The 57,671-nt window shown below is 38.1% G+C and carries 48 protein-coding genes and 1 pseudogene (1 of these 49 running past the window's edge); 25 read left to right on the top strand and 24 right to left on the bottom strand.

The features are described 5' to 3' along the window. From NAT51_RS16320 to NAT51_RS16310, 3 genes are all read left to right on the top strand, one after another. Positions 1-1,657, top strand: the 3' portion of a protein-coding gene (locus NAT51_RS16320; protein WP_250600569.1) for a M1 family aminopeptidase. Its footprint begins 1,880 nt before the window's first position; the window shows 1,657 of its 3,537 coding nt (coding positions 1,881-3,537); its start codon lies beyond the left edge, outside the window; it ends in the stop codon at positions 1,655-1,657. A gap of 153 nt (positions 1,658-1,810) precedes the next feature. Beyond that, positions 1,811-2,314 carry a hypothetical protein gene (locus NAT51_RS16315; RefSeq protein ID WP_250600567.1) on the top strand — a complete coding sequence of 168 codons (504 nt, stop codon included), beginning with the start codon at positions 1,811-1,813 and terminating at the stop codon, positions 2,312-2,314. Beyond that, positions 2,304-3,281, top strand: coding sequence for a WD40 repeat domain-containing protein (locus NAT51_RS16310; RefSeq protein WP_250600565.1), 978 nt, complete (start codon positions 2,304-2,306; stop codon positions 3,279-3,281). Before NAT51_RS16315 ends, NAT51_RS16310 begins: the two co-directional genes overlap by 11 nt. A 55-nt stretch (positions 3,282-3,336) precedes the next feature. Here the strand turns inward: NAT51_RS16310 and NAT51_RS16305 are convergent, their stop codons facing one another. From NAT51_RS16305 to NAT51_RS16295, 3 genes are read right to left on the bottom strand one after another with little or no spacing between them, the layout of a single operon-like run. After that, on the bottom strand, positions 3,337-3,903 hold the full coding sequence (locus NAT51_RS16305) for a YceI family protein (RefSeq protein ID WP_250600563.1): 567 nt from the start codon (positions 3,901-3,903) through the stop codon (positions 3,337-3,339). A 21-nt stretch (positions 3,904-3,924) separates the two neighbouring features. Then, complete coding sequence (locus tag NAT51_RS16300; protein WP_250600561.1) at positions 3,925-4,557, bottom strand: NAD(P)H-dependent oxidoreductase; 633 nt, start codon at positions 4,555-4,557, stop codon at positions 3,925-3,927. A 4-nt stretch (positions 4,558-4,561) separates the two neighbouring features. After that, positions 4,562-5,014, bottom strand: coding sequence for a MarR family winged helix-turn-helix transcriptional regulator (locus tag NAT51_RS16295; RefSeq protein ID WP_250600559.1), 453 nt, complete (start codon positions 5,012-5,014; stop codon positions 4,562-4,564). 133 nt (positions 5,015-5,147) lie between these two features. Here NAT51_RS16295 and NAT51_RS16290 point away from each other — a divergent pair, with 133 nt between their 5' ends. Genes NAT51_RS16290 through NAT51_RS16280 form a run of 3 tightly spaced genes read left to right on the top strand, consistent with a single transcriptional unit; the run spans position 5,148 to position 6,644 of the window. Beyond that, positions 5,148-5,675 (top strand): TlpA family protein disulfide reductase, encoded by a 528-nt coding sequence (locus tag NAT51_RS16290; RefSeq protein ID WP_250600557.1) that lies wholly within the window; start codon positions 5,148-5,150, stop codon positions 5,673-5,675. 6 nt (positions 5,676-5,681) lie between these two features. Beyond that, positions 5,682-6,293, top strand: a complete 612-nt coding sequence (locus NAT51_RS16285; protein ID WP_250600555.1) for a thioredoxin family protein — start codon at positions 5,682-5,684, stop codon at positions 6,291-6,293. A 30-nt stretch (positions 6,294-6,323) separates the two neighbouring features. Next, a complete protein-coding gene (locus tag NAT51_RS16280) occupies positions 6,324-6,644 on the top strand; it encodes a rhodanese-like domain-containing protein (RefSeq protein WP_250600553.1) in 321 nt (106 codons plus the stop codon). Positions 6,645-6,680: 36 nt separating this feature from the next. On the opposite strand, the gene ygiD is transcribed toward NAT51_RS16280, so the two are convergent. From ygiD to NAT51_RS16260, 4 genes are all read right to left on the bottom strand, one after another. Further along, complete coding sequence (gene ygiD / locus NAT51_RS16275; RefSeq protein WP_250600551.1) at positions 6,681-7,514, bottom strand: 4,5-DOPA-extradiol-dioxygenase; 834 nt, start codon at positions 7,512-7,514, stop codon at positions 6,681-6,683. Positions 7,515-7,575: 61 nt separating this feature from the next. Beyond that, positions 7,576-8,109, bottom strand: a complete 534-nt coding sequence (locus NAT51_RS16270; RefSeq protein WP_250600549.1) for an NADPH-dependent FMN reductase — start codon at positions 8,107-8,109, stop codon at positions 7,576-7,578. A gap of 629 nt (positions 8,110-8,738) precedes the next feature. Next, positions 8,739-9,401 carry a GH25 family lysozyme gene (locus NAT51_RS16265; RefSeq protein WP_250600547.1) on the bottom strand — a complete coding sequence of 221 codons (663 nt, stop codon included), beginning with the start codon at positions 9,399-9,401 and terminating at the stop codon, positions 8,739-8,741. Between the two features lie 97 nt (positions 9,402-9,498). Then, positions 9,499-10,182: a cell division ATP-binding protein FtsE gene (locus NAT51_RS16260; RefSeq protein WP_250600545.1), complete on the bottom strand. Its 684-nt coding sequence runs from the start codon at positions 10,180-10,182 to the stop codon at positions 9,499-9,501. 149 nt (positions 10,183-10,331) lie between these two features. Here NAT51_RS16260 and NAT51_RS16255 point away from each other — a divergent pair, with 149 nt between their 5' ends. From NAT51_RS16255 to NAT51_RS16215, 9 genes are all read left to right on the top strand, one after another. Further along, on the top strand, positions 10,332-13,343 hold the full coding sequence (locus tag NAT51_RS16255) for a tetratricopeptide repeat protein (protein WP_250600543.1): 3,012 nt from the start codon (positions 10,332-10,334) through the stop codon (positions 13,341-13,343). Positions 13,344-13,376: 33 nt separating this feature from the next. Further along, positions 13,377-15,152, top strand: coding sequence for a TonB-dependent receptor domain-containing protein (locus tag NAT51_RS16250; RefSeq protein ID WP_250600541.1), 1,776 nt, complete (start codon positions 13,377-13,379; stop codon positions 15,150-15,152). 73 nt (positions 15,153-15,225) lie between these two features. After that, positions 15,226-15,675, top strand: coding sequence for a GreA/GreB family elongation factor (locus NAT51_RS16245; RefSeq protein ID WP_250600539.1), 450 nt, complete (start codon positions 15,226-15,228; stop codon positions 15,673-15,675). After that, entirely contained in the window at positions 15,676-17,298 is a 1,623-nt protein-coding gene (locus NAT51_RS16240) for an amidohydrolase (RefSeq protein WP_250600536.1), read from the top strand. It abuts the gene before it with no gap. A gap of 252 nt (positions 17,299-17,550) precedes the next feature. Next, positions 17,551-19,167: an asparagine synthase B gene (gene asnB, locus NAT51_RS16235; RefSeq protein WP_250600534.1), complete on the top strand. Its 1,617-nt coding sequence runs from the start codon at positions 17,551-17,553 to the stop codon at positions 19,165-19,167. Between the two features lie 238 nt (positions 19,168-19,405). Then, positions 19,406-21,346, top strand: coding sequence for a DNA topoisomerase (ATP-hydrolyzing) subunit B (gene gyrB, locus NAT51_RS16230; protein WP_250600532.1), 1,941 nt, complete (start codon positions 19,406-19,408; stop codon positions 21,344-21,346). A gap of 43 nt (positions 21,347-21,389) precedes the next feature. Further along, positions 21,390-22,325 carry a malate dehydrogenase gene (gene mdh, locus NAT51_RS16225; RefSeq protein ID WP_250600530.1) on the top strand — a complete coding sequence of 312 codons (936 nt, stop codon included), beginning with the start codon at positions 21,390-21,392 and terminating at the stop codon, positions 22,323-22,325. 192 nt (positions 22,326-22,517) lie between these two features. After that, entirely contained in the window at positions 22,518-25,484 is a 2,967-nt protein-coding gene (gene secDF, locus NAT51_RS16220; RefSeq protein WP_250600528.1) for a protein translocase subunit SecDF, read from the top strand. 76 nt (positions 25,485-25,560) lie between these two features. Then, positions 25,561-25,905, top strand: coding sequence for a tRNA-binding protein (locus NAT51_RS16215; RefSeq protein ID WP_250600526.1), 345 nt, complete (start codon positions 25,561-25,563; stop codon positions 25,903-25,905). Positions 25,906-25,945: 40 nt separating this feature from the next. On the opposite strand, the gene NAT51_RS16210 is transcribed toward NAT51_RS16215, so the two are convergent. Together NAT51_RS16210 and NAT51_RS16205 are read right to left on the bottom strand one after the other, a co-directional pair. Beyond that, positions 25,946-26,323 (bottom strand): PUR family DNA/RNA-binding protein, encoded by a 378-nt coding sequence (locus NAT51_RS16210; RefSeq protein ID WP_250600524.1) that lies wholly within the window; start codon positions 26,321-26,323, stop codon positions 25,946-25,948. Positions 26,324-26,387: 64 nt separating this feature from the next. Further along, positions 26,388-28,148: an ABC transporter ATP-binding protein gene (locus tag NAT51_RS16205; RefSeq protein WP_250600522.1), complete on the bottom strand. Its 1,761-nt coding sequence runs from the start codon at positions 28,146-28,148 to the stop codon at positions 26,388-26,390. 195 nt (positions 28,149-28,343) lie between these two features. Between NAT51_RS16205 and NAT51_RS16200 the strand changes: the two genes are divergently transcribed. The 4 genes from NAT51_RS16200 to yajC all read left to right on the top strand — a co-directional run bounded on the left by NAT51_RS16200 (position 28,344) and on the right by yajC (position 31,319). Next, positions 28,344-29,447 (top strand): Glu/Leu/Phe/Val family dehydrogenase, encoded by a 1,104-nt coding sequence (locus NAT51_RS16200; protein WP_250600520.1) that lies wholly within the window; start codon positions 28,344-28,346, stop codon positions 29,445-29,447. A gap of 180 nt (positions 29,448-29,627) precedes the next feature. Beyond that, a complete protein-coding gene (gene nusB / locus NAT51_RS16195; RefSeq protein WP_250600519.1) occupies positions 29,628-30,539 on the top strand; it encodes a transcription antitermination factor NusB in 912 nt (303 codons plus the stop codon). A gap of 10 nt (positions 30,540-30,549) precedes the next feature. Beyond that, a complete protein-coding gene (locus tag NAT51_RS16190) occupies positions 30,550-31,050 on the top strand; it encodes a DUF1573 domain-containing protein (protein ID WP_250600517.1) in 501 nt (166 codons plus the stop codon). A gap of 2 nt (positions 31,051-31,052) precedes the next feature. Next, a complete protein-coding gene (gene yajC, locus NAT51_RS16185; protein WP_250600515.1) occupies positions 31,053-31,319 on the top strand; it encodes a preprotein translocase subunit YajC in 267 nt (88 codons plus the stop codon). Positions 31,320-31,365: 46 nt separating this feature from the next. Here yajC and NAT51_RS16180 read toward each other — a convergent pair whose 3' ends face one another. The 3 genes from NAT51_RS16180 to NAT51_RS16170 all read right to left on the bottom strand — a co-directional run bounded on the left by NAT51_RS16180 (position 31,366) and on the right by NAT51_RS16170 (position 34,073). Next, the gene (locus tag NAT51_RS16180) at positions 31,366-31,941 is read right to left on the bottom strand and encodes a YdeI/OmpD-associated family protein (protein ID WP_250600513.1); all 576 of its coding nucleotides are present in this window, start codon (positions 31,939-31,941) and stop codon (positions 31,366-31,368) included. Between the two features lie 32 nt (positions 31,942-31,973). Then, positions 31,974-33,218 carry a peptidase T gene (pepT, locus tag NAT51_RS16175; RefSeq protein WP_250600511.1) on the bottom strand — a complete coding sequence of 415 codons (1,245 nt, stop codon included), beginning with the start codon at positions 33,216-33,218 and terminating at the stop codon, positions 31,974-31,976. Positions 33,219-33,284: 66 nt separating this feature from the next. After that, entirely contained in the window at positions 33,285-34,073 is a 789-nt protein-coding gene (locus NAT51_RS16170; protein ID WP_250600509.1) for a gluzincin family metallopeptidase, read from the bottom strand. Positions 34,074-34,185: 112 nt separating this feature from the next. On the opposite strand from NAT51_RS16170, the gene NAT51_RS16165 reads away from it, so the two are divergent. Together NAT51_RS16165 and NAT51_RS16160 are read left to right on the top strand one after the other, a co-directional pair. Continuing rightward, complete coding sequence (locus tag NAT51_RS16165; RefSeq protein WP_250600507.1) at positions 34,186-35,223, top strand: MBL fold metallo-hydrolase; 1,038 nt, start codon at positions 34,186-34,188, stop codon at positions 35,221-35,223. Positions 35,224-35,283: 60 nt separating this feature from the next. Further along, on the top strand, positions 35,284-36,066 hold the full coding sequence (locus NAT51_RS16160) for an RMD1 family protein (protein WP_250600505.1): 783 nt from the start codon (positions 35,284-35,286) through the stop codon (positions 36,064-36,066). A gap of 47 nt (positions 36,067-36,113) precedes the next feature. On the opposite strand, the gene NAT51_RS16155 is transcribed toward NAT51_RS16160, so the two are convergent. The 5 genes from NAT51_RS16155 to NAT51_RS16135 form a co-directional block, all read right to left on the bottom strand. After that, positions 36,114-36,896 (bottom strand): type 1 glutamine amidotransferase domain-containing protein, encoded by a 783-nt coding sequence (locus NAT51_RS16155; protein ID WP_250600503.1) that lies wholly within the window; start codon positions 36,894-36,896, stop codon positions 36,114-36,116. Positions 36,897-36,940: 44 nt separating this feature from the next. Next, positions 36,941-37,939, bottom strand: coding sequence for a TIGR03571 family LLM class oxidoreductase (locus NAT51_RS16150; protein ID WP_250600501.1), 999 nt, complete (start codon positions 37,937-37,939; stop codon positions 36,941-36,943). A 5-nt stretch (positions 37,940-37,944) separates the two neighbouring features. Then, on the bottom strand, positions 37,945-39,159 hold the full coding sequence (locus tag NAT51_RS16145) for an MFS transporter (protein ID WP_250600499.1): 1,215 nt from the start codon (positions 39,157-39,159) through the stop codon (positions 37,945-37,947). Between the two features lie 95 nt (positions 39,160-39,254). Then, positions 39,255-39,827, bottom strand: a complete 573-nt coding sequence (locus tag NAT51_RS16140) for a Crp/Fnr family transcriptional regulator (RefSeq protein WP_250600497.1) — start codon at positions 39,825-39,827, stop codon at positions 39,255-39,257. A 193-nt stretch (positions 39,828-40,020) separates the two neighbouring features. Next, positions 40,021-41,166, bottom strand: coding sequence for a DUF6600 domain-containing protein (locus NAT51_RS16135; RefSeq protein ID WP_250600495.1), 1,146 nt, complete (start codon positions 41,164-41,166; stop codon positions 40,021-40,023). Between the two features lie 815 nt (positions 41,167-41,981). Between NAT51_RS16135 and NAT51_RS16130 the strand changes: the two genes are divergently transcribed. Then, positions 41,982-42,731: a hypothetical protein gene (locus NAT51_RS16130; RefSeq protein ID WP_250600493.1), complete on the top strand. Its 750-nt coding sequence runs from the start codon at positions 41,982-41,984 to the stop codon at positions 42,729-42,731. Positions 42,732-42,848: 117 nt separating this feature from the next. On the opposite strand, the gene NAT51_RS16125 is transcribed toward NAT51_RS16130, so the two are convergent. From NAT51_RS16125 to NAT51_RS16105, 5 genes are all read right to left on the bottom strand, one after another. Further along, the gene (locus NAT51_RS16125) at positions 42,849-43,769 is read right to left on the bottom strand and encodes a hypothetical protein (protein ID WP_250600491.1); all 921 of its coding nucleotides are present in this window, start codon (positions 43,767-43,769) and stop codon (positions 42,849-42,851) included. A 419-nt stretch (positions 43,770-44,188) separates the two neighbouring features. Further along, entirely contained in the window at positions 44,189-44,857 is a 669-nt protein-coding gene (locus NAT51_RS16120; protein ID WP_250600489.1) for a hypothetical protein, read from the bottom strand. A 70-nt stretch (positions 44,858-44,927) separates the two neighbouring features. Continuing rightward, positions 44,928-45,239: a hypothetical protein gene (locus tag NAT51_RS16115; RefSeq protein WP_250600487.1), complete on the bottom strand. Its 312-nt coding sequence runs from the start codon at positions 45,237-45,239 to the stop codon at positions 44,928-44,930. Positions 45,240-46,192: 953 nt separating this feature from the next. Continuing rightward, positions 46,193-46,888, bottom strand: a complete 696-nt coding sequence (locus NAT51_RS16110; protein ID WP_250600485.1) for an alpha/beta hydrolase — start codon at positions 46,886-46,888, stop codon at positions 46,193-46,195. Between the two features lie 391 nt (positions 46,889-47,279). Beyond that, entirely contained in the window at positions 47,280-47,495 is a 216-nt protein-coding gene (locus NAT51_RS16105; protein WP_250600483.1) for a hypothetical protein, read from the bottom strand. A gap of 124 nt (positions 47,496-47,619) precedes the next feature. Here NAT51_RS16105 and NAT51_RS16100 point away from each other — a divergent pair, with 124 nt between their 5' ends. Genes NAT51_RS16100 through NAT51_RS16090 form a run of 3 tightly spaced genes read left to right on the top strand, consistent with a single transcriptional unit; the run spans position 47,620 to position 56,325 of the window. Next, a complete protein-coding gene (locus NAT51_RS16100; protein ID WP_250600481.1) occupies positions 47,620-49,281 on the top strand; it encodes a T9SS type A sorting domain-containing protein in 1,662 nt (553 codons plus the stop codon). Between the two features lie 3 nt (positions 49,282-49,284). Beyond that, positions 49,285-52,839, top strand: a complete 3,555-nt coding sequence (locus tag NAT51_RS16095) for an RHS repeat domain-containing protein (protein ID WP_250600479.1) — start codon at positions 49,285-49,287, stop codon at positions 52,837-52,839. 6 nt (positions 52,840-52,845) lie between these two features. After that, entirely contained in the window at positions 52,846-56,325 is a 3,480-nt protein-coding gene (locus NAT51_RS16090; protein ID WP_250600477.1) for a DUF6443 domain-containing protein, read from the top strand. A gap of 273 nt (positions 56,326-56,598) precedes the next feature. Here the strand turns inward: NAT51_RS16090 and NAT51_RS16085 are convergent, their stop codons facing one another. Together NAT51_RS16085 and NAT51_RS16080 are read right to left on the bottom strand one after the other, a co-directional pair. After that, positions 56,599-57,195 carry a hypothetical protein gene (locus tag NAT51_RS16085; protein ID WP_250600475.1) on the bottom strand — a complete coding sequence of 199 codons (597 nt, stop codon included), beginning with the start codon at positions 57,193-57,195 and terminating at the stop codon, positions 56,599-56,601. A gap of 250 nt (positions 57,196-57,445) precedes the next feature. Then, positions 57,446-57,671 (bottom strand): annotated as a pseudogene (locus NAT51_RS16080) (IS110 family transposase); the annotation flags it as partial.

Raw genomic sequence — 57,671 nt, 5'->3', positions numbered from 1 at the left:
AACTGCGGTTGATTTATTTCCGGAAGAAAATCGTTATAATGTAAAAGGAAGTTATGAACTGGTGAATAATTCTAAAGAACCGATTGACAGTTTACTTTTGTACATAAGTGACCAAATTAACATGGAATCTGTTTCGATTCCTGATGCGAAAATATTGTCAAAGGATGAACGTTTCGGACATTCCTGGTACAAACTCAATACACCTTTAATGCCAGGGAAAAGCTTTAAAATGAGTTTTTCGTTTACATCTTCCTGGTCAGCTTTTACAGGACATACACCATTTAATTCAATTATTGATAACGGATCATTTATGCGGATCAGTAATTATTTTCCGGGTTTCGGATATCAGACGGATAATGAAATAACCAATTCCAAAGAGCGTAAAAAACGAAACATGCCGGATGAAACACTAATTCGTAAGTTAGAAGATACAGAAACACAACCCTATGATTTCATTGATTTTGATGCAGTGGTTTCAACTTCAGAAGATCAAATAGCTGTTGGAATAGGCGATTTAATGAGTCAATGGAAATCGGAAGGAAGAAATTATTTTCATTATAAGTCGGATGGAAAGATTCCGTTTCGTTTTGCATTTTCTTCAGCCAGATATGAAGTAAAAAAAGAATTATACAAAGGAATTTCCATTGAAGTGTATTACGATAAAAGACATGGAAGAAATATCAATGAATTGATTTCGGCTACTGAAAAAACACTGGATTACTGTGTGGAAAATTTTGGTCGGTACCCTTATAAAACCATACGATATGCCGAAGTATCTGCTTTTGCCGAAGGTTTTGCCGCAACTGCTTATCCATCGACATTGTATATGAAGGAAAACTTCGGATTTTACAGCGATATAACCCGTGGGGACAAAGAAGACATCATCAACCAGTTGGCCGGCCATGAGCTGTCACATCAATGGTGGGGAAATGCCCAATTCAATCCTGAAGAAAAAGAAGGCGGTTATATTTTAACCGAGATGCTGGCCATGTATACGGAAATCATGTTGTATGAGAAGCGCCATGGTTGGGATCGTGCTTTGGAAACACTGCAAATTCATCAGGATTTATATTTGAGCAGCCGTAGTTTTGCCACAGAAATGCCATTGTATAAAACCCATTATGACACACCTCATTTGCCTTATAACAAAGGAACGGTTGTCATGCATCAGTTAAGAATGCTGATTGGAGAGAAGAATGTCAATAAGGCCTTACGGAGTTTAATGGTTAACTATGCCTTTCCCGAAAAAGCGGCTGATACCCGTGATTTTTTGAAAGAAATTTACAAGGTTTCACCTGAAACCATTCATCCGAAAATTGATGAATTATTCAGGCAGATTGTAACGTATTCGGCGAAAATCAATTCGGTCAGTTCCAAAAGGGTTTCGGATAAAAAGTATGAAGTTACTTTTGAATTGGCCACTTCCAAATTTCGCGAAGACGGAAAAGGAAAACAAACTTTAATCAAAAATGATGCTAGCATTGATGTGGCGCTTTACGATGCAAACGAAAAGAAATTCATTCAGACTTTCCCGATTGTCAACAACAAAGTCAAAGGGAAAATGACACTTTACTCAAAACCTGAATCCATCGAAATTGATCCTAATTTGATGATAATGGATACTTTTTTAGAGGATAATGTGAAAAAAATTGATTGAATCGGTATGTTTTAAGTTCCCAAATACTAAAGGCTTGTCTTAAATGACAGGCCTTTATATTTCAGAATTGATTTTTATAAATAAATTCTTTCAAAATATGTAACAGATACCTGTGAATCGGGACATATTGACTTTACTAATCAATAATCAATTATGAAAACCAAAATTTTGTATGCATTAAGTGTGTTTAATGCCATTGTACTTTCCTTTTTAATTTTTTCGTTCACCTCAAAAGACGATTTATCCACTTTAAATTTTGAAGATAAAATCATTAAAGTGCGTGGTGTTGTAGTGGTTGATTCGTTAGGAGTTGAACGTGTTATTATGGGGGCTAATCTGCCGGAACCAAATAATATCAGAGGAAATAGAAAAGGCTCGCGCAACGGACAACAAATTTCAGGTGTTATGCTTTACGACAGTGACGGTGAAGAAAGAGGAGGATATGTTACTGATGATGAATATGGCAATGCTTTTTTAACATTAGACTCAAAAACAGGTATGAACTTTATGGCACTTGCATCCCCAAATGGAGAAGGATATGTTCGCTTGAATGATGATAGGGGAAATAATAAAATCGTTTTTAAAGCATCTGAAGAAGAATCAACTATAGAAATTACTAACGGTACAAAAAAGAAAACAATAAAAAATGAAAATTAAATTTTTAGCCGCACTCCTAATTTTTGGTATTCAGCAAAATATCGCACAAAACATATTTGTTCCAAAATTAACCGGTAACAACGCTGCTTCTTTAACAGATGTAGTCTATGTAGGAAAAAAAGATTCGGTTCTTGTATCGAAATACAACGGGCAGATTAATTTGGTACTGAACAATAAAAAAAATGTAAAAGAAATAGCTAATCTGAAAGATGAAGTGTATGCTTTAGCCTATCATCCAAAATCGAAAGAAATTATTGCTTCGACCTTAGGGAATGGTGTTTTCGTTATTGATTTTCCTTCGGGAAAAATTAAACAAAAGTTACCGGTAAAAGACTCCTGGACCAACACTTTAAGGTTTTCATCTGATTTCAAATACCTGATCGGACAAAACCAGAATAAGCAAACAATACTCTGGGAAGTAGGTAAAAACTATAAAAAAGTTGAATTGGATTCTAAATTTCCATCAGGAACTACAATAGATATAAAAGATAACACTGCCACAGTTTTTGGTATCAAAAAAATGGTGAAATGGGATATTAATACTAATTTGGAAACGGAAAGCAGGGAAGTAGAAGTCTCATTTTTTTCAGATATTGATAAACAAAACAATATCGCTTCAATTTACTTGAATGAATTCATTATTTATGATTACAATAAAAAGAAAAGCACTTTTAAGTTGAGGCATCCGGATTATAAATACACAAATGGAGGAACCGGAAAAAAAGAAGAATTTACCGATGAAATCAGTTTAGGGATTTCAAGTGTTAAATTTTGTAAGGATTTCATACTGTCAAGCGGTGCCGATAATTCATTCAGAATCTGGAATAAAAATACAGGGAAATTGCTTAAAACATTTTGGGAACACAAAAGAACAGTAAATAAGATTGTTTGCTCAGAGGACCAAAGCCAAGTAGTTACCATCGATCTGGGAGGAGGAATCTATTTCAGGGATGTAAATAGTTTTTAATAAAAAAGCCAGCTGAAAAGCTGGCTTCTTGTTTTTGGGTCAAATTTGAGTTTGATTAGTATTTTAAATTTACATTTAATTCAAATTCGTCATCAATTGCTTTATCAGCTAAAGCTCCGAAGTTTTTAGAAGCATATTTGATGTCATATTTAGTTCTGTCAACCATCAATTTAGTTGTAGCAACACCTTTGTTAGCCACGATATCAAAAGTGATTGGAGCAGTGATTCCTTTGATTGTTAAATCTGCATTTACTGTGTAAGTGTTACCTGATTTTGCACCAATTGATTTGAAAACTAAAGTTGCAGTAGGGAATTTTTCAACAGCAAAGAAATCATCATTTTTTAAGTGACCGTCTAATTTACCTTTCCATTCACCTTGTAAATCTGTTGTGTTGATAGTAGTCATATCCACTACGAAGTTTCCACCAACTAATTTTTTCCCGTTGAAAACTAATGCACCTTCTTTTAGAGTGATGTCTCCACTGTGTTGACCACCTACTTTTTTGGCTAACCAAAGAACTTTACTCTTTGAAGCGTCTACTTTTTTAGTTGTTTGTGCAGTAGCAGTTAATGTTCCTAAAGCTACCACTAATGCTAAAGCGATTGATTTTAAATTTCTCATGTTTAATTTGATTTAATATAATTATAAATTGATAAATAATTCTTCTTTTGATTTACGTACTTTTTTAACGTGCTGGTTAGCATCTTCTTCATGACGGTAACCTATGGTAGCCACTAATGAAGCATTTAAATTTAATTCATTTAAGTTTAAGATATCGTTATATTTTTCAGGTTCAAAACCTTCCATCGGTGTGGCATCGATTTTTAATTCGGCAGCTGCATTAATAAGGTTGCCAAGTGCCAAATACGTTTGTTTTGATGTCCAGATTGCTTGTTCTTCAGGTGTTAATCCCAAAATTTTAGACTTCATGAAATCTCCGTAACCCTGAATGGCTTCTGTTGGAACTTCTCTTGTTTTGCTGATTCTTTCAACATAAGTATCGATTACTTTTTCATCTAATTTTGTGTAATTGGCAAACACAACTAATTGAGATGCATCAGTAATTTGGGATTGTCCCCAAGATACAGGTTTCAATTGCTCACGGATAGCGGGATCTTCAATAATGAATACTTTATAAGGTTGTAACCCATAAGAAGATGTACTTAAACGGATTGCTTCTTTTAATGTTTCTAAATCTTCTGCAGTGATTTTTTTACTTGCATCAAATTTTTTAGTGGCATAACGCCAGTTTTGGTTTTCAATAAATTTGCTCATTTTTTTAACTTCTGTATTTTTCTAATAGTTCATTTAATTGATGTAGTTCTGGTTCCGTAAGTTTTGCGGCAAATAAATTTTCATGTTCAATTACGATTGGATCGAGCTCAGCCAATACAGCAAGACCTTTATCGGTAATTGTTATTTCCATTTTTCTCCGGTTATCAGGACATACTTTTCGTATAACAAGTTCCTTGTTTAATAATTTGTCAACTAATCGGGTAGTGTTACTCGTCTTGGCAAGCATGCGTTCCTGTATGCAGGCCATATTAGCCGGTTTTCCTTTTTGGCCTCTCAGAATACGCAATACATTATACTGTTCTCCTGATAAGTCATAAGGCTTCAGAATCTCCAAAAAACAATCCCCAACCACATTACGGGTGTAAGAAAGATTCAGCAATACTTTTTTTGCTAATGACAATTCCACTGTACTTTTTATTTCCTCTTCAATTTTCATTCCATTATGAAATTTGTATGTACAAATGTATGAAGTTTTTTTATTTGTATATACAAGTGTTTATTAAATTTTTGTTAATGTTTCTTTTGAGGTTTTAAGAATGGTTATTTTTAGGTAATTAATTTACAACACAATGAAAAATATAGTTTTGTTATTATTGTTGGCAACTGTTAATGTTTTCGGACAGTCGAAACCAATACCACCAATTATAGTACCCATTAAATCCTATAGTGCAGATGGAGTAGAAGTGAAGTCGTATGACTTTAATACATTAGAAGGATTTCTGCACAAAGATGACGGATTGACTTATGTAATTAATTTCTGGGCGACCTGGTGCTTGCCTTGTGTGAAAGAATTGCCTCATTTTGAAGAATTGAATAAAAATTATAAGGACAAAGGTGTAAAAGTGATTTTGGTGAGTCTGGATATGCCGAAGAAAGTCGAATCAAACCTTATCCCATTTATTATTAAGAAGAAATTACAATCACAAGTAATTCATCTTGATGATCCGGATGCTAACTCATGGATTGAAAAAGTATCCAAAAATTGGTCGGGATCCATACCGGCAACTGTAATCTATAATGGAAAGGAAAGTAAGTTTTATGAGCAGTCATTCACTTATGAACAATTGGAATCAGAATTAAAATCAATCTTAAAATAAACAACTATGAAAACAGTAAAATTTTTGGCATTGGCCATTTTATTCGCAGGATTAAGTGCTTTTACGCTGAATAAATTAAATGCCGGCTACCAGGTTGGTGACCTTGCAACCGATTTCAGCCTGAAAAACGTTAACGATAAAAATGTATCGCTTAAAGATTATAAAGACGCCAAAGGTTTTATCGTGGTATTTACCTGCAACCATTGCCCGTTTGCAGTGGCATACGAAGACCGAATCATTGCTTTGGATAAAAAATATAAAGCATTAGGATATCCTGTTATTGCTATTAATCCAAATAATCCGGCAGTTCAACCAAAAGACAGTTTCGATTTGATGAAAGAACGTGCCAAGGAAAAAGGATTCACATTCCCTTATTTATTTGATGAAGGCCAAAAAATCTATCCGCAATACGGAGCTACAAAAACTCCTCATGTTTATTTACTCCAAAAAACAAAAGGCGGAAATGTTGTAAAGTATATAGGTGCTATTGATGATAATTATAACGATGCATCTGCCGTAAAAGTGAAATATGTTGAAAACGCAGTAAATTCTTTATTGGAAGGTAAGGAAATAGAAGTAAAAACCACTAAAGCTATTGGATGTTCGATAAAAGCATAGTACTTTTGAATGATAAATAATTAAAAAGCTATGAATTTAACACAAGAAGATTGGTGGACAAAACTTCAGGAAGACGATAATGCAGTCGTTCTTGATGTTAGGACCGAAGACGAATGTCTTGACGGAGTAATCCCGGGAGCTATCAATATTGATATTTATAAAGGACAGGGATTTATTTACCAGGTTGAAGAACTGGATAAGTCAAAAAACTATTATGTATACTGTAAAGCGGGAGGCCGAAGTGCTCAAGCTTGCAACATCATGAATCAGTTGGGTTTTGAAACAGCTTATAATTTAATGGGCGGTTTCTCTGAATGGGACGGACCCGTTAGCGAACTGAAAAAAAATTAACAATGAAAAAGCCTTGATAATTCAAGGCTTTTTTATTTATCCGACTTTCAATGAGGTCATGGTCAGCGACCCGGCAACTGCTTTATCATTGAAAAGTGTAATGGCTTCTTTTTCTTCTTTGATTCCTAAAATATACAATAACGGAAGGTAATGTTCCGGTGTTGGAATGGCCATTTCAAAGGCTTTTCCCTGTTTTCCGTAGTGAATTAGTTCCTGATGGTTGTTGGTAAGTATGAATTGCTTCATTTTTGTACTGGCTTCCAGTGCCCAATCATAACTGTAATCATCGGCATTCAGTTTATCCCAGGCCATCATCCGTAAATTATGTACCATATTGCCACTGCCTATGATTAAAATGCCTCTGTTTCGCAATGCATCTAAATCTTTGGCCAACTCATAATGCTCTTTCGGGGTTTTGTAATAATCCAGACTCAATTGAATGACGGGAATATCAGCATTGGGGTATAAGTGTTTAATCACACTCCATGCTCCATGGTCCAAGCCCCATTTGTCATCTAATTCAACAGGGGTTTTGGTTATGAGTTTCTGGGTTTCTTTTGCCAGTTCGGGACTTCCGGGGGCCGGATATTGAACATCAAACAAAGCTTTCGGGAATCCTCCGAAATCATGTATCGTTGGAGGATTTTGCATGGCGGTTACCATTGTCCCTTTGGTTTCCCAATGTGCCGAAATACACAAGATGGCATTGGGTTTCGGAATTGCTGTGGCAACATTCCGGAATCCTTGTACAAATTCATTTTCTTCAATGGCATTCATAGGACTCCCATGTCCTAAAAATAACATCGGCATTTTAGTACCGCCTTGATTCTGAAAGCCTTCAGTCATTTTATTCAAATCCCGTAAATTCATGGTGTATCCTATTAATGGAAAAAAGGTTAGTATTTTTAAGAAATCCTTGCGGTTCATTGTATTATGATAATTCCGATTTGATCCGGGTGATAATTGCTGCTAATTGCGCCTTCTTTTCTTCCTGTAGAATACCTTTTTCAGTATCAAAATTCTGATGAAAATTAGGTAGGGAAAAGCTATCTAAAATTGTAGCACCATGTCTCGGAAAGCGTTCAACTGCAGTTTTTAACGAACTTTCGGCACCGCGTCCTCCGGGTGAAGTTGACAACAATAACAGCTTTTTATTTTCAAACATATTCAGTTTCACCCTCGACGTCCAGTCAAATAAGTTTTTGAAGGCAGCCGTATAGCTTCCGTTGTGCTCTGCCATCGAAATAATTATCAAATCTGCACTGTCCAATTTCTGGATAAAATGCTGGATAATTTCCGGATGACCGCTTTCACTTTCAAGATCTACAGTAAAGACGGGCAGATCATAATGATTCAAATCCAAAACTTCCACTTCGTGATTTCCAAATTGATGTGCTGTGTAAGTTGCTAATTTTTTGTTGATGGATTGTTTGCTGTACGAGGCTCCAAAGGCGATTATCTTCATAAAAATATTTTTTAATAAAGTTAATTAAAAAGCAGAGTATATTTCCTTGGTACCAATTATTATTTAGGTGGTACTGGTCCTTATTCAGGTGGTACTGATGATTTTTTAAGTGGTACCAAAGACTTTTTGGGTGGTACAGATAGTTTTTTAACTGGTACCAAAGACTTTTTGGATGGTACAGATAGTTTTTTAAGTGGTACAGATAGCTTTTTAAGTGGTACTAAGAGTTTTTAAGTGGTACTAAGAGTTTTTAAGTGGTACCGAAGACTTTTTAGATGGTACTGATAGTTTTTAAGTGGTACTAAGAGTTTTTAAGTGGTACTGAGAGTTTTTAAGTGGTACTAAGAGTTTTTAAGTGGTACTGATAGTTTTTAAGTGGTACCGAAGACTTTTTAGATGGTACTGATAGTTTTTAAGTGGTACTAAGAGTTTTTAAGTGGTACTAAGAGTTTTTAAGTGGTACCGAAGACTTTTTAGATGGTACTGAACACTTTTTAACGATTACTAAGGACTTAAAACTTGGCCTGAGGATTTCATAGTGGTACCGAAGACTTTCTAACTTGAACTAAATACTCTTCAAAGGGTCACTAATTACTAATCACTCTTCATAAAGTACTAAGAGCTAATCCCTAAAGAAACAACTTCGAAAAAACACCACTGTTACCATTGAATACATCATAATCATTGGTAAAAGATCCTAAAGAATAGCTGGCAGTTTTCTGCCAGATCGTCCATGATTTTTCTTTCCAGACAGTTGGAACGGAAGGCGCTGTCCCCTGATTGTAATCGGCTATCCAAAGCGGATAATTTGCAAACACCGGATCAGTAATTTCAGAATTGCCGATGTTATTATCTGTGTATAAAATTGGTGTACGCCCTGTTTTTTGTTGCAAAATGGATAAAAACGTAAGCAAATTTTGCTGTATCGTCGATTTGTTGCATCCCTGATCGATACTGTTTTCTTCAAAATCGACAATAGGCGGGAAGTCGGTTGATTCTAAAGTGCCTAATGTTGATAAAAAGAAATTGGCTTGTTGTGTGGGATCATCAGCACAATGGTAAAAATGATAAGCTCCTCTTACAAATCCTTGCTGCTTGATCATCTTCCAGTTATTGGCAAAATCAGGATCGGTATACGTAACACCTTCGGTTGCCTTACAGATGACAAACTTTAATTGATTGCTACTACTGTTTAAATAATCAATTTCATTGCCTTGAAAGTGCGAAACGTCAATACCAGCAATGATTTCGTTATTGTTTGTTGTTTCAGATGAATTGATAGTAGTGCTCATATTTATACAGTTAGTTAAGTCAAAGATATAAAAAGAGCTTTTTTCTTACAATTTATTTTTTAAGCAAAAAAAAGAGAAGCTTTCGCCTCTCTTACTATTATGCTGTTTTCTGTACCACTTCAAAAATTGCTCCGTCTTCGCATTTAAGTGTTTTCGACGGATACTTCATCAATAAGGCATAATCGTGAGTTGCCATGATTACTGTTTTTCCGTTTTGGTTTACTTTGCGTAAAACCTCCATAACTTCAACACTCGTCTGTGGATCAAGGTTTCCGGTTGGCTCATCAGCAAGGATCAGTTCCGGATCATTCAGTAGGGCACGTGCAATTGCTACACGCTGTTGCTCACCACCTGATAATTGGTGCGGCATTTTATTAGCTTTACCGGCCATGCCAACTTTCTCCAATACTTCATCGATTTTAGCTTGCATTTCAAACTCATCTTCCCAACCTGTTGCTTTTAAAACAAAATGCATGTTGGCGTTTACGGTTCTGTCCGGTAATAATTTGAAATCCTGGAATACAATACCAATTTTTCTTCTCAAAAACGGGATGTCATTGTCAATTAAACCATTCAAGTCGTAATCTACGATTGTTCCTTCTCCTCGTGTTAAAGGTAAATCGGCATATAATGTTTTCATGAAACTACTTTTTCCTGAACCTGTTTTTCCAATGATGTAAAGAAACTCACCGTGGTTTACTTTTAGGTTTACGTCATCTAAAACTGGATTATTTTCTTGATATATAGTAACGTTCTGTAACGATAAAATGGTTTGTGACATAAGTTTCGTGATTTATTTCGTAAAAGTAAGAAGTTAACGTTCTATTGCAAAATAAATTTTGGGATTGTGGAAAAATAAAGATAATAAACCTATTTTTTAGCCGTTAAACCCAATAAGAATGTTCTATATTTGAATACAAAATCAAACTTATGAAGAAATTATCAATAACAGTTATCTTCACTCTTATACTGAACAGTGCATCTTTGCTGGCTCAACAATCTGAAATCTACACAAACAACGCAGTTGAATACAACAGGGGAATCACTTTGTATAAGAATAAACAATACCAATCGGCGCAAATCGTTTTTGACAAGATCAAACAAAGCGGAAATACTGATCTGGAATCCGATTGTGCTTATTACAGCGCAAACTGTGCCATGCAGTTAGATCAGGCGAATGCCGATGAAAAGATTGAGGCTTTCATTAAAAATTATCCGACAAGTACAAAACAAAATCTGGCGCATGTTGATGCGGCAACTTATTATTTTGAGAAGGGAAATTATACCAAGTCGCTTGAAATGTTCGATCAGGTTGATGAATCGAGTCTGACCAATGAAGAACTAGACCGTTATAATTTCTACAAAGCATACAGTTTTTTCAATTCAGGAAAGAAGAAGGAAGCACGTCAGTACTTCAATAAGGTTGAGAACTCTCCCGAATATGGATCACAAGCTAAATATTACTTAGGATTTTTAGCGTATGAAGGTGATAATTATGAAGAAGCCAATCAATATTTTGAATCGGTTTCGGGCGAAGAAAAGTACAAAGAGAAACTGTCATATTTCCAGGCCGATATGAATTTCAAATCCGGTAAATTCGAAAAAGCGATCCAATTGGGACAGGCGGCAATGCCAAAATCGTCACCTGCCGAAAAATCGGAACTGAATAAAATCATCGGGGAAAGTTATTTCAACCTGAAGCAATATGATAAAGCGATTCCGTATCTAAAAGAATACAAAGGAAAAAAAGGGAAGTGGAATAATACCGATTATTATCAATTGGGATATGCTTATTACAAGCAAAATGATTTCGAAAATGCTATTGCCCAATTCAATAAGATCATCGGAGGTAATGATGGTGTGGCACAAAATGCCTATTATCATTTAGGGGAAAGTTATCTGAAAACCGATAAAAAGCAACAAGCTTTGAATGCGTTTAAAAATGCTTCGGAAATGATTTTTGACTTAAAAATCCAGGAAGATGCTTATCTGAATTATGCCCGCTTGAGTTACGATATCGGAAATTCTTACCAAAGTGTTCCTGAAGTACTGAACGGTTTCATGACCAAATACCCGAACAATCCGAACAAACCGGAAATTGAAAACCTATTGGTCAACTCATATATAACTTCTAAAAATTACAAAGAAGCATTGGTTTTATTGGAGAAGAATAAAGCTTTAGGTGCAAAAGGTGCTTATCAGAAAGTGGCTTTCTACAGAGGTTTGGAGTTGTTTACCGATGGTGATTACAAAGAAGCTTTGGCCATTTTCAAAAAATCGATTGCTGAACAAAAAGATGCTAAATTTTCAGCAAGAGCAACCTTCTGGAAAGCTGAAACCGAATATGTTTTGGATGATTTTCAAAATGCATTGCTGACGTTCAAACAGTTTATGGGTTATGCGGAAGCAAAAGATACACCTGAATATAAAAATGCCAATTATAACATTGCCTATGCACATTTCAAATTGAAGGAGTATGAGTCGGCGTCCGGTTATTTTGCAAAATATACTGAAACATCAAGAGATGATAAAACCCGCTTGGTAGATGCTTATCTCCGTTTAGCCGATTGCCGTTTTGTAACTTCAAAATATACTTCTGCAATCGAGGCGTATGATAAAGTGATTGCTTTGAAAGGTGTGGATGTCGATTATGCGGCGTTCCAAAAAGCAATTTCTTATGGTTTTGCCGGAAAAAACGAGAAGAAAATCAGTGAATTCAACAGTTTTATTAAAAACTTCCCGGATTCACAATACCGTGATGATGCCATGTTCGAATTGGCAAACACTTATACGACTATTAATGAAACAACTTCGGCGATTAAAACGTATGACCAGTTGATTTCAGAATACAGAAAAAGCAGCTACACGGCTAAAGCAATTTTGCGTCAGGGATTGATTTATTATAACGGAAACAAAGATGATTTGGCCTTGGGCAAATTCAAAAAAGTAGCTTCAGAATTCCCTAAAACAGAAGAAGCGCTTGAAGCAGTTAAAACGGCCCGTTTGATTTATGTTGACAGTGGAAGGGTCGAAGAGTATGCAGCGTGGGTAAAAACATTGGATTATGTTGAAGTTTCTGATGCCGAATTGGATAATGATTCATGGGAAGCTGCCGAAAAACAATATGCCCAGGGAAATACCCAACAGGCAATTGAAAGTTTATCAAGCTACGTAAAAAACTTCCCTAACGGATTGCATTCACTGAAAGCGAATTTCTATCTGGCCGAATCATTATATAAAACCGGTGCAACTGAAAGAGCCGTAACCAATTACGAAACCATAATTGCTAAATCACGTAATGAATATACAGAACAGTCGTTAAGCCGTTTGGCAGAACTATTTGTGAAAAAAGCGGATTATACCAAAGCAATTCCGGTATTATTACGATTGGAGTCAGAAGCCGATTATCCTCAAAATAAAACGTATGCTCAGGCAAATCTAATGAAAGGCTATTATGATACTAAAGATTATGCGAAAGCGGTTGTGTATGCTGAAAAAGTTCTGACTAACCCGAAATCAGATAATAAAATCAAGAGTGACGGGCAGATTATTATTGCAAGATCGGCAATTCAGGTAGGTGATGAAGTCAAAGCCAAAGATGCTTATGCCAAACTGCAAAAAATAGCCAAAGGTGAATTAGCGGCTGAAGCTTTGTTCTACGATGCTTATTTCAAACACAAAGAAGGGAAATTCGATGCTTCAAATACCGTGGTACAAAAATTAGCCAAAGAATATTCAGGATATAAATATTTCGGTGCAAAAGGACTAGTGGTTATGGCTAAAAATTTCTACGGCTTGAAAGACAGTTTCCAAGCGACTTATATTTTAGAAAGTGTCATCAAAAACTTCCCGGATTTTGAAGATGTCATTGCAGAAGCACAAACAGAATTGGCAAAAATAAGAGCAGAAGAAGCGAAAACTAATTCATCGGTTGGAAAATAAACAGACTCCAAGTCTCATTTATAAAGATATAGTATGAACAGAATCAAGATATATACATCGTTTATAGTAATATTGGCAGCTTTCCAGACGGTCAGCGCCCAAAAGAAAGACGAAAACATCGGAACGGAAGTCGTAAATGTGGTGAAGCCTTATACACCAACGATTTCAGATGCCTACAAAGTAAAAGAGGTTCCGGTTATTGAAGATCAGGAAACCACTAAAAAAGAAGAAGTCAAGTACCAGATTTTTTCATTTCCGGTGGCTTCAACATTTGTTCCTGCAAAAGGAAAAGCTGCTGCTGTTGACAAAGCGAAACAGGAAAAGTTATATCCGAATTATGCCACTTTAGGCTTCGGGAATTACAAAACCATTTTAGGCGAATTGTTCATTTCACATGAAATCGATAAATTCCAATATGCAGGCGGTATGTTCCGTCACCAGTCATCGCAGGGCGGAATTGACGGTGTGAAGTTAGACGATGCATTTGGTGAAACTTCAATAAATGCAATGTATGGCTATAACCGCAATGAAACCAGCTTTAAAGTGGATTTGGGTTATAAATATGAAGGCTATAATTGGTATGGCGCTCCGTTGGAAAATCCTAATTTTGATGAAGCGAATCTTAATGTTATTGATCCAGGCCATACTTACAACACATTGACAATTGGTTCCGAATTAGCTGTTACCAAAAGTTTTTTCGATAAAGTAAACCTAAATTTTATTGGATTCAGCGATAATTACGGCTCAAGGGAAAACCGTTTTATTATCAAGCCGGCTTTCAACTTCGATTTCAATGATACAGCAGTGAAATTGAAATTCGGACTGGACTACTTGAATTCAAGTTTTGAAACCATTTATAATTTAGAAACGCCGGCGCCTGATGTTGCAACGAATATCGAAAAATCAAACCTGATATTTTCTGCAAATCCAAGCTTTACCATTTTAAAAGACGATTTATCTATTGAATTAGGTGCCGAAGTGACTTATTTTTCAAGAATGAAAGATATTTATAATGGAGTTGAAACCGATTTAAACAATGAATTTTATATTTTCCCGAAAATCAAGGCATCTTATAATTTAGTAAAAGATATTATGGTGTTTTTTGCCGGTGCGGAAGGTGGATTGAGACAAAATTCATATGAAAGTTTTGCTGGGCAGAATAAGTTTTTATCACCAACATTATTGTTGGAACCCACAAACAACCAATTCAATATCTATGCCGGATTGAAAGGTAAATTGGCTAATACGGTTGCATATAACCTGAAAGCAGGATATGATTCTACAGAAAATATGCCTTTATTCAAATCGAATCCTTACTTGTCTGATCCAACAGATAATTACAGCTATGGTAATTCATTTTCAGTGGTGTATGATAATGTGAAAACAATATCATTTGGCGGTGAGTTAAAAGCAGACGTAAATAAAAATGTGACAATAGGGATAAATGCTCAAGTATATAGTTACGATACCAAGGATCAGGAAGAAGCTTGGAATATGCCTACGGTAAAAGCCGGTTTTACAACTGATTTCAATATCGGTAAAAAATGGTATGCCGGTTCTCAGTTGTTTTATGTAGGGGAACGTTTTGATGCTTTTACAAATTATCAGTCATTCCCAAATCCGGATTCGAAACAAAAGCTGGAAAGTTATTTTGATATTAATGCACATGTGGGATACAAGCATAATGAACGTTTAACTGTTTTCCTGAAAGGAAATAATCTGGCTAACCAAAACTATCAAAAATGGCTGAATTATCCGGTACAGGGTGCCCAGGCGATTCTCGGGGCCAGTTATAAATTTGATTTTTAATTTTAGATGTTAGACTTCTTGGATTTTTGAATAAATTTGAAAACTCAGGAAGTCTAATTTCTTTTATACGTTAATGTCTTTAAAACAAACTATCTACAAGCAGTATTTGCAAATCATTCAGGATAAAATTGATGTTTTTCAGGATATGATTTCGGGCCTTACCGAAGATTCATTAAATGATGCCAAAGGCTCGGCCGGTGATAAGCACGAAACAGCATTGTCCATGATGCATCTGGAACAGGAAAAACTGACCAATAAGCTTAAAGAGGCTATTGAACATAAAGCAATTCTGGAAAAAATTGATACGGCAACATCTTATAAAAAAGCAGCTATGGGAAGCTTGGTTAAAACCAATAACCTTACTGTTTTTATTGCTGCAGCTTTGCCAAAAATCACCATTGACGGGCAAAATATATTCGGAATTTCTCCTCAATCTCCTTTGGGATCTGAATTAATAGGAAAAGAAGCCGGACATTCCTTTCAATTAAATTCTGTACAATACCAAATACTTTCTATCGAATAAATGAAAAAAATACTATTTATAAGCTTTTTTTTAGCTTCTCAAGCTATTTTTGCGCAAAAACAGAACGCCGATTTATTAATTACAAATGCGACTATTTATACGGTTAATCCAAAGTTTGATCAAGCCGAAGCCATGGCGGTCAAATCAGGAAAGATTATTGCAGTAGGGAAAACAGCTGATTTAATAAAAAAGTATAAAGCCGTAAAAACGATTAATGCCGAGGGTAAATTTGTATATCCGGGGTTTTATGACGCCCATGCCCATTTTTACAGTTTCGGGATGAACCTGCAAACCGTGAATTTGAGAGGAACTCAGAGTTTTCAGGAAGTTTTGGATAAAGTAACGGCTTTCCAGAAAGAGAAAAATGTCAATTTTATTATCGGACGTGGTTGGGATCAAAATGACTGGAAGGTAAAAGAATTTCCAAGCAAAAAGGAATTGGACGCACTTTTTCCTAATACACCTGTTGCCTTAACACGTATTGACGGACATGCAATGCTTGCCAATAGTAAAGCATTGGAGTTGGCCGGCATCAGAAAAACAACAAAAATTGAAGGCGGACAAATCGAAATCAAGGATGGTGAACTTACCGGGATTTTGATAGATAATCCAATGGAAAAAGTTTACGCTGTTGTGCCTAAACCAAAGAAAGAAACCCAAATCCAGGCATTAAAAGACGCGCAAAAGGTTATGTTTGATCATGGTCTGACAACTATCAATGAAGCCGGACTGGAAAAAGAAATCATTGATTTGATTGATACGCTGCAGCAAAAAAACGAATTGGATATCAATATTTATGCAATGGTAAAAGCCACTCAGGATAATGTTGATTTGTATACACAATTAGGCGTTTACAAAACTGATAAACTGAATGTAAGATCATTCAAATTTATGGGAGACGGTGCGTTGGGTTCCCGTGGTGCGTGTTTGCATAATGAATATTCAGACATGCCGAAACATTTCGGTGCGTTGTTGTCACCGATAGCTGATATAAAAAAAATGGCAAAGCAAATTGCTGATTCTGATTATCAGATGAATTCACATGCGATTGGCGATTCAACCAATGCAGTTTTACTGAATATTTATAAAGAGGTTTTGAAAGATAAATCGGACCGTCGTTGGAAAATTGAGCATGCCCAAATCATGCTGGAGAAAGATTTTGATGCGTTCAGTCTGAATATTATACCTTCGGTTCAGCCAACACATGCTACTTCAGATATGTATTGGGCTGAGAAAAGATTGGGAAGTAGCCGTATTAAAAATTCGTATGCTTATAAAAAGATGTTGGATAAAGCCGGAATCATTGCTTTGGGTACCGATTTCCCAATTGAAGAAGTGAATCCGATGTATACTTTTTATGCGGCTGTAGCCAGAAAGGATTTGAAAAATTACCCTGAAGGTGGTTTTCAGCCTGAAAATGCCTTAACACGTGAAGAAACGTTAAAAGGAATGACTATCTGGGCTGCCTATTCCAATTTTGAAGAAAATGAAAAAGGAAGTCTTGAAGTTGGAAAATGGGCCGATTTTACCATTTTTGACAATGATTTATTGACGGAAGATATCGATGCAATTCCTTTTGTGAAGCCGGTTAATACTTTTATCAAAGGAAAGCAGGTGAAATAATTTAAAGTTGTTGAATCATCTATTAAAAGCCAGTCAGTTTAAAGTAAATGACTGGCTTTTTTTATTTCAAATTACAGTTTTTAACTTTTCTGTGTAAAAATAAACGGATTTTGTTACAATTTTATTCTTTTTATTTTCATTTGGTTTTTAATTGTAATTAAAATTTAATTTATGGTTTATAATTAAAACTTAATAACGCAATTTTGTTTCAGAAATAAAATAGTTAGTCAATTAATCGAAACAAAATAAATTATGTGCGGAATTTTAGCCATTATCGGAAAAGGAAAAGATGTTGAATTAGTAAAAATCATTTCAAAAAGAATGTCACACCGCGGTCCGGACGAAAGTGATATCCATGTGACCGAACAAGGACATATTTTGAGCCATGAGCGTTTATCTATTATTGATTTGCACTCGGGACGCCAGCCTATTCAGGGAACTTCAACGGCTTATATGGTGCATAATGGAGAAATTTACAACCATCAGGAGTTGAGAGAAACAGTTTTAAAAGATCATGTCTTCAGAACCAAATCAGATTCAGAAGTGATTGTGCATCTGTATGAAAAATTTGGATACGATTTTGTGCATATGCTGGATGGTGATTTTGCCTTTGTCGTGGTTGACGGTGACGATTTTATTGCCGGGCGTGATCCGTTGGGAGTGAAGCCTTTGTATTATGGAATTGATGAACGCGGAAGATATTATTTCACTTCTGAAATGAAAACAATTGCCGATCAATGTAAAACTTTTTCAACTTTTCCTCCCGGACATTTTTATACGCCAAAAACAGGTTTTGTGAAATATTACAAACCGGATTATGAAGATTACAAAAAAGCAGATGTTGAATTGGATTTGAAAGCGATCAGGGAATCATTGACAGAAGCAACCAGAAAAAGATTAATGAGTGATGTGCCCATTGGTGTTTTGCTTTCGGGAGGATTGGATTCTTCACTGACTTCAGCTATTGCGGCAAGATTATTGAAAGAAAAAGGGAAAGAACTGCATTCATTTTCAATTGGTTTGGATGAAGCGGCGCCTGATGCTGCTGCTGCCAGAAAAGTGGCTGAATTTTTAGGGACAAAACACCATGAAATTCATTTTACAATTGATCAGGGAATCGAAGTGCTGGAAAAATTAATCTGGCATTTGGAAACTTATGATGTAACTTCTGTAAGAGCCAGTACGCCCATGTATTTCCTTTCTAAAGCAATTGCAGAAAGAGGAATTAAGGTAGTGCTTTCAGGTGAAGGTTCTGATGAAGTTTTTGGGGGTTATCTATACTTCAGAAATGCACCATCTACTGAAGATTTCCAGAAAGAATGCATTGAAAGAGTTCAAAAATTGTTCACAGCAGATTTGCTACGTGCCGATAAATCAACAATGGCACATGGATTAGAAGCGCGTGTGCCGTTTTTAGATAAAGATTTTCTGGATTTGACTATGTGTATCCAAGCGGAAGAGAAATTGCCTAAAACATATAAAGGAATCGAAAAATACATCCTCCGTAAGGCATTTGATACTCCGGAACAACCTTATTTACCTGAGGAAGTTTTATGGCGCCAGAAAGAACAGTTTTCAGATGGTGTAGGATATAACTGGATTGATACATTGATTGAATATTGTGCATCTCAGGTAACTGATGAGCAATTGGATATGGCTTCACAATTGTTTCCGTACAATACGCCAACAACAAAAGAAGCTTATTATTACCGCAGCATCTTCAATAAATTTTATCCACAGGAAAGTGCAGCACAAACCGTACGCAAATGGATACCGAAATGGCAGGCAAATACTGATCCAAGTGGAAGAGCCAACGCAGCCCACGTAAAAGCGGATACTGAAATTGCCAAAACTGGATTGGAAGTATAACTGTTCGGAATCTGTTTTCTGAAATTCCAAATTCCTTATTTGTCAAGGGATTTGGAATTTTTTTATGCATTAATTTTAAATGTGTTTTTTTGTAGTTGATAACGGAGTTTGTAAATCGGTTTTTATTCACAAAATGTTGATAACTTCAAGGTATTTTGGCAGTGAAAATAGATTAAAGTACTACCATTTTCATATATTTGCGTGTTTGACAAAATAATACAATTTCGAAAAAGATATTATGAGCGAAGAAGTTAAAAAGAACAATTATTCAGCAGACAGTATTCAGGCACTGGAAGGAATGGAGCACGTACGTATGCGTCCTTCGATGTATATTGGTGATACTGGAGTAAGAGGTTTACATCACTTGGTATATGAGGTAGTGGATAACTCAATTGACGAAGCTTTGGCGGGTCATTGTGATACTATTTTTGTTGCGATAAATGAAGATAATTCAATCTCTGTTGAAGATAACGGTCGTGGTATTCCTGTAGATATTCATAAAAAGGAAGGAGTTTCTGCACTTGAAGTTGTAATGACTAAGATTGGTGCCGGAGGTAAGTTCGATAAAGATTCTTATAAAGTTTCAGGAGGTCTTCACGGAGTTGGTGTATCGTGTGTGAACGCGTTATCTGACCATTTGCGTGCAACAGTTTTCAAAGATGGGAAAATTTATGAGCAGGAATACGAGAGAGGTAAGGCCTTGTATCCTGTAAAGCAAATTGGAACAACTGATAAAAGAGGAACAACAGTAACGTTTAAGCCAGACGGTACTATATTCCAGCAAACATTAGAATATTCTTACGATACATTGGCAGCACGTATGCGTGAATTGTCTTTCCTGAACAAAGGAATTACAATTACATTGACTGATAAGCGTGATATTGACGATAAAGGTGTGGTGCGAAGCGAAACTTTTCACTCACAAGAAGGTTTGAAAGAGTTTGTTAAGTTTTTAGATGGGAACCGTGTGCCAATTATCGGCCACGTAATTTCCATGGAAAATGACAAAGGTGAAATTCCGGTTGAAGTGGCTTTGATTTACAATGAAAGTTATTCAGAAAACATTTTCTCTTATGTAAACAATATTAATACGCACGAAGGAGGAACGCATTTACAGGGTTTCCGTATGGGATTAACCCGTACGTTGAAAAAGTATGCAGATGCTTCGGGCTTATTGGATAAATTAAAGTTTGAAATTTCCGGTGATGACTTCCGTGAAGGTTTGACAGCTATTATTTCTGTAAAAGTTGGTGAGCCACAATTCGAAGGTCAAACCAAAACGAAATTAGGAAACAGGGAAGTGGTTTCTCCGGTATCCCAAGCGGTAGCTGAGATGTTGGAAAATTATCTTGAAGAAAACCCGAATGATGCTAAAATCATTGTTCAAAAAGTAATTCTGGCAGCTCAGGCGCGTCACGCTGCGAAAAAAGCGCGTGAAATGGTACAGCGTAAAACCGTAATGGGCGGTGGTGGATTACCAGGTAAACTGTCTGATTGTTCAGAGCAGGATCCGGAAAGATGTGAGATTTTCCTTGTCGAGGGAGACTCGGCAGGCGGAACGGCTAAACAAGGCCGTGACCGTGCGTTCCAAGCTATTTTGCCACTACGTGGTAAGATTTTGAATGTGGAAAAAGCAATGCATCATAAAGTGTTCGAAAACGAAGAAATTAGAAATATTTTCACTGCTTTAGGAGTTACAATAGGTACAGCTGAAGACAGTAAAGCTTTAAATCTTGAAAAATTACGCTATCATAAAGTTGTAATCATGTGTGATGCTGATATCGACGGTAGTCACATTTCTACCTTAATATTAACATTCTTCTTCCGTTTTATGAAAGAATTAATTGAAGAAGGCCATGTGTATATTGCAACTCCTCCTTTATATTTAGTTAAAAAAGGAAACAAAAAAGAGTATTGCTGGAATGAAAATCAACGTGATTTGGCAAACGAAAGAATGGGAGGTGGTGCTAATATCCAACGTTATAAAGGTCTTGGAGAGATGAATGCGGAGCAGTTATGGGAAACTACATTGAACCCTGAGTATAGAACTTTACGTCAGGTGAATATTGATAGTTTGACTGAAGCGGATCGCGTGTTTTCAATGTTGATGGGTGATGAAGTACCGCCTCGTAGAGAATTTATCGAAAAAAATGCAGTTTATGCAAATATCGATGCGTAAAAACTAAAAAAACCAAAACACAATAACCAAAAAATATATAAAAATGAAAGTTACTATAGTTGGAGCCGGAAACGTTGGTGCTACATGCGCAGATGTTATGGCTTACAGAGGAATTGCAAGTGAAATTGTTTTGCTTGATATCAGAGAAGGTTTTGCTGAAGGTAAAGCTTTAGATATTACTCAATGCGCAACTAATACAGGTTTTAATACAAAAGTTACTGGTGTTACCAATGATTATTCAAGAACTGCCGGCAGTAATGTGGTGGTGATTACGTCAGGAATTCCAAGAAAGCCGGGAATGACTCGTGAGGAATTGATTGGAATTAACGCTGGAATTGTAAAATCGGTTGCTGAAAATTTGTTGCAGCATTCTCCGGACGCAATTTTCGTTATTGTTTCCAATCCTATGGATACAATGACCTATTTAGCTTATAAGTCATTAGGATTGCCAAAAAACAGAATTATCGGAATGGGAGGAGCGTTGGATAGTTCTCGCTTCAGAACCTATTTGTCTTTAGCATTGGATAAGCCGGCAAATGATATTTCTGCGATGGTAATAGGTGGTCACGGTGATACTACCATGATTCCTTTAACCCGTTTGGCGTCTTATAACGGAATTCCGGTTTCTCAGTTTTTAACTCAGGAGCAATTAGAGAAAGTAGCTGCTGATACAATGGTGGGTGGAGCGACTCTTACCGCTTTATTAGGTACTTCGGCTTGGTATGCTCCAGGTGCTTCAGTGGCTTATTTAGTAGATTCGATTCTGAATGATCAGAAAAAAATGATTGCATGTTCAGTTTTTGTTGAAGGGGAATACGGTCAGAATGATATTTGTATAGGAGTGCCTTGTATTATAGGTAAAAACGGTATTGAAGAGATTGTGGATATCAAATTAAATGATGCCGAAAAAGCATTGTTTGCCAAAAGCGCTGATGCTGTTCGTAGCATGAATGATGCTTTAGCAACAGTTTTAGGATAATCTTTTGAAAATAAATAGGAAAAGACTGCTTTTTTGCAGTCTTTTTTTTGATATTAATCGATAAATAAATTGGTTAATCACATTCAGAATTATATATTTGCACGTTTTACGAAAATGGGGCAGTGTCTTTATGTTTCATTTTGATAGAACTAACCAAAAACCAAATAAAGAATTAATTAATTTTTACAAAGAATGCAGAATAGAGGACTTATTAAATTTTTTGCAATTTTATTTGCTATCGTAAGTATTTATCAGCTTACATTCACTTTTGTAGCTAATAAAGTTAAAGGTGAAGCAAAAGCTTTTGCAAAAGGAAATCAGGAGAAAGAGATTAAATATCTTGATTCAATCGGTAAACAGAAAGTATTTAACTTAGGGTTTACAGATTTCACTTATAATCAAGTGGCCGACAAACAAATCAATAAAGGTCTTGACTTAGAAGGGGGTATCAATGTTACTCTTCAGATTTCTGTTAAAGATGTATTGAAAGGTTTAGCTAACAATTCAGCTAATACAGTATTCAATAAAGCTTTGGCAGATGCTAAGAAAAACCAACAGGGTAACCAATCATTTTTGGATGCTTTCTTTGATGCGTTTGATGCAGCTTCGGCAGGTACAGGAACTAAATTATCTTCTCCAGATGTTTTTGGAAACAAAAATTTAGCGGATGAGATTAATTTCAATATGTCTGACAGCAAAGTGAAAGCTGTAATCAGTAAAAAAGTAGATGAGTCTGTAGAAAGTGCTTTTGGAGTATTACGTGAGCGTATCGATAAATTCGGTGTAACGCAGCCTAATATTGTGAAATTAGGAAATACAGGACGTATCTTGGTTGAGTTACCTGGAGCGAAGGATGTTGACCGTGCTAAAAAATTATTATCAGCTACGGCTCAGTTAGAGTTCTGGGAAACTTATAAAGTAGAAGAAGTTGGTTCTTATATAATGACTGTTAACGAAGCTTTGAAGAAAACTGAAAAAGCACCGGTAGCAGTTGCTGAAAAAGCAACTTCAAAAATCGACTCTTTGTTGGTTAATAAAGCTACTAAAGATTCTGCTGCGGCAACTAAGGGTAATGATCCGTTATTGGAAAAAATTGACACTAGATTTGCGGGCGGACCTGTTTTAGGTTTGGTTGCTGTTAAAGATACTGCTGCTGTAAACGCTTATTTTAAGAGAGCAGACATCAAATCATTATTGCCTTCAAATTTAGCTGACGCTAAATTCGTATTTGGTAAGGCTAAAGATGAAGAAGCTGTTGCTGTTGAAATGTATGTGTTAAAAGGTAACAGAACAAATACACCTCCAATGAGTGGAAGTGTTTTAGTTGATGCTAAAGAATCATTCGACCAGATGGGTAAACCGTCTGTAACAATGCAGATGAATGGTAAAGGTGCTAAAATCTGGGAAGAATTAACAGGAAGAGCTTATACGCAGCAAAGTAATATTGCAATCGTATTGGATAATACAGTTTATTCTGCACCGGGTGTTTCCAGCGGACCTATTGCTGGTGGACGTTCTGAAATTTCAGGAGCTTTTACTGTTGAAGAAACTAAAGACTTAGCGAATGTATTGCGTGCTGGTAAATTACCTGCTGCAGCTGAGATTGTTCAGTCGGAAGTTGTTGGTCCGTCATTAGGACAAAAAGCAATTGATAATGGTACTACTTCTGCTATCGTAGGTTTATTGTTGGTTTCATTATGGATGTTGGTATATTATGGTAAAGCAGGTTGGTATGCTAACTTGGCTTTAGTAGTAAACTTATTATTCTTATTCGGAATATTAGCTAGTTTAGGTGCTGTATTAACATTGCCAGGTATTGCGGGTATCGTATTAACATTAGGTACAGCGGTAGATGCGAATATTATTATCTATGAAAGGGCAAAAGAAGAATTACGCCATGGTTTAGCTCTTCCGGAAGCGATCAAAAAATCATTCTCTTGGACAGGAGCAATGCGTTCTATTATTGATGCTAACGTTACGCACGTATTGACAGGGGCTATTTTGTATATGTTCGGTACAGGGCCTATCAAAGGTTTCGCAACAACATTGTTAATTGGTATTGCTACGTCTTTATTTACATCTATTTTCATTACGAGAATGTTGTTGGATAGAGCAGCTGCAAAAGGATTGAATTTAACGTTCACAACTAGCTGGTCTAAAAACTGGTTTACAGGATATAATTTTGATTTCTTAAAAGTTAAGAAATTCTCTTATGGTTTCTCATTAACAGTAACTATTGTGAGTTTAGTTTCAATCTTCTTTATAAATGGATTGGATGAAGGTGTTGATTTCGTTGGAGGTAGAACTTTCCAGGTTAAATTTGATAAACCTGTTGAGCCGTCAGTTATCTCTGAAGAATTATCAACAATCTACGGTGTTCCTGCAGAAGCTAAAGTATTCGGTAACTCTGATCAATTGAGAATTACTACAAAATATAAAATTGAAGCTGAAGGTGTTGCAGTTGACGAAGAGGTTAATAAAATGCTATACCAAGGATTATCTAAGCATTTCCCTGGAATGTCTTATGAGAAATTCATTACATTGTATGAAGGTAAGACATTAGGATTGTTGTCAGGTTCAAAAGTTGGAGCGGCTATTTCAAATGATATTAAAACAAACTCTTTCTGGGCTGTTATCGGTGCTATGTTGGTTGTTGCGCTTTACTTGGTGGTATCTTTCCGTAAATTAGGATATTCATTAGGAGCTTTAGCTGCTGTTGCACACGACGTTATTTTTGTATTGGGATTATATTCATTATTGTACAAAATCATGCCTTTCCACATGGAAATGGACCAGCACTTTATCGCTGCGATTTTAACGGTAATTGGTTATTCAATGAATGATACTGTAATTGTATTTGACAGAATTCGTGAGTTTATCGCGGGTAATACCAAAGGTGATTTTAACCACATCGTTAATGATTCAATTAATACTACTTTATCAAGAACAATCAATACTTCATTAACAATGATTTTAGTATTGGCAATCATGTTTGTATTTGGTGGTGAGTCTATCAGAGGATTTATCTTCGCAATGTTGGTAGGTATCGTTGTAGGTACATATTCTTCATTATTTATTGCGACTCCGGTGTTAGTTGATACTTTATCTAAAAAGGATAAAGAAGAAATTGAAAAAAGACACGCAGAATTAAATAAATAATTCAGAAGTTTTGAATAAATTAGAGTCCTCTCGTTAATTGACGAGAGGATTTTTTTATTTTATATGGTATTATTTTATGGAAGAACAAATTTTAACTTGGAATGATTTTGAAAAAGTAGAGATGAGGGTTGGGACAATTGTCGCTGTTGATGATTTTCCTGAAGCGCGAAAACCTGCGTTTAAACTTGCAGTAGATTTTGGAGAAGTTATTGGAATTAAAAAGACGTCAGCTCAAATAACAAAACGTTATGCAAAAGAGGATTTAGTAGGCAAGCAGGTTATTGCAGTTGTAAATTTTCCTGTGAAACAAATCGGGCCTTTTAAAAGCGAATGTTTGGTTATGGGTTCAGTTGGTTCTGATAATGATGTAGTTTTGCTTACAAGTGATATAAAGGTAGAAAACGGACTCAGGATAGCATAAAAAAGCCCGGATTGAAAATCCGGGCTTTTATCGTTAAATCTTAAATATCGTCAAAATCGATATCGGTAAAATTGCTTCTTGGTTCTTCCTGACCTCTTTCAGATAAGTACTCTTTCTTAAAGTCTTTTTGGTGTCTTTCTGAAATAACTTCTTCTCCTTTTTGACTTAAAACAAAATCAGTCATTTCGTCTAAAATATCTCTGAAAGCAGAAAAATCTTCTTTGTATAAATAGATTTTGTGTTTTTTGAAGTGAAAAGAACCATCTTCTTCAGTGAACTTCTTACTTTCCGTGATTGTGATGTAATAATCGTCAGCTTTAGTTGAACGTACATCAAAAAAATATGTTCTTCTGCCGGCTCTTAATACTTTAGAAAAAATCTCTTCTTTTTCTAACATGTCATTTTCGTTCCTATTCATTCTATCAATAATTGGGTTGTTTACTTTTCCAAATTTGAAAAAAAAAATACTACAAAACAACAATTTATTGCAATTCTTTTTCTGCAATTTGTTTTAAATACAACTCCTTGTAATAGCCTTCAGTGCTTATTAGTTGATTATGAGTGCCTTGTTGAGTAATTCTGCCTTCGTCAAGTATAATAATTTTGTCTGCATTTTTTGCAGATGATACTCTGTGGCTCACAATTATTGTAGTTTTTCCTTTGCAGACTATTTGAAGGTTGTTTAAGATTTCTTCTTCGGTTTCAGTATCTACAGCTGATAAACAATCATCTAATAATAATATTTCAGGGTTTTTGATTAATGCTCTGGCGATTGACACACGCTGCTTCTGGCCACCTGAAAGTGTAATGCCTCTTTCGCCTAAAACGGTTTCATATTGATCTTTAAAAGCAATAATATTGTCGTGTACAGCTGCGTATTTTGCTGCTAGAACAACTTCTTCGTCTGTAGCATCTTCTTTTCCGAATTTGATATTGTTACTGATGGTTTCTGAAAATAGAAAAGCATCTTGCGGTACAGTTCCGATGCTGTCCCTTAATGTGTTTAAATTGGCTTCTTTTAAATTAATTCCATCGATTAAAATTTCTCCTTCAGTTGGATCGTATAAGCGGCTTAGTAAAGATAATATAGTTGATTTTCCGGAACCGGTTCTGCCTATGATGGCAAGGGTTTCCCCTTTTTTTATTTCAAAACTTATGTTTTTCAGTGCATTGATGCTAGTATCTTCATATGTTAAGGAAACATTATTGAATGTTAATGTTCCTTCAAAAGACATGGGGGTGGGGTTGTTGTTTGTTATTTCAGGTTTGATACTTAAAAATTCATTCAACCTTTTTTGCGATGCTTCAGCTTCCTGAACTAATGATGATACCCAGCCGATAGAGGTTACCGGCCATACCAGCATGTTGATATAAATGATGAATTCGGCAATAACAGCAATTTTAGTTATGCTGCCGCTTATGTACATATATCCTCCTAATGCAATGACTAACAGATTGCTGAGGCCAATCAAAAAGAGCATTAGCGGACCAAAATAAGCCTGTACTTTTGCTAATTCAAGACTTTTTTGATTGCTTTCCAAAGCTAAATTTTCAAATTCTTTTTCTTTATAGGATTCAATGCTGTATGATTTTACAACCCTGATTCCGGAAAATAATTCTTGGGTAAAGCTGGATAATCCGGAAAGGTTTTTCTGGAAAATTAGACTCCGTTTATTGATTTCAGTACTTAATTTAAAAATAAAATAGGCTAATATGGGTAAAGGAAGAAGTGTGAGTAATGTTAATTTAGGAGAAACCCTGACCATATATATAATAACAATTGTAAACCGTATGATTGTGTTGATGGTGTACATTACGGCAGGTCCCACATACATTCGTACACGGCCAACATCCTCGCTGATGCGGTTCATTAAATCGCCTGTTCTGTTTTTTTTGTAGAAGTTTTGGGTAAGAACTTCATATTGCTTAAAAACAACATTTTTTAAGTCAAATTCGATATGGCGGGACATTACAATTAATGTTTGTCGCATCATAAAGGTTAAAATTCCCGAAGCAAGGATGGCTAGCGTCATCCAGATGATGTTTTCTATAAGCAAATCTTTGATTGCTTGGTGGTTAGTTTTTCCTTCGTTAAAATGCTTCTCGATTGAAGCAATTGATTCACTTATTAATTTAGGAGAAACGAGTGAGAAAATTTGGGCAACTATTGTGGCGATAATACCCCCAAAGAAATGATATTTATATTTCAGAAAATAGGGGTTTAAATAACGAAGTTCTTTCATTTATTTGATAAAATGGGTGTTATGTTGAGTATTTTTCAAATAATTTATTAAAAATAGCTTATAATTTATCAATAATAAAATTACATATTTTGCAATTGAGTATTAAATTTTGTGTTAAAATTGCAAAATTCTGAATTAAAAGCGTACTTTTGCACCGACTTTTTAAAAAGGTCAAAAACTATAAAAACATCCATTATGATTACTGAATCTTTAAAAGCTAGTGAACTTCATAAAGTTGACCCGGTATTTGGCCAGGTTTCTTTTGATAATCACGAACAAATTGTTTTTTGTAACGACAAAGATACTGGTTTAAAAGCAATAATTGGTATCCACAACACAGTTTTAGGACCTGCACTTGGGGGAACAAGAATGTGGAAATATACAAACGAATGGGAAGCCTTAAATGATGTATTGCGTTTGTCGCGTGGTATGACATATAAGTCGGCAATTTCAGGATTAAACCTTGGTGGTGGTAAAGCTGTTATCATTGGGGATTCCAAAGTTGATAAAACACCTGAAATGATCGCAAAATTCGGTCAATATGTAAATTCATTAAGTGGTAAATATATCACGGCAGAAGATGTGGGGACAACTACTGCAGATATGGATTTAATCCGTAAACATACAGAACATGTAACAGGAATTTCTGAAGCAATCGGTGGTTCAGGTAACCCTTCTCCGGTGACTGCTTACGGTGTTTACATGGGAATGAAAGCGGCTGCTAAATACAAATTCGGAACTGATAACCTTGACGGTAAAAGAGTTTTGGTGCAGGGAATCGGTCACGTTGGGGAAACTTTGGTTGATTATTTGACAGCTGAAGGTGCAAAAGTGATCATTTCTGATATCAATGAAGAGCGTCTGAAAGAAATTGGTAACAAATACGGCGCTAAGATCTTCGCAGGTGACGATTTATATGGTGCAGATGTAGATATTTATGCGCCATGTGCTTTGGGAGCTACAATTAACGATGATACAATCGCAAAATTGAAAGCGCAAGTAATTGCTGGTGCTGCGAACAACCAGTTGGCTAACGAAATTAAACACGGACAGATGTTGAAAGACAGAGGTATTTTATATGCTCCTGACTTCTTGATCAATGCCGGAGGTATTATTAATGTGTATGCTGAAATCGTGAAATATGATAAAGCTGAAGCAATGCGTAAAACTGAAAATATATACAACACAACGTTGGAGATTTTTGACTATGCAGATGCTAATAACATCACAACACATGAAGCTGCATTCAAAATTGCTCAAAACCGTATCGATTTGAGAAAAAAAGAATTAGTGAAATAAGTGTAAGATAATCAGTGTGTTAGAAAATTCTTGTTATTTCAAAAGAGTCTAAATTTATAACTAATCTGAAAAAATCTAAATAAAATTGTATTTTTGTGAAGCGAAAGAACCTCTTTCGCTTCATTAATTTTTAAAAGTTCTTATCCAGTGTTAAACAGAAGACATATTCGAGTAAAAGTGATGCAAACCCTTTATTCTATGCATCAAAACAATTCAGATAGTATTGAAAAAGAAGAGAAATTCTTGTTTCAGAGTATCGAAAACGTACAGGATTTGTACTTGATCATGATTTCCACTTTGGTTGAAATAAGAGCAAAAGAAGAAGCTTTTATCGAAATTTCACGAAAAAAACATCTGGCTACTAAAGAAGAAAAAAATCCCAATTTAAAATTCATCAAAAACAGTGTTCTGAATATTCTTTCAGAAAACAATTCGCTTTCCATAGCACTGGAAAACCGTAAAATCAACAACTGGAAAATCAACGATGAATACATCCAGATTCTGATCAATGAAATTAAGGATAGCGAATTGTATAAAAACTACATGGCTAAACCAAATTCTTCTTTTGAGGAAGATAAAGATCTTGTGGTTACCATTTTTACAGATATCATTGCGCCAAACGTAAAACTTTACGAATACCTTGAAGATCACAAATTAACTTGGATTGACGATGTTCCGTTAGTGAATACCTTGATTTTGAAACAACTGAAAGCAGTCGTAAATACTGAAGACGGTGGTTTCAAAGTTCCAAAATTATACAACGATATCGACGATAAGGATTTTGTATCCCAATTGTTCAGAAGAACTATCCTGAATGAAAAAGCATTAGCTCAGGAATATGCAGATAAAACACCTAACTGGGAAGCAGAACGTATTGCCGAAATTGACAACATCATTTTGAGAATGGCAATATGTGAATTCCTTAAATTCCCGTCAATTCCGGTAAAAGTTACAATTAACGAATATTTAGAATTGGCCAAAGAATATTCTACACCAAAAAGTTCTATATTTATCAACGGAATTTTAGATAACTTAGTTAAAGATTTTACCGCAGCCGACAAACTTAAGAAAGTGGGACGCGGATTAATGTAAAAATAATTTTATGATTAAAAACGTAACAAGAGTAATGGCTTTAGCCTCTGTGCTTCTTTTTGCTTCTTGCAAAGACAGGTCGGATGTTGCTGTAATTAAAACGGATGAGCACAATATGGTGGTTCCGGAAGACATGATCCCACAAAGTGAAATGACTGAAGAACACCGTCACATGAATATTGCTGATTATCCAGTAGTTGAGATTGAAAACAAAGGCGAATTTGATTTTGGTACAATCAATGAAGGTGATAAAGTTGAACACACATTCATAATTAAAAACACAGGTAAAACCGATTTATTGATTGTAAACGCTAAACCAAGCTGTGGTTGTACTGTTCCGGAATGGACCAAAGAGCCTATACAGCCAAATAAAACAGGTGAGGTTAAAATCGTTTTCAATTCGGCAGGTAAGCCTGGACAACAAAGTAAACAAATTAATTTAGAAACTAATACAGCTACAGGTCATGAAGTGCTTAATTTCAAGGCCAATGTAACTCCAAAATCAAAATAATTATGCAACAGTATTTACCTTTTATATTAATGTTTGGTGTGATGATCGTTTTTATGATTTTACCACAACAAAGAAAAATGAAAAAAGAAAAAGAGTTTCAAAGCGGACTTAAAGTAGGTGACAGAGTGATTACCATTGGCGGAATCCATGGTAAAGTTGTAGAAGTAGCCGAGGCTACTTTGATCATTGAAACGATGTCAGGAAAGCTTAAAATTGAGCGTTCGGCTGTTTCAGTAGATAAAAGTATGGCTTTGAATGCTGCTAAATAATAGAGAAATAAGATAAAAAAATCCCAAACCTAGGTTTGGGATTTTTTTATTTACGGTATTTATCGTTTAAACCAATACCTTCCAGAATCATGGGCTTTATTTTCTCAAGTCTGGTGAGTTTGGTTTGTTCCTGCTTTGCTGTGTCAATGTATTCGGCAAACTCCTTTTTCTTTGTCAGGCTGAATGTTTCAAAAGCTTCTTTAATTGCTTTATCTGCATTCAGAAATGTTTCAAAATATTCAGATAAAACCAAAGGTGACTTTTCCGGTTTATGTTTTAATCCTTTTTCTTCAAGCTCAATGGCTTCTTTGATATAGGTTAATACGGTTTTTTCATCTACTTCTGCTAAACTGTTGAAACGCATCTGACGCAATGCTTTTGTTGTTTCATTGCCGCTTACCAGTAAGTTTGCTTTATCTTTCAGAAAGACACCGTTAAAGAACCAAATCCCGAAATACGATTTAAAACCTCCAACACCAATGACATTTTTGTCTTTATATGTGTACACAATACCTCCCCATTTAGTTGTTTCGACCAAAGAAGTCTGATTGATGATGGATTTGAGAAAATCAATTTCCTTTTCCCAAAGATCATTTTGCTGCCATGATTTTTTTTCTTCCATAACGGTTTGGTTTCTTTCAGGAATTTCTTTGGCTATTTTTCAATCTGGGCTGTTAGTTGGGCAATTTCAACAATTACCTCGACAGCTTTCTGCATGCTTTCCACCGGAACATATTCGTATTTTCCATGGAAGTTATGACCTCCTGCGAAAATATTAGGACATGGCAGTCCCATGTAAGAAAGTCGTGAACCGTCAGTTCCGCCCCGGATTGGTTTAATTAATGGTTTAATACCTAAGTTTTTCATTGCTTTCTCGGCAATCTTAACAATATGCATTACCGGTTCCACTTTCTCACGCATGTTATAGTATTGGTCTTTGATTTCAATTTCTACAATGTCACCGCCAAACTGTTTTGCATATTTTTTATTGATTTTATCGGCAATACTCTGTGCTAACTTTTTACGCTTCTTAAATTTTTTGCGGTCATGGTCACGGATAATCAACTGTACGTTGGTTTCTTCTATACTACCGTCAAAATGTACCACGTGGAAAAATCCTTCGTAATCTTTAGTTCTTTCCGGAACTTCTTTTTTAGGTAATTTGGAAATGTATTTATTGGCCAATAACATTGAATTGATCATTTTGCCCTTGGCATATCCCGGATGAACACTTTTTCCTTTGAATTTAAGTTTTACTCCGGCAGCATTGAAGTTTTCGTATTCCAATTCGCCAATCTGGCTTCCGTCCATAGTATATGCCCAGTCACAACCAAATCTCTCCACATCGAAGAAGTCGGCGCCACGTCCAATTTCCTCATCAGGAGTGAAACCAACTTTGATGGTTCCGTGCTTGATTTCCGGATGCTGGATCAGATATTCCATAGCCGTTACGATTTCGGTGATACCGGCTTTATCGTCTGCACCCAATAAAGTTGTTCCATCTGTTGTGATTAACGTTTGTCCTTTGTACAATAGTAAGTCTTCAAAATAAGAAGGCGAAAGGACAATGTTTTGTTCTTTATTCAGGATGATATCGCCTCCATCATAATTTGGTACAATTTGCGGCTTTACATTGGCACCCGTAAAATCAGGAGTTGTATCAAAATGGGAAACAAATCCTATTGTAGGAACTTCTTTGTCAATATTGCTTGGTAAAGTCGCTTGAATATAAGCTTTATCATCAATGGTTACGTCCTGTAAACCAATGGCTTTTAATTCTTCAACTAGTTTATTGGCTAAATCCCATTGTTTAGCTGAACTTGGTGTTGTATTAGAGTTTGGATCAGCTTCTGTATCGATTGTTACATAGCTGATAAAACGGTCTATGATATGTTGCATTTTAAATGATTTTAGTAAACACAAATATAACGGTTTATTTGGTTTTAACTGATGTCTTTTAATGGATTATAGCCCTTGGATATATGCTTTCCATTCATCAAGTAAAACTTGTTCGGTTGTGTTTAGATTTGAAAGAATATCCGACTTTTTATTGAAAGGCAGCAGCGCAATTAATTTATCCCTTCCGTATTTGTGGTCGATGAACTGCACTATCGATCCTGATAAGCCGTATTTGATTTTACCGGTCCAGAACTGATCAAGACCAGCCGGGATTTTATTCTCAGACAATGCTTTTTTAACATCGGCAATTCTTTTAATATCACATTGTCCCGAAGCATAAGTAGCTAATCCTTCTACAAACCAGTCGATGCCTTCCGCATTACTGAAATCTGGACTTTGGTTGCGTTGACCGTGAAAAACATGTACTAATTCATGTGTAATCAATTGTTGGGTTTTTTGGTTGTCCCGGTACTTGTGTTCACAGGCATCCGTATCCCAATTTTTAGGTGAAATCATGTCCAGTTTTGTTGCCACGCCACTGGCTACCATCCAGCATTCCGATTTAAAGTTGGACATTGCCCAGTCTTTTTGCCAGGTACTGTCAAGCGATTTACGGTTAGGATGTACAAATATGTCAAATTCTTTATTGAAGGATGATTTGAAGAACTTTTTGACTGCAATGATTCCCTTATCGGTAAGTTTTATGTATTCTTTTTTATTTTGTGTATCAGCTGCTGTGTAAAAAAAAGTATAGCCTTTCTGTTTGTCTTTGAGCCATGCAGTTTCAATTGCTATCCAGCTTGATAACAGCAATGTTGTTGCGACTGTTATGGTAAAGAAGTGTTTTGATTTCATGATGGATGATTTTGGTAATATGACGTGGTTTGTCCTGATATGTTACATCGAATTTGTACCGTAAGCGTTTTGGTTAAATCACTATCTTTATACAGAACAGAAACTTTGAAGCATGTTAAAGCAATTTGGTGCAAAACCGACAAAAGCAGACAGGGAAAAGTATACAAATTCCCCTTATTGGAACGGAAAGATTTTTGAAAACCTGCTAGAAACCACGACTGATGTGAGTTTTCAGACATTGCCGAAGATTTTATATAAACAGTTTTGTAAAAAAGAGAATAGGGAACCCAGTCAAAAATTGGCTGTTATTCCTTTTAACAGAGAAATATTTGATGAACCTTCACCGTCGATGAAAGCAGCTTGGTATGGTCATTCTGCGTTATTGATGAAAATACAATCGCTCACTATTTTAATTGACCCTATGTTTGGGGATAATGCCGCACCAATTTCACCATTTCCGGTAAAACGCTTTTCAGATGGTACGATGGAAATTCTGGATACGCTTCCGGAGATCGACCTGGTTTTGTTTACCCATGACCATTATGATCATTTGGATTATGAATGTCTTTTGAAACTGAAGGAAAAGGCCAAACACTTTTTTGTGGCATTGGGTGTGGGCAGGCATTTAATCAAATGGGGAGTAGAGAAGGAGAAGATAACAGAATTCAGTTGGTGGGATACCCAAACCTTTCAAGACATAACCATAACATTCACACCTACCAGACATTTTGCCGGGAGAGGACTTTCAGACCGTAATAAATCGTTATGGGGTGGCTGGGCGTTCAAAACAGCCGATGAGAATATATGGTTCAGTGGAGACAGTGGTTATGGAGACCATTTTAAGGAAATTGGTGAGAAATTAGGACCGTTTGATTTTGCTTTTATGGAATGTGGCCAGTATAACGAGCATTGGGCCCAGATTCATATGTTTCCGGAGGAAAGTGTTCAGGCTGCGATTGATGCCGGTGTAAAAAGAGCGATGCCGGTTCATTGGAGCGGATTTGCTTTGGCACAGCATTCCTGGACAGATCCTGTCGAACGTTTTACCGCTGAAGCCAAAAATAAGAGACTGGATTACTGTCTGCCGGGATTGGGAGAACTGTTTGATTCCGGTTCAGAACTGAAGAGCCATTGGTGGGAAGCATTATAATCAAAATACAGCGTGTAATTAACCAAAAAACCTCCCTAACTTTGTATAAAAGCCACAATTATGGAAATTACCATCGAGGCCATTCAAATAGCTGAATCTTTCAATATCAGGAAGTTCAGGGGCGAATTTTCATCACAACCTTTTTCCGGGACTAATTCGGAGGTGTTTTATGCCTTTACCGAAACCAACCGGTTTTTGTATGTATTTGATTATGGTGTGGTGGTTTTTGGTAATTATGATGCTTTGGCCCAAAAAGAATTCCTGACTTTTATAAAAGACTACGCTATTAAACCGGTTGATCAGAACCTGACCGAAGAATACCGTATTATTACTGACAGGGAAGTGCTTAAACCCGAAGTTAAGAATGATTATGTGACCGTTTCCTATACCGATGCATTTACGGTTCATATAGTGATGCTAAATACAGCGCAATCGGTGGCATTAGAGTATTATGAGTTATTGACCGATGAATTGATATCTTCTTCCAAAAATTATATCCAGGAACTTGAAGACCGGGGCCGACTCAGCATCTCGAAGACCAACCTGTTGAAGTATATCGGAAAGGTATTGAACGTAAAAAACAGTATTGTAGACAATTTATACATACTGGATGACCCGAACCTGGTTTGGGATAACGAAGAACTCAACCTGTTGAATAAGCGTTTGAAGATCAATTTTGATACCCATCCGAGGTTCAAAGATTTGGATTACCGTCTTCAGATTGTGGAGGATAATTTAAGGCTTTTTACCGATGTGTTGAATGTGAGGGAAAGCAACCGTCTGGAATGGATTATCATTATCCTGATTTTTATTGAGATCGTGTTTGCTTTTATCTTTCATTGACGGATGGAAAAGAATAAGAAAGGACTTCAATTGAAGTCCTTTTGTTTTTATAATTTCTTTAATTCGGTGAGTACGGCTTTACCAACTGCTTCTGCCGATTGAGGATTCTGCCCAGTAACCAGTCTTTGGTCTACTGCAACATGGGATTGCCATAAACCCGACTTCTCAAAGTGTACACCGCGTTCTTTTAATTTGTCCTCCAACAGGAACGGTACTACTTTTTCCAATCCTACAGCAATTTCTTCTTCATTGGTAAAAGCATTTACTTTTTTACCATCCACTAAGTATTTACCATTACTCAGTTTGATGTTTACAATACCGGCGGGACCGTGACATACTGCACTTACGATACCGTTGCTTTCGTAGATTTTGGCAGCAATGGCCGATATCTCCGCATTATCAGGTAAGTCCCATACGGCACCGTGACCTCCTGCATAATGAATGGCCACATATTCAGAAGGGTTTACTTCAGAAGGCTTTAGTGTATTTTCTACTTTAGTTCGGTAAACCGTATTCTCCCAAAACTTTTTATTGATAGGGTCATTCAGGTCAAAACCGTCTACTGGAGCTTTACCGCCTTTCGGGCTTACAAAGTCGATTTCGTAACCAGCAGTATGTAATACTTCCCATGGATGCGATACTTCGCTTAAATAATAGCCTGTTGGCTGTCCCGTGTCACCTTTTTTATCGTGACTGGTGACCACAAATAAAATCTTTTTCATCTTTTTAGTCTGTTTAGATTGGGCCGCTGCTTCGGTAGCTGTAGTCAAAATGGCGAAGCCGGCGATAACCATCATGACATTCCGTAAATGTTTTGTTAACTGTTTCATAGTTATAAAGTTAAAGTGTTTTTAAATGATTATTGTTCTATCGTTTATATTAATTCTGTTGATTTGTGTTCACATTCCGAAAGTGTGAAATGAGGCAATACCTTTTCAGCAATCAGCTTCATGGCTTCTGCTATTGGTGTTTCCGATTTACGGAGATGAAGCGCCATGTGATTAACACCGGCTTCCTCATATTCTTTTAGCAGGCCGGTTAGGTTATTGATACCTATAGCACCACCGAAACGGTGTGGTTTAAAAGGCGCATTTGGGTCTTTCAGCAGATTGAGATGAAAAGCTGTTATGTATGGTTTCGAAGCCTGATTGTTGTCATACAGGGCATTTTTCCATTCGATGGCAAGACTGCGTGTTTCTTCAACGCTTCTTGGATAATTGAACCAGCCCTGCATGTTTTGGGCAATCCAGTCCAGACTTTGCTGTGCCCGTCCTGCTATAATCCAGGGAATCACCGTTTGAGGCTTCGGGTAGACTTCGATACCATCCGGTAAGCCGGAGTAATAGCGTTTCAGTTGGCTGTTTGTTTTCCATGCTTCTTTGATGATGGCATGGTTAGCCGTAAAGCGTTCCGATCTGCTTTCAAAAGGGATGTCCATTAAAGGGAACTCAATTGGGCGGTCACCCAAGCCAACACCGAACAGGAACCTTCCGTTTGATAAATTTTCTATGGTAGCAGTTGCTTTAGCCAGACGGATAGGATCATGAAGCGGTAAGACAATTGCGGCAGTGCCCAGCATGATTGATTTTGTTATGCCTGACAGATAACCCAGATAAGACAGCGTATCGAAAAGTTGGGCACCGTCCCCAAAACCCGGATCATATACCGGTACTTCCCGCATCCATAAGGCGGTAAAGCCCAGGTCGTCAGCCATTTTAATGTATTCGGTGTGTTTAGTTATATCCGGTATCCCGAAGGGTCTTCCTTCGGTATTGCGTTTCTTTTCCCCTTCAAGAGACCAGTCGTTATCGAGAGGAAACTCAAGGCCTATGGTCATTTTACCCGGACAATGTATGTTACAAATTGTTTCCATAGTATTTATTTTTTAGTGATTTTGGTACTGATCAGTGTAATGACAACTGCCAACACTACCAGTATGGCGCCAATCCATGGAGTAGCTCCGAGTCCGAGACGGGAAGCCACTATGAGTCCGCCCACATAAGCCCCGATGGCAATACCCACATTAAAAGCAGCGATGTTAAAGGCGGAAGCCACATCTTCGGTGCCCGGCATGTGCTTTTCGGCTAATTGTACCACATACAGCTGAAGTCCGGGGACATTAGAGAACGACAGAGCCCCCATGATGAATAATGTTATCAGGCCCAGTATAAGGTCATTGGCCGTGAACGTGAAAATAAAAAGCGCGATAGCTTGTAAGATAAACATCCAGAACAAAGCCCTTAACGGTTGCTTATTGGCCACTTTACCACCAATAAGGTTCCCAAGCGCAATAGCGATGCCATACACCATCAGAACGATGTTGATTAATGTATCCGTCAGACCCGTTATCTTTTGCAGGATAGGAGACAGGTAAGTAAACGCCACAAACGTTCCGCCGTATCCAAAAGCCGTCATCAGGAAAGCCAATACAAGATGTTTGTTTGATAATACTTTGAATTGGTTCCAAAGAGAAGAAGACTTCTGTTCATTCTTAATTTGGCCCGGTACCAGAATCCAGCTGGAGATAAGACCGATGATTCCCAATGCCGCCACACCGATGAAGGTAGCGCGCCATCCGAACTGCTGGCCGATGAACGTACCGAAAGGCACACCGGTAACGATTGCTATGGTTAGCCCGGTAAACATAATCGAGATAGCTGAAGCCCTTTTATGGGCGGGAACCAAAGCCGCTGCGATAGTAGACCCGATGGAGAAATACACCCCATGAGCAAAACCAGTTATGATACGTGCGATTACCAGAGTGGCGAAACTTGGAGCGATAGAAGCCAGGGCATTACCCACAACGAATAAAACCATTAAATAAATCAAGAGTTTCTTTCTGGGGATTTTACTCGTGAGAGCGGTGAGAATGGGAGCACCGATGGCGACACCTATAGCGTACAGGCTAACCAGCAAGCCGGCAGAAGGGAGACTGATAGCCAGGTCTGCGGCTACAGTGGGCAACAGCCCCACGATTACAAATTCTGTGGTGCCGATACCAAAGGCGCTGATGGTAAGAGCCCAAAGAGCGGCAGGTATTTTAAAGGATTCCTTATAGGTTTCAAGAGTGTTTACACTTTCTATTGATTTCATGTTTTATACTGCTAAAAATTAACAGTACAAAGTTGCGGCTGAAGTCAGAGCTGTGCGAGGAGGTAAGTCAACCTTTTAAAGTGAGGTACATCACATTATCCTTTCAAGCGGCTGAGTGTTTCCCTGGTTACACCCAGATAAGCGGCGAGCATCTTTTTAGGGACTCGCTGGATGAGCCTTGGGAGCTTCTTGATCAGGTTATTGTAGCGTTCTTCGGCGGTTTCCGTGAGAAGCGATAATATGCGTTGTTGTAACGCAATATACCCGTGGTGTGATTTGATTCGGAAGAAGTTGGTCATCTTCGGAACTTCAACACAAAGGCGTTCGCGGTCTTCCAGACGTAAGGAGAAGAATTCGGAGTCTTCTATGCAGTCGATAAAGATAGTAGCCGGTACCTGATTCTGGAAAGCATTGAAATCGGTAGTCCAATACTGTTCCATGGCAAACTGGAGGATGTGTTCCTTTCCGTTAGGGTCAATGGCGTATGCTTTTGTAAGTCCCTTGATAATCCAGAACTCGGCAGGAACGGCTTCTTCTTTCTGAACCAGGAACTGGTGTTTCTTGAGGCTACGGTACTTAAAGAAAGAAGCTACTTTGTCCCATTCTTCATCAGTAAGGGAGACAAGTTCTTCAATGTGGGTGCGGAGTAGATTGTATTGGTATTCCATTTAGACTTCTTAGACTTACTTAGACTTGTTTAGACTTGTTTAGACTTGTGGCTTCGATGCTTCGACAGGCTCAGCAACCGGAGCTCAGCCACCGTTTATGATTAATAGACTTACAAAAATAGTGGTTTTCTTATATAATTAACCCGGCAGGGTTATAATCTGCCGGGTTTGTATAAAGATTACTGTTTATTGTTTATTTACCGTGGTGTTCCTGATTCAGGATGCGGCCTGTTTTTTGTTTTACAGGACGTAAACCCCTGTTGTTTTGTTGGGGCATTTCCTGTCTTCGGGTTTGGGATTCCATCATAGGGGGACGGTCGTTACGGGATCTGTCCATGTCCTGTTGCATTGGTGTTGGTCTTTCCATGCGGTTTTGCATTTGAGGTTCCCTTTCCCTTTGTCCAGCACGTTGTTTATCGGGTTTGTTCCGTTGTGGATGCTCTCTCGGGTTTTCCCTTTGCATATCCCTCTGTATTTCCCTTTGTCTGACCGGTTGGGTTCTTTGCTCTTTATTGACATTAGGTCTTGTGGCCGGTCTGGCTTCCCTCATATTAGCCGTTTCCTTACGGTTCATGACTTTGGATGGAGCCGCATTTCTGTTGGCTTCCCTTTTAACGTGTGGTTTGTACAACTGCATCTCGGTTTGGGTTACTCGCTGACCTGGTTTATCCATTCCCCTGATACGGGTTTGGTTAATACCGGTACCTACACGTTTCTGTACGTGTTCCCTTCCCGGGCCGGCACCATAACGTACACCGTTGTTTACCCTGGTGTTGTTGATGACTTTGGATTTACTTATAATCGTGTTATAGCTGGAACTGCTGACATAGTAATTGCTGATATTTCTTCTGCAGAAGTCCCTTTCCTTAACAAATACCCAATGATTGTAAGGCACATGATAGCCACTACTGAAAGCAATATCGATACTGATTCCGGGACCGATGGCTGCCCATCCGTAGTATCCGTCATAGTATCTCCAGGTTACCCAGGCAGGACCCCATTGGTTGTCAGGCATCCATAACCATCCGTAATGCGGGTCATAGAACCATCGTCCGTAGTGGAAAGGTGCCCATCCCCAAGGGTAATTGGACACCCAGGTCCATCCCATATCGGTATAGGCCCAGTATCCGTTAGTTCTGTATGGGGCAAAGCCTGCGCCCACATTAGGAGCCCATACGTAACCATAGTTGGGGTTATCGATCCAGTTACCGTAGACACTCAGATTATCGTAGAACAACTGAAAGCTCACGGAGGTTTGTGCCATGGCTTTTTGCGGTGTTAGTCCTGCTATTCCTATTGAAAGTAACAACAAGACTGTTATGTTTCTTATTGTTTTCATGATTTCTGTGTTTATATGCATTCATTCTTTTTTATAATTAGCTGAATACAAATTATATGGAGTAAAGGTATTAAATGGATGGTTTTTAGTGTTATAGGAATAATAGGCAATGTTATGGAATTACCATTTTGGATTGTTAGATTATAGATTATTAGATTGATGGATTGGGCTTCGAGAGCACTTCGACAAGCTCAGTGTGACACCTCAGCCACCGATTGGAAGATTGGAAATCCTCTTTTTACCTACTTCCTGCTTGGCAGCAGGATACGGCTTAATTCTGTACTTTGTCTTGACACAAAGTACCAAAAGTCAAGTCTTGGGCTCTCGGCGTTCCATTTTCCTTTTGAATCCTAAAAGAAAAGAACTCACCCTTCGGGTTCAAACAGCTTTTCTTTTTACGGATTCTGCAAGGAACGGAACATCGCCTGCGAACCCTAAGACTTTTGCGCACCGTATGTCTTTGACGGGAGAAATAACTTTTAAGATGTCTGAGGGATATAGTGACCGGATGATTCAACAGTTTAACATTACTTTGATGCTACTTGGCTTCGAGTAGCTTAGCTATCATATGAAGGATTGTTAGATTAATGATTTCTTATCTAAAAAGCAATGATCTGTTAATGTAACTGTACTTATATACTACTTATACTACACTTTGATACGGGTCAAGTACGGGTCAACCCATACTTATTATTGACTTTTTGATGTCTTATTATGCAGGTTAATTGCTTTTTGACAGACTTGGCTAAAGAAGATTTAAAGAGTGGTCCGGTATTTGTATTATTTGTGAGTAATTTCTGTAATATATTAAAATTATGGCCAGAGTAAAAAGTATAATACATTTTGAAGGGAGTCTTGAAGATTTGGTTTTTTATAGACTAAACGGAATCCATTGTGTGAGAAGAAAGGATGGAATGCAAGGTGAACGCATTAAAAACAATCCTAATTTTGAGCGTACGCGTGAGAATAACAGTGAGTTTGGGCATTGCAGTGCATATGGAAAATCATTGCGGAATGTCATACTCCCTTTAGTGTCGAAAGCCAAGGATGACCGGTTAGTAAGCAGGATGCAGCGTTTGTTGGGTTCTATCAAAGACTTGGATTCAGTTTCTCCGAGAGGACAACGGAAAGTGTGGAGGGGTTTGGAAACAACTGAAGGGCGGCGTCTTCTGAAAGGTTTTGATTTCAATGGGAATGCGACTTTGGGAAGTGTGCTGAAGGCCAATTGGACAGTAGATCCTGAAAGCGGCAGTATTCTTATTTCCGGTTTTGATCCCGGTAGGGAGTTGGTTTTTCCGGAAGGAGCCACGCATGTGCGTTTTCAGGGGGCTCTACTGCATTTGGACAGTGAACCGGGTTCTTCTGTGATTGCTTACAGTGAACCGGCTATTATTCCGGCAAGTGCTTCTGTCATGGATTTGGAACTTGTACCCAATGTTATTCCGGAGGGAGACGGAAGGAAATTGTTTTTGCTGTCCTTATCCTTTTTTCAGGAAATGAATGGTGAGCGATATCCGTTTAAGAATGAGAAGAGGAATGTGCTTCATATTCTGGAAGTATTGTAAGTATTGTTGAATTTGGTTATATAATTGGAATGAGCCAGATCTGCTTTTCCGGGACCTGGCTGGTGTACGGAAAAGGCAGGAATGGCTCATTATCATTATACTTTATATTAGTTTTTACTATAATTTCCCCATAAAATCATAGATATACCAATAGTTTTGTCCTGTTGTGGCTGTATTCAGCAGGAAAGTAGGGTTTGGCAGGACACACGGTGTAATATTGATATTGTGTGAAATGATTCCTGACGAACTTCCGACTGTCCATCTTTTGCCACAGCAGCTGTCAAAATAGAATCCGAGTTCTTTCATGGTCCAGCTTGGATTTGCTGTCAGGTTTTTATACGAATACTTCGCAACGTAAGGACCACCTGTTGAAGGATATTCGAAGATATCCCCGCGGGTTGGGCTACAGATCAGATTCGTTAAACCGGAGATTGCATGGAAATTGTTTCCTACCACTGTTAACCCGTTATACTGCGGAGTTGGGCCAATAGGGCCGAAAGCCACACATACCCCTCCCGGAACGCTTACTTTCATTAATTGGGACGTACCTTCTTTGATGGCTACGAACAAGCCCGTGTTACCGAAGTTTTCGATATCCTGCAACGGAACTGTAGTAGTAGCCACTACGCTGGCGCTACCTGTGGAGATTTGTACCCTTAGCAATTTACCCGGGAAATTGGAATTGATTCCGGTTACCGCCCATGCAAAATCAGGAACGCCCGGCATGTCACACAAACCTGTTACGGAAGTCACCGGTGTGAGTCCGACACGTATTTGCGAAACAAAGTTGTAGCCCGTTGGTGATGAACATAAATCTACTTTAAAGATAGTGGAAGCCATTCCCGCCGGGACCGGAGTACCTGCAGATCCGGACAACACCAATGCGTAAGTAGTGGGGCAGGGAGCCAGTGCCTGCTGAACTGCTTTATTAGTTGTTCCGGTCTTTTTTGTTTCCTGTAAGTCATCATTTTTTTCGCAGGAAACAAACGCGGCAGCCATGATGGTCACGGATGCCAATAGTTTAACATAGTTTTTCATAATCGTTTGTTTTTTAGTGTGTTAATAAAATAAAAACTAAAATTAATGTAATTTTTTTCTTACATGGTAAGGAAAAACCCCCTTTTTTGATAAAATAGTGATTAGTGATTAGTGATTAGTGAGTAGTGAGTAGTGAGTAGTGAGTAGTGAGTAGTAGAGAGTCCTTAGTGATTGTATCGATAATGATTTTGGAAGAGATGGAGATAAAAGATAGTTATGAGTTATGAGTTATAAGTTATGAGTTATAAGTTATAAGTTATAAGTAGTGAGTTATGGCTCTAATGGATATAGTTTGGGGTTATTTGTTTGTGGTTATGGGTGGGATGTCTGTGTTTGGGGGATTTATGGCATAAAAAAGCCTGTAGTAGTTACAGGCTGGGGTTGTATATTTTGGTGTGGTGATTTGAATTGATAATGGTCTACCACTTTGTAAAATAAATGAAGAGTACAATTAACCACTGACTACCCAGAATTAACCAGATCAGGTTTCTGCTTGGTTCGGTAACGGCAGACAGTACCTGTATGGTTTTGGTCTTGATAATGTCGTTAAAGTCCAGGTTTTCATCATTGAAATCGATATCATCCACTTTAATTTTTTCCATTCCGAAGACGATTACCTTTTTCAGTATTTTATTTTCGGTTTCGTTCTTGATATTCTGGATCAGTTTCATCTTTTCAACTGAGAAATCACCGGCAGTTTTGAGTAGGACCGGTCTTTTGAATTTGAGTAGGAACTTATCCATTAACGGGTAAATTATTTTATCTGATTTGTCGCTGATAAGCCTGTTAATCACTTTAGTCATGATGTATTTATTGCCGATGATGAAAAGCACCACAGGTCCGGCCAGAAAAGCGATCAGCCATAAAATGGTGCCCACAGGCCTGTTTCCGTAGATCATGATCAGGTATGGGATCGGACTGACGTGTGCCGAAGCTCCGGGATTGATGTTTTCAGAAAGAAAAATGTACCCGAATATGATTATGGCTAAAGTAGAGATGACATTCAGGAAGTTGATTTTTATAAAGCTGAAAACAGATATGGAGGAAAGTTTAGCAGCATATTTGAGGGTATCGATTACTTGTGACATTGTTTTAGGTTTTATCCGGTTGTTTGTAATGCATTCAAATATATGGAATGCTTTTGATTTAATGTATTGTTCAACTCATGGTATTCATCCATTTGATGCCTAAATAAATACTGGCAACCAGGTGTACTAAAGGGAGGATAGCAATAATGATTCTTTGTTTTTTATTGCAGACTAGACTATAAATCATTGTTGCCGGATAAAGAGTGGAAACAATCAGGAAAGCATAGGTATTGATGATAAGTGCATCGGATTCATCGCCGGAACGGTGTCCCATCAGTGACATTAAATTAGCCAGAAGTACTATGGGATAGGGTAGTAACGGAATGCATGAAGTTATTTTTAAAACTTTAATTACCAATTCCTTTTTGGATGTTTTTGTCAATTTGTTTTTTCTTGTTTATGGTTTGTAATTTGTTGTTTATGGTTTGTTGTACAGGACGTTCATGTCAGCTTGGAGCAAGGATTTATTTCGCCGATTTGGATGAAGTCCCGGTTAAAATCTATGCTATCGGGGCAAATATATGAAATAGTGGTTTTATAGTTTATGGTTTGTTCTGAATTATGAGTTATGAGTGTCGTATGTCGTTGACGGGGAGTAATTCCAAATTCCAAGAACTAAATTCCAAAACGGTTTCTAATGTAATTCTTTTTCAATGCGTCATCTTGCCCTGATGCTCAAGAGAAAGATTTTTACCTGCATCCTCCTGCGTCGGATACGGTTTTCTTCTTTTCTTTTGCCTTGATGTCTCGTCTAAGGCCGAGACAAGCAGAAACCTCGTCTAAGGCCGAGGCACGGCAAAAAATCAAGGCTTGTACTCTCGGCGTTCCAATTGCATTTCGAATCCTAAAAGAAAAGAACTCACCCTTCGGGCTCAGACAGCTTTTCTTTTTACGGATTCTTCAATGATTGGAAACTCGCCTGCGAGTACGAAGCCGATGGAGTGCTCATCGTATGTCTTTGACGGGTGGGGAAAATACTTAAACGGTTCCCGATACGATTATTCTTCACTGCGTTGCGTAATGCTGACAGGGTCTGAATTAATTTACCTGCATCCACCTGCGTCGGATACGGCTATTCTCTTTTCTTTTGTCTTGACACAAAAGAAACAAAAAGTCAAGACTGCATATCACAATCCTAAAAACTATCTCAGGATTCCGCTCCGCAACCCGAACCGCTCGTCGTGCCTCCTCGGCTACGCGGGTTGCTGCCGCTACATCCTTCGTTGTTTTTTACGGATTATGCTATGAGGTCGGAGTTGGGGCTTTCGGTGTGTCTTTGACGGGAGAGAAATTCCAACCCCGGAGTTTCGGGGGTGGAAGATCTATTGGAATTTTTTAACCGATGGATTGTGCCGCTTCAAGAATTAAGTCGGTTATTTCTTTAGGGCGTGAGGCCAGAGAAGCATGTCCGGCGTCGAGGTGGATGGTTATTTTGGGGTTCATGCGTTGGGCCATTTCTTTTTGGGTTTCGGGCGGAATCATGTTGTCCTGTTCAGAAACCTGATACCATGAAGGTTTGTTTTTCCAGGCGGGATCACCGGCTTCGGCCCCGAAGCATGAGCTGTGAATGGGTTTTTGTGCAAGGGACATGACCACAGCATCGTCTTCATTGAGGTCCTGACAGAAGCTTTTGTGGTATTCATCGTATTTGATCCAAAGAAAACCTTTACTGTCGGGATAGATACTTGCTCCTCCCGGAGGGTTATCGCGGCGTGCAAAAATACTGCCCAGACTTTCCCCTTTATCAGGAGCGAAAGCGGCGATGTAAACCAAACCTGCAACTTTTTCGTGATTGCCTGCTCCTGATATTACCGAGCCTCCGTAGGAATGCCCCACGAGGAGTACTTTTCCTTCCTGTGCATCGATTAAATCTGTTGTTTTTTGGATATCATCTTCGAGTGATGTCAGCGGGTTTTGTGCGCTTCTGACTTTGTAACCGGCTTTGTGAAGTGCCGGAATGATGTGTTGCCAATGTGAGCCGTCTCCCCAAGCTCCGTGGACTAATACAATGTTTAAATCTTTTGTGGCCATAGTACTGATTTAAAAGTTTAAAAAAATGTAAGCAGTGGGATTCAGGGTGGTGAAAGTAATGTGTTGATTTTCAGATTAAAGTTAGTGAAATTAATTGGGAGTTTGGGTTTAGTTATTTATTGTTTGGGGTTTATGGTTTGTTGTTTGGGGTTTGTTGTTTGGGGTTATGAGTATTGCATGTCTTTGACGGGAGGGAAAATTCCAAATTTCAAAAAGGTTCTCGATACATTTTGTTCCACTACGTTACACAAAACACTCGAACTGACGTAAACGGAATGATTTTCTTTTTACGGATTCTTCAACTATTTGACACTCGCTTCCAAATCCGAAGACTTTTGCCTATCTATGTCGTTGACGGGCGGGGGAAATTCTTAAAGGGTTCCCGAGACAATTATTCTTCACTTTGTTGCTTAATTTCTTTATAAATAACGAGACGAACTGACGTAACCGGGAAATTCCAATAATCCTTCAAACGGTGGCTGAGCGGAGCCGAAGCCCAATCCTTCAATTTTTCAATCGAATAATCTAATAATCCAACCTTTATTATAGAAAAAGCATCTAATAAGAAAATACAGGTTAATTTGGTTTTTAATTTATTGAATTTCAATAGATTGAAATTAAGTGTTTTTACTGACAAATCGTAAGAATTAATCTATTAAGTTTGCAGCGAAAAATAGAAAAACTTATCCGGCTTGATAACCGGGAGTTAAATTGTCCCTAATCACACACTTATGCTACAAAATTACACCAGAGGTGCATTCACTATGCTCCTCATGAGTTTCTGTGCGGGTTCTTCTTATGCACAGGACCAGCAGGTGTCGTACCAGAGTGCGCTTGGTGGTAACCGCCAGGAGTATCTGTTTGATGCGATCCCCACTTCGGATTCCGGATTTTTAATTGCCGGAAGTACTTCGTCCAACCGTACCGGGAACATGACCCAGGCCAACAATGGTGATCTGGATTACTGGGTATGCAAGATGGATGCGAACAATAATCTTATCTGGCAGAAGAGCTATGGCGGGTCGAATATGGATTTATTGCAGTCGGTCAAGGCTACTTCAGACGGCGGGTATATTCTTGCAGGGATTTCTTCTTCGGGCAAGACCGGTGATAAGATCCATGTGTGCCAGGGTTCGACTGATTACTGGATCGTGAAGATTGACAGCGGCGGTGCCATCCAGTGGCAGAACACCATTGGAGGTAACGGACAGGAAAAGCTGGGCAGTATCGTGCAAACGGCAGATGGCGGTTATGCGATTGCGGGTTCGTCGAGTTCCCCAAAAAGCAAAGCCGATGTAAACGGTAACATTACTGCCAATTTGAAGAAAGAAGCATCGAGAGGCGGACTGGATTTCTGGATGGTGAAACTGGATGCAGGCGGGCATGTGACCTGGCAGAAGACCCTGGGCGGAAAATTCCAGGATGAACTCAAAGTGATACAACCTTTGGCGAACAATGAATATTTACTGGGCGGTTATTCCAACTCGACCCAATCAGGTGATAAAAATACCAATCCGATTGGTTTAGGTGATTACTGGATTATGAAAGTGAACGGTAGAGGTGAAATCATCTGGCAACAAACGCTTGGCGGTACCGGTGATGATGTATTGGTGAGTCTGATCCAGACGCATGACGGCGGATTTGTGATCGGCGGGAACTCCGGACAGGAAACTGGCGGAACGGGCAACCGTGCGTCCAAAAACAGCAACAAGAGCAAAGCCAATGCACAGGGAAGTGACTTCTGGCTGGTGAAACTCGATACAGATGGTGTAACCGACTGGCAGGAGACCTACAACTTCGGATCGAAAGACGTGTTGTCGAGCATGACCGAAACAGCAGACGGAAAGATACTATTGGGCGGATTTGCGCAAAGCGAACTGAAGAGTGACGGAAAAGGTATCCATATCAGCAAAGAAAAAGAAGGCATCAATGATTATATCGCACTGGAAATCGACCCGAAAGGAAAGGAACTATGGTCACAGGCCGTAGGCAGCCGTGGTGATGAAGTACTGAAAAGAGTCATTCCTACCGAAGACGGCGGTTATTTACTGGCCGGAACTTCGAACGGCGAGAAATCGAGGGACAAGAACAATAAGATAGGCGGCAACGACTACTGGGTGGTGAAACTGAAGAATACTAAAAAGGAGAAGATCGAGAAGATTTTGAGTGCCTACCCGAACCCGACAATGAACGTGACCAATGTATCGATTGATTTTGAATATGAAAGAGGAACAGCCACGTTGTATGACATCAGCGGCAGACAGTTACTGGTGAAAGAACTGAAAGGCGAAGCGGAAATCCCGTTCAGCCTGACCAATTTACCGCAGGGTGTGTATTTAATCAATGTGAGTACCAACAACGGAACCCAGGCCGTTAAAATTTTAAAGAAGTAAGAGATGAAGAATTATAGAATCATTATATCGCTATTATTGTGGAGCATGGTTTCCTTTTCACAGTCCAAGACGGGTGTAAATGCCCGTACAGAGAACGAGGAAGTCGATTTACTAAAAACCACTTTACCTGATGTTATTCCTCCTTCTCCGGATGCCTTTTCATTTACGGAGTATGGAAAAAACACCGTAAACGAGTATAAAGGAAAACTCAGTACCAGCGTTCCACTTTATAATTATGTAGCCGGACAGTTGAACACAGCTATTTCACTTGGGTATTCAGGTGCCGGTGTAAAGGTTGAAGATATGGCAACCTGGGTAGGGATCAACTGGAATTTGAGTGCCGGTGGTGTTATTACCCGCCAAATAAAAGACGGTGTGGATGAAGGCGTAACGGTAAGACCCGTGATTGACGAAGCCCATATGAAAACGAATGCAGACAGTTTGTGTGCACCTTACTCCCAGTATTACTGGTCTATGGCTTATTACAACAGGGATTATAATACGGAGGTGGATATCTTCAATTATAATTTTGACGGCTATTCAGGATCGTTTTACCTAGACAATAACTTTAATGCCGTGAATATACTGAATGAGAATGAAGTAAAGATTGAAATCATCGGAACCGGAAGTACCAACAAAGCAAAACTTTTAAATGATTATACTTTTATGATCACTACTCCAACCGGAGTGAAGTATTATTTTGGCGGCACTGCCAAAGAAAGTACGCGTGTGGTATCAGGAGCACCGTCTCTGGATACTGACGGTATTACCTCATTTTACTTGTTTAAAATTGAGCACCCTGTAAACGGAACCATAGAGTTCGAATACGATACTGTTGCCATGAGAAGACAGGACCTGAGCAAGAGTTATAGTATGACGACTGCGATTAATGCTTATGGGCCAAATGTGTTGGGACAGTTCAATAAAAATATTTATTCTACGCGGATCAATGATTTAAAACGATTGAAAAAAATCAAAAGTCTGAATAATACTATTGAAGTGATTTTCAACCGTACCGATTATGATAACTACAACTTTACCAGTGTTTTAAATTCTATTTCAGTTGTAAATACAAGTGGTCAGTCAACATTATTGAAAAAGATCAACTTTACCTATGGGGCTAAGCTTTCTCCAACAGGTACGGAGAATGATTTTGCGAATGTTTCCCGTTTCTTTTTAACCAAGCTGGAAATAGACAAAGATTTGGATATCACCGGACATAAGAGTGAAGCGTATATTTTTGATTATGATAACCCTTATGATTTGCCTAACCGAATTCAATCACCCGGTAATCTTGATATAGACCCTTCGAACAGCCGGGATTTTGCAGGGTATTACAATGGGAAGCCGAACCGTAGCCTTATTGCTAATGACCCCCGCTATTTTAATTTCAACTCCACCCTTTACTTTGCCGATTTGAGTCCGGATTTCAGTAAAGGTAAAAAAGGAAGTCTGATTAAGATAACGTATCCTACTAAAGGATATTCAAGCTTTGAGTACGAACCGTCACCGGCAAAAAAGCCAGTCCACAAACGTTATAGTTTCCATGTTAACAGTTATATTGATAACATCAATGAATATCCGTATGTAATGGAATGTCCAGGGTTTAATCCTTTGCTTAATGATTTTGTTGCGCGTCCGAATATTTATGAAGATCAATATATAAAGTTCAAAATCAGTCTTAAGGCTTCGGAGCATACCAATTCGACATTTTTACAGAATAAAGGTGCACAATTTATCATTCAGGATGTTACTGCCAATACTACACAGACTTTTACCCAATTATTCAGTGAACTTAGTCCGGTGCGAATGGTTGAGCTTAAAAAAGACCATGTTTATAATTTTAAACTCCAATTAAAAGATAATTATGTGAGTGATGATGAGGCCGTTATTGAAGCCGGATTGGATTTTAATGTTTTTGAAGGTTACACTGCCATAGAAGGAATGGGAATCAGACTTAAGAGTGAGAAGAATTATAACCATGACCATGTAAAAACACATGAAAACAGATATTATTACGGTACAATCAATGGCGGGTATAATGATTTTTCCAAAGTGCCTGATTTACAACTTTACCCTAAAATCTCTTATTCTTATGCACTTGGTACAGAACAACAGGGATTGATCAATGCCAATCTTTCATCGGAGTTTTTAAATAAATACAATACAGTACTGGATGATTCGGAAATTTTTCCTGTAGTATCCATAAGCCTTGGAGGAGATAATTTTGAAAAAGGAGGTATTGAAAAAACCTTTTTGCATGTCAGAAATACCGATGTGAAAAGACTTCCAACGGCTGATGACGGCTGTTGGGATGAAGTTTTGGGAGGCGGATGGCATCCGGTTTGTTGGAAAGACCGCATTCCTAAATATACCTTCATGGAATTTGTGATCGACGATTATAAGACGTATCAGAAAAACGAACAGAGCCAGTTTAACGGTAAACTGTTGACTGAAAGACATTATGTTAAAAAAGACGGAGCATTGTTTAAGATAAAAGAGCAGGAAACCCAGTATAAAATTGAAAAAGATTTTTCAAAGAAGATTACCAACTTCCTTGGAAATAAAATTATTGGCCAGTATGTTACCGGTATGAATTTCTGCCTGAGCGATCCGAATGATTATAACAGTACCCGGACTATTTTGAACGGATTGTACGGTATTTATTTCGGGTATTATTATACCTATGTTTTTAATCAGAAACTGGATAAAACCATCACCACCGAATATATTGATCCGGTGCCGATGAGCAGTTACATCAAGTATAACCAGAGATCACAAGTTAATTTTACGTATGACAATCCTGATTTGATAATTGGTGACCCGGATGGATACATTCCGCAAAGCCAGATAGAAGCCTCTTTTAAAAAGATCGTTACCACACAAAGCTATGAATATGGCAGTTTAAGAGGATTACCTACCAGAGTAAGTACGGTAATGAGTGATGGTACAACCCAAAAAAGCGAAAGTGTGTATGTGAACCAGTACGGTACGTTAACCGGACTGACAACCGATCAGACAGATGCTTATGCATTAATGCTTGCACAAAATAATGTTGCTTCACCGATTGAGGTAAAGCAATCTGATAATTCGGAGACCTTGACCAAGAAACGTACTACCTATAAGATAGTTTCAAGTACTAAAGTTGTACCCCAGAAAATCTATACCGCCAAAGGGACACAACCAATAGAAGAGCGTGCTGCGTTTGAAGAATATGACAGTAAGGGCAATCCGACGCTGATGTCGTTGACCGGAGGGGTAAAAATCAAGTATTTGTACAATGCCAATAACCAGGTGATTGCCAAGATCGAGAACTTTACGGGGACACTGGACCCGAATACCAGTAGTATCGCCAATGCCATTACCTTCATCGGACAGTACCCGAATGCACAGGTGAGCGTGTTTGAATATGAGTCGGTTACGAATTTACTTGTGAGAATGTATGATCCGAACGGGAAAAAAACAACGTATGAGTACGATGATTTGCATCGTCTGAAGCAGATCAAGGATAATGAGAACAATGTGATCAAGACATTTGACCAAAACTTCAAACACTAAGGCAAGATGAAAAAACTGATATTACTATTGATGGTACCGGGATTTGCCTTAGCGCAAAGCACCAACCAGAACTATACAAAAGCCACAACCTACCGTGGGGAAAACGGCACCTTACCGCAGACCACGGTGACTTATTTTGACGGACTGGGACGCCTCATCCAGAAAGTAGACAACGCGATGAGCAGCACGGGGAACAATATCGTGACCCACATCGAATACGATGCTTACGGCAGAGCGGTGAAAGACTATTTACCGTTTGTGTCGGGTGTATCGACACTGGATTATTTAAGCAGTGCCGTTACGGCCCAAAATACGTATTATACCACTCCGGCCAACGGGGAAACCACGGCTTACCCGTACAGCGAAAAGCTATTGGAGGCTTCGCCCCTTGACCGTGTGTTGAAACAGGCCGCACCGGGCGAAGCCTGGAGAATGGGGGCTAACCATGAGATCCGATTTGAGTACAGTAGCAATGAAGCCACCGGAACCAATGCCGTAAAACTCTTTAAGGCAACAGCTACCTGGAACGGGTCGTTACTGGCGTATACCAATACCCTGAGTCAAACCACAAATTATGCGGCCAATGAATTGTATTTGACCATAACAAAAGATGAGAACTGGACCTCCGGGAACAACCATACCACACAGGAGTTCAAGGACAAGGCCGGTAAGGTGGTATTAAAACGGACTTTTAATATCAATGACGCGCATGAGACGTACTATGTGTACGACCAGTTTGGGAATTTAGCGTATGTCATCCCGCCATTGGCGAATTCCGCTTACGACAGCAACACCCTTAACGGATTGTGTTACCAGTACCAGTACGACAACCGCAACCGTTTGGTATCAAAGAAACTGCCGGGCAAGCAGTGGGAATTTATCGTGTATGATTTACAGGACCGGCCGGTAGCGATAGGGCCGGCTTTATCACCGTGGGGAACCGGAACGCAGGGTGTGATGGTGACCCAATATGATGTGTACGGAAGACCCACGCAAACAGGTTGGCTACCCACCACAATCGACCCGAATGCGAGAAGCACCCAACAGGGTTCCGTTAATGGGGGCAGCAATCCGTATACCTTGGGTAATAATGACGTATTGACCAAAAACTATTACGACAACTACAGCCACAATCCAGGACTTGCAATACCAAGCCAGATTGAAGGACAAACCGTAAATACACAGGTAAAAGGGCAAACTACAGGAACACTTGTACGAATATTGACAGGCCCGAATGACGGTTACTGGGATTATTCGTATACTTTTTATGATTTAAAAATGCGTCCCATCCGTACCCGTACCGACAACTATCTGGAAGGGTATACGGAGGTGGACAGTAAGCTGGACTTCATGGGCAAGACCTTGTATACCATCACAAGGCATACAAGAACCAGCAATGACACTGAAATACTTACCACCGATACCTTTACGTATACAGACCAGGACCGACTGAAGTTGCATACCCATCAGGTTGACGGGGGTGATGTACAGTTGTTGGCCGACAACAGCTATGATCAACTGGGTCAATTAAAGGATAAAAAAGTGGGTGGTAGTGCCACCAGCTATACTGCATTGCAAAACTTGGATTATCAATACAACATCCGCGGCTGGCTGAAATCGATCAACGATACCGATGGACTCATTAGTACTGATTTAGGAGCCAAAGACGATTTGTTTGCTTTTAAGATCAGTTACAACAACCCGGCCGACAACAGTAAGGCGTTGTTCAACGGGAACATCTCGGAAACCCAATGGCGTACACTGTATGACGACCAACAGCGTAAGTATACCTATACCTACGATCACCTGAACCGATTGTTAGAAGCCAATTACTCACGACCTGACAATGCCAGTGTGGTGAACGCCTATAAAGAAATCATCGGTTATGACAAAAACGGGAACATCACTGATCTGGAACGTACCGGAGGCTATGAAGCGGAAGATTATGAAATCCAGGTGGACAAACTGGTGTATGCCTATGATCCCAACAATAAAAACCGTTTGCTGAGTGTAACCGATGCGAGCAGCTCACTGGAAGGTTTTGCCGAGAACATGGACCCGAATGGAACCAGCAACGATGATTATGCCTATGATGCCAACGGGAACATGACCCGTGACGACAACAAGGCGATTACCAACGTCAGCTACAACCATTTGAACCTGCCGTTCACCATTACTTTTTACAACCCGCACGGCAAACAAACCAAAATTGAGTATATTTACGATGCGGCAGGAAGTAAAAAGGCAAAGAAAGTGCATTATTACCAGCCAGATTATAGCGGAGGAGGTGGATCTGAAATGAAGGGAGCAATGGCAAACAACAACGCCACGCCAACCAACTCGTCAGTAGGCCCAGTGACCTATGTACAGAAGCTGACCCAGACAGATTATATGGCGGGTGGTTTCCAGTACAAAGACGAAGTGCTGGAGTTTATTCCTCACGCGGAAGGATTTATCAAGAATGATAAGGATGGTTATGTGTATTATTTTAACCATAAAGACCATTTGGGTAACGTGAGGGTTACTTATACCGATGACGGTAGCGGAACGCCTTATGTAGTGGAAGAAAGCAATTATTACCCGTTTGGATTGAAACACAAAGGCTACAACGAGCCGGATCAAAACCCGATGGACTGGGGTTATATCCTGACCAGTGGGACTTATTTGAATCATAAGTATAAATACAACGGGAAGGAGTTTCAGGATGAATTGGGGCTTAATATGTATGATTATGGAGCGAGGAATTATGATGTAGCAATTGGGAGATGGATGAATATTGACCCAAAGGCAGAACAAATGAGAAGGTATAGTCCTTATAATTATTGTTTTAATAATCCAATACGTTTTACTGACCCAGATGGGATGGCTCCAGATGATTGGAAAAGAGATGCGCAAGGTTACATTGTGTGGGATGACAAATTAACCCTAACGAGTGCTTCAATGGGAGCTTTAGGAGCTGGGGAAATGTATTTAGGGAAAGAATATTCAAAAATTGTAACCGACGATACAGGGACTTATAGAATTAATTATCATTCTGATGGGACATATTCTCCTTCAGATAATATTAGTCCACTTAATAATACTCCAGAGATTAGTGGAGTGGACAAAGTTAGAGGTGTAGCGACTGCTATGCAGAATATTGGAGATGGATTAATTGTTTCAGGTACCAGTCTTACATTGACAGGTGTTTTTGCGGAAGCTGGAGCTCCAATGGTGAAGGTAGGAAGTAATGTATCGCTTTTAGGAACGCTACTAGAAGTAGGAGCAGATATTTATGAAGGAAAATTGACAAAAGAAAAAGCAATTACCAAAGCTCTTATGGAAATCGTTCCTGGGGCTTTAAACTCTGGGCTTTCACATTTTGGTGAACCTGCTGCTGAGACATTAATTGAAACAGCCGCAGTCGGAGCTGACCGTGCCGCAGATGCTGCAATGGATAGCAAAGCCGGACCATACAGAGAAATGAAAGATATTGAAAAAAAATAATTATGAATGATTGTACTTTTTTATTCTTTTTAGTATTAGGATTAGTAATCTATTACTGCTTAAGAAAGAATGACCTCAAGGGTTTTTATCGAAAAGATTATTATCGACAATTTAATGCCATAAGAGCATATATAATTTTAATTTTTTTGATTATTATCTGGATAATAAAAATTATCATGAATAATCAATGTTAAATGAAAAACATCTAAAATTAAACGCCCAAAAAGTTCAAAACTTCTTGGGCGTTTTTATTGAAAGAAAAAACATCTTAATTTATCTTGTTTTGTTTAATAGATAAGTTTTTATGTCTTCAATCAATATTTTATAAGCATCATCCTTTGAGACTAATTGCTTTTGATCAACAGGGTTTTCGGTGTATTGATACCAATAACAATTTTCATTAAGCACAAAAATATTTTCAGGTAGTTTTTCAACTTTAATAGGTACTGACTCACCTGTTGGTAATTCTTTCCAGTATATATAATCAACTCCCATACTTTCCTTTTGAGTTCTCTCAATTCGATGCTTTTTATTTGGAATTGCTGCATGGATTTCAATATATAGAAAGCCAAAGTTGGACTTTTTGCTATATACGGGAATTATTATGGACTGTTCATTATTGATTTTTACTAGTTCGTTAGTATGTATTCCTTTATACCCAGCTTTTTTTAGCTCTTCAATTATGATAGGAATAACTTCGTTTAATCTCAGCCAATTTGTTGTAAGCGTTTTGCCCTGAAGACCTTTTTTTTTCTTTGCGGGAAAATCTAAATAATAGTCATAATAATTGGATGAATTGATATTATTATTTTGTCCATAAGACATTGTAAGGCCTAAAATTAAAAATATCAACATTACATAGTTTTTCATATTTGTATTAAAGTTTAGTTTTTTTGTCAAGATAAGTCTTTATTATCAAATATATTTTATTTTAATAATATTTAAAAAATGTTCCTCCCCGCTGCTCAAAGTCCCCGATCGCGCGGATTTGCAATCCGTGCCCACAAAGAATATAAACTACAGCTGTAAAAGTTGTAGTTTTTATTGAAAAATCAGATTGAGTTAAAGTTTTAGAACCCGATAGCGCATTCTATGATAAAAAACAACTTTAATTAAACAATTAAGATGCAAATTTATAGATATCTACAAACGGAGTTTGTCTGCTAACCACAGAGAAAACCCTACTTATAATTTTGCATCTTATATTGTTTAAAACTAACATGCCATTTTTGCCTTGTTCTTTCTTGTTATTATAATATTCTTTAAGCTGCGGGTCATATTTAATTGCAGATAAAGCACACATTTGTAATAGCGATTTCATCTTTTTATCAGCCATATTACTCACT

The organism is Flavobacterium amniphilum, from assembly GCF_023634845.1.
Lineage (GTDB): Bacteria > Bacteroidota > Bacteroidia > Flavobacteriales > Flavobacteriaceae > Flavobacterium > Flavobacterium amniphilum.
The sequence above is the reverse complement of the archived record's forward strand: the minus strand, read 5'-3'. Positions and strand labels throughout refer to the sequence as shown.

Coding starts and splice junctions, on each gene's coding strand:
- NAT51_RS16315 (WP_250600567.1), top strand. CDS start 1,811: ATGAAAACCAAAATTTTGTATGCATTAAGTGTGTTTAATGCCATTGTA.
- NAT51_RS16310 (WP_250600565.1), top strand. CDS start 2,304: ATGAAAATTAAATTTTTAGCCGCACTCCTAATTTTTGGTATTCAGCAA.
- NAT51_RS16305 (WP_250600563.1), bottom strand. CDS start 3,903: ATGAGAAATTTAAAATCAATCGCTTTAGCATTAGTGGTAGCTTTAGGA.
- NAT51_RS16300 (WP_250600561.1), bottom strand. CDS start 4,557: ATGAGCAAATTTATTGAAAACCAAAACTGGCGTTATGCCACTAAAAAA.
- NAT51_RS16295 (WP_250600559.1), bottom strand. CDS start 5,014: ATGAAAATTGAAGAGGAAATAAAAAGTACAGTGGAATTGTCATTAGCA.
- NAT51_RS16290 (WP_250600557.1), top strand. CDS start 5,148: ATGAAAAATATAGTTTTGTTATTATTGTTGGCAACTGTTAATGTTTTC.
- NAT51_RS16285 (WP_250600555.1), top strand. CDS start 5,682: ATGAAAACAGTAAAATTTTTGGCATTGGCCATTTTATTCGCAGGATTA.
- NAT51_RS16280 (WP_250600553.1), top strand. CDS start 6,324: ATGAATTTAACACAAGAAGATTGGTGGACAAAACTTCAGGAAGACGAT.
- ygiD (WP_250600551.1), bottom strand. CDS start 7,514: ATGAATTTACGGGATTTGAATAAAATGACTGAAGGCTTTCAGAATCAA.
- NAT51_RS16270 (WP_250600549.1), bottom strand. CDS start 8,109: ATGAAGATAATCGCCTTTGGAGCCTCGTACAGCAAACAATCCATCAAC.
- NAT51_RS16265 (WP_250600547.1), bottom strand. CDS start 9,401: ATGAGCACTACTATCAATTCATCTGAAACAACAAACAATAACGAAATC.
- NAT51_RS16260 (WP_250600545.1), bottom strand. CDS start 10,182: ATGTCACAAACCATTTTATCGTTACAGAACGTTACTATATATCAAGAA.
- NAT51_RS16255 (WP_250600543.1), top strand. CDS start 10,332: ATGAAGAAATTATCAATAACAGTTATCTTCACTCTTATACTGAACAGT.
- NAT51_RS16250 (WP_250600541.1), top strand. CDS start 13,377: ATGAACAGAATCAAGATATATACATCGTTTATAGTAATATTGGCAGCT.
- NAT51_RS16245 (WP_250600539.1), top strand. CDS start 15,226: ATGTCTTTAAAACAAACTATCTACAAGCAGTATTTGCAAATCATTCAG.
- NAT51_RS16240 (WP_250600536.1), top strand. CDS start 15,676: ATGAAAAAAATACTATTTATAAGCTTTTTTTTAGCTTCTCAAGCTATT.
- asnB (WP_250600534.1), top strand. CDS start 17,551: ATGTGCGGAATTTTAGCCATTATCGGAAAAGGAAAAGATGTTGAATTA.
- gyrB (WP_250600532.1), top strand. CDS start 19,406: ATGAGCGAAGAAGTTAAAAAGAACAATTATTCAGCAGACAGTATTCAG.
- mdh (WP_250600530.1), top strand. CDS start 21,390: ATGAAAGTTACTATAGTTGGAGCCGGAAACGTTGGTGCTACATGCGCA.
- secDF (WP_250600528.1), top strand. CDS start 22,518: ATGCAGAATAGAGGACTTATTAAATTTTTTGCAATTTTATTTGCTATC.
- NAT51_RS16215 (WP_250600526.1), top strand. CDS start 25,561: ATGGAAGAACAAATTTTAACTTGGAATGATTTTGAAAAAGTAGAGATG.
- NAT51_RS16210 (WP_250600524.1), bottom strand. CDS start 26,323: ATGAATAGGAACGAAAATGACATGTTAGAAAAAGAAGAGATTTTTTCT.
- NAT51_RS16205 (WP_250600522.1), bottom strand. CDS start 28,148: ATGAAAGAACTTCGTTATTTAAACCCCTATTTTCTGAAATATAAATAT.
- NAT51_RS16200 (WP_250600520.1), top strand. CDS start 28,344: ATGATTACTGAATCTTTAAAAGCTAGTGAACTTCATAAAGTTGACCCG.
- nusB (WP_250600519.1), top strand. CDS start 29,628: ATGCAAACCCTTTATTCTATGCATCAAAACAATTCAGATAGTATTGAA.
- NAT51_RS16190 (WP_250600517.1), top strand. CDS start 30,550: ATGATTAAAAACGTAACAAGAGTAATGGCTTTAGCCTCTGTGCTTCTT.
- yajC (WP_250600515.1), top strand. CDS start 31,053: ATGCAACAGTATTTACCTTTTATATTAATGTTTGGTGTGATGATCGTT.
- NAT51_RS16180 (WP_250600513.1), bottom strand. CDS start 31,941: ATGGAAGAAAAAAAATCATGGCAGCAAAATGATCTTTGGGAAAAGGAA.
- pepT (WP_250600511.1), bottom strand. CDS start 33,218: ATGCAACATATCATAGACCGTTTTATCAGCTATGTAACAATCGATACA.
- NAT51_RS16170 (WP_250600509.1), bottom strand. CDS start 34,073: ATGAAATCAAAACACTTCTTTACCATAACAGTCGCAACAACATTGCTG.
- NAT51_RS16165 (WP_250600507.1), top strand. CDS start 34,186: ATGTTAAAGCAATTTGGTGCAAAACCGACAAAAGCAGACAGGGAAAAG.
- NAT51_RS16160 (WP_250600505.1), top strand. CDS start 35,284: ATGGAAATTACCATCGAGGCCATTCAAATAGCTGAATCTTTCAATATC.
- NAT51_RS16155 (WP_250600503.1), bottom strand. CDS start 36,896: ATGAAACAGTTAACAAAACATTTACGGAATGTCATGATGGTTATCGCC.
- NAT51_RS16150 (WP_250600501.1), bottom strand. CDS start 37,939: ATGGAAACAATTTGTAACATACATTGTCCGGGTAAAATGACCATAGGC.
- NAT51_RS16145 (WP_250600499.1), bottom strand. CDS start 39,159: ATGAAATCAATAGAAAGTGTAAACACTCTTGAAACCTATAAGGAATCC.
- NAT51_RS16140 (WP_250600497.1), bottom strand. CDS start 39,827: ATGGAATACCAATACAATCTACTCCGCACCCACATTGAAGAACTTGTC.
- NAT51_RS16135 (WP_250600495.1), bottom strand. CDS start 41,166: ATGAAAACAATAAGAAACATAACAGTCTTGTTGTTACTTTCAATAGGA.
- NAT51_RS16130 (WP_250600493.1), top strand. CDS start 41,982: ATGGCCAGAGTAAAAAGTATAATACATTTTGAAGGGAGTCTTGAAGAT.
- NAT51_RS16125 (WP_250600491.1), bottom strand. CDS start 43,769: ATGAAAAACTATGTTAAACTATTGGCATCCGTGACCATCATGGCTGCC.
- NAT51_RS16120 (WP_250600489.1), bottom strand. CDS start 44,857: ATGTCACAAGTAATCGATACCCTCAAATATGCTGCTAAACTTTCCTCC.
- NAT51_RS16110 (WP_250600485.1), bottom strand. CDS start 46,888: ATGGCCACAAAAGATTTAAACATTGTATTAGTCCACGGAGCTTGGGGA.
- NAT51_RS16100 (WP_250600481.1), top strand. CDS start 47,620: ATGCTACAAAATTACACCAGAGGTGCATTCACTATGCTCCTCATGAGT.
- NAT51_RS16095 (WP_250600479.1), top strand. CDS start 49,285: ATGAAGAATTATAGAATCATTATATCGCTATTATTGTGGAGCATGGTT.
- NAT51_RS16090 (WP_250600477.1), top strand. CDS start 52,846: ATGAAAAAACTGATATTACTATTGATGGTACCGGGATTTGCCTTAGCG.
- NAT51_RS16085 (WP_250600475.1), bottom strand. CDS start 57,195: ATGAAAAACTATGTAATGTTGATATTTTTAATTTTAGGCCTTACAATG.